This is a genomic window from Veillonella sp. CHU110, assembly GCF_003992255.1.
Classification (GTDB): domain Bacteria; phylum Bacillota; class Negativicutes; order Veillonellales; family Veillonellaceae; genus F0422.
The window spans coordinates 1-57,671 of record NZ_RQVA01000007.1; the positions used below are offsets into that span (position 1 = coordinate 1).

At 36.7% G+C, this 57,671-nt stretch carries 66 protein-coding genes, 4 tRNA genes and 1 other RNA gene (1 of these 71 running past the window's edge); 69 read left to right on the top strand and 2 right to left on the bottom strand.

Annotated elements, in window-relative coordinates; all coding sequences use genetic code 11:
• The first annotated feature begins 215 nt into the window (after window positions 1-215).
• From rpsF to EO122_RS04180, 40 genes are all read left to right on the top strand, one after another.
• On the top strand, window positions 216-500 hold the full coding sequence (rpsF, locus tag EO122_RS03990) for a 30S ribosomal protein S6 (protein ID WP_126937013.1): 285 nt from the start codon (window positions 216-218) through the stop codon (window positions 498-500).
• Window positions 501-521: 21 nt separating this feature from the next.
• Entirely contained in the window at window positions 522-923 is a 402-nt protein-coding gene (locus EO122_RS03995; protein ID WP_127009477.1) for a single-stranded DNA-binding protein, read from the top strand.
• Window positions 924-961: 38 nt separating this feature from the next.
• Window positions 962-1,192 (top strand): 30S ribosomal protein S18, encoded by a 231-nt coding sequence (gene rpsR, locus EO122_RS04000; protein ID WP_009353119.1) that lies wholly within the window; start codon window positions 962-964, stop codon window positions 1,190-1,192.
• A gap of 550 nt (window positions 1,193-1,742) precedes the next feature.
• The gene (locus EO122_RS04005) at window positions 1,743-2,246 is read left to right on the top strand and encodes a hypothetical protein (protein WP_127009478.1); all 504 of its coding nucleotides are present in this window, start codon (window positions 1,743-1,745) and stop codon (window positions 2,244-2,246) included.
• 5 nt (window positions 2,247-2,251) lie between these two features.
• Window positions 2,252-2,842, top strand: a complete 591-nt coding sequence (locus EO122_RS04010; RefSeq protein WP_127009479.1) for a hypothetical protein — start codon at window positions 2,252-2,254, stop codon at window positions 2,840-2,842.
• Window positions 2,842-3,243: a hypothetical protein gene (locus EO122_RS04015; RefSeq protein WP_127009480.1), complete on the top strand. Its 402-nt coding sequence runs from the start codon at window positions 2,842-2,844 to the stop codon at window positions 3,241-3,243. Before EO122_RS04010 ends, EO122_RS04015 begins: the two co-directional genes overlap by 1 nt.
• Window positions 3,240-3,545, top strand: coding sequence for a hypothetical protein (locus tag EO122_RS04020; protein ID WP_126937178.1), 306 nt, complete (start codon window positions 3,240-3,242; stop codon window positions 3,543-3,545). The genes EO122_RS04015 and EO122_RS04020 overlap by 4 nt, the downstream gene beginning before the upstream one ends.
• On the top strand, window positions 3,526-3,711 hold the full coding sequence (locus EO122_RS04025) for a hypothetical protein (protein ID WP_127009481.1): 186 nt from the start codon (window positions 3,526-3,528) through the stop codon (window positions 3,709-3,711). The genes EO122_RS04020 and EO122_RS04025 overlap by 20 nt, the downstream gene beginning before the upstream one ends.
• 8 nt (window positions 3,712-3,719) lie before the next feature.
• Window positions 3,720-4,061, top strand: a complete 342-nt coding sequence (locus tag EO122_RS04030) for a hypothetical protein (RefSeq protein WP_127009482.1) — start codon at window positions 3,720-3,722, stop codon at window positions 4,059-4,061.
• A 2-nt stretch (window positions 4,062-4,063) separates the two neighbouring features.
• Window positions 4,064-4,441 (top strand): hypothetical protein, encoded by a 378-nt coding sequence (locus tag EO122_RS04035; RefSeq protein ID WP_127009483.1) that lies wholly within the window; start codon window positions 4,064-4,066, stop codon window positions 4,439-4,441.
• A 12-nt stretch (window positions 4,442-4,453) separates the two neighbouring features.
• Window positions 4,454-4,876 carry a hypothetical protein gene (locus tag EO122_RS04040; RefSeq protein WP_127009484.1) on the top strand — a complete coding sequence of 141 codons (423 nt, stop codon included), beginning with the start codon at window positions 4,454-4,456 and terminating at the stop codon, window positions 4,874-4,876.
• Window positions 4,858-6,501 (top strand): DnaB-like helicase C-terminal domain-containing protein, encoded by a 1,644-nt coding sequence (locus tag EO122_RS04045; protein WP_127009485.1) that lies wholly within the window; start codon window positions 4,858-4,860, stop codon window positions 6,499-6,501. The genes EO122_RS04040 and EO122_RS04045 overlap by 19 nt, the downstream gene beginning before the upstream one ends.
• Window positions 6,501-8,348: a DNA polymerase gene (locus EO122_RS04050; RefSeq protein ID WP_127009486.1), complete on the top strand. Its 1,848-nt coding sequence runs from the start codon at window positions 6,501-6,503 to the stop codon at window positions 8,346-8,348. Before EO122_RS04045 ends, EO122_RS04050 begins: the two co-directional genes overlap by 1 nt.
• Window positions 8,335-8,739, top strand: a complete 405-nt coding sequence (locus tag EO122_RS04055) for a hypothetical protein (RefSeq protein WP_127009487.1) — start codon at window positions 8,335-8,337, stop codon at window positions 8,737-8,739. Before EO122_RS04050 ends, EO122_RS04055 begins: the two co-directional genes overlap by 14 nt.
• Window positions 8,736-9,194 (top strand): hypothetical protein, encoded by a 459-nt coding sequence (locus EO122_RS04060; RefSeq protein WP_127009488.1) that lies wholly within the window; start codon window positions 8,736-8,738, stop codon window positions 9,192-9,194. Before EO122_RS04055 ends, EO122_RS04060 begins: the two co-directional genes overlap by 4 nt.
• The gene (locus tag EO122_RS04065; protein ID WP_127009489.1) at window positions 9,181-9,588 is read left to right on the top strand and encodes a hypothetical protein; all 408 of its coding nucleotides are present in this window, start codon (window positions 9,181-9,183) and stop codon (window positions 9,586-9,588) included. Before EO122_RS04060 ends, EO122_RS04065 begins: the two co-directional genes overlap by 14 nt.
• 217 nt (window positions 9,589-9,805) lie before the next feature.
• Window positions 9,806-10,024 (top strand): hypothetical protein, encoded by a 219-nt coding sequence (locus EO122_RS04070; protein WP_127009490.1) that lies wholly within the window; start codon window positions 9,806-9,808, stop codon window positions 10,022-10,024.
• A 15-nt stretch (window positions 10,025-10,039) separates the two neighbouring features.
• The gene (locus tag EO122_RS04075) at window positions 10,040-10,237 is read left to right on the top strand and encodes a hypothetical protein (RefSeq protein ID WP_127009491.1); all 198 of its coding nucleotides are present in this window, start codon (window positions 10,040-10,042) and stop codon (window positions 10,235-10,237) included.
• Window positions 10,218-11,018 (top strand): hypothetical protein, encoded by an 801-nt coding sequence (locus tag EO122_RS04080; protein ID WP_164725955.1) that lies wholly within the window; start codon window positions 10,218-10,220, stop codon window positions 11,016-11,018. The genes EO122_RS04075 and EO122_RS04080 overlap by 20 nt, the downstream gene beginning before the upstream one ends.
• A gap of 2 nt (window positions 11,019-11,020) precedes the next feature.
• The gene (locus tag EO122_RS04085) at window positions 11,021-11,218 is read left to right on the top strand and encodes a hypothetical protein (RefSeq protein ID WP_127009493.1); all 198 of its coding nucleotides are present in this window, start codon (window positions 11,021-11,023) and stop codon (window positions 11,216-11,218) included.
• Window positions 11,215-11,457: a DUF3310 domain-containing protein gene (locus tag EO122_RS04090; RefSeq protein WP_127009494.1), complete on the top strand. Its 243-nt coding sequence runs from the start codon at window positions 11,215-11,217 to the stop codon at window positions 11,455-11,457. The genes EO122_RS04085 and EO122_RS04090 overlap by 4 nt, the downstream gene beginning before the upstream one ends.
• Complete coding sequence (locus EO122_RS04095; RefSeq protein WP_127009495.1) at window positions 11,454-11,687, top strand: hypothetical protein; 234 nt, start codon at window positions 11,454-11,456, stop codon at window positions 11,685-11,687. Before EO122_RS04090 ends, EO122_RS04095 begins: the two co-directional genes overlap by 4 nt.
• Before the next feature lie 13 nt (window positions 11,688-11,700).
• The gene (locus EO122_RS04100) at window positions 11,701-13,212 is read left to right on the top strand and encodes a portal protein (protein ID WP_127009496.1); all 1,512 of its coding nucleotides are present in this window, start codon (window positions 11,701-11,703) and stop codon (window positions 13,210-13,212) included.
• Window positions 13,196-13,930, top strand: coding sequence for a hypothetical protein (locus tag EO122_RS04105; protein ID WP_127009497.1), 735 nt, complete (start codon window positions 13,196-13,198; stop codon window positions 13,928-13,930). Before EO122_RS04100 ends, EO122_RS04105 begins: the two co-directional genes overlap by 17 nt.
• A gap of 14 nt (window positions 13,931-13,944) precedes the next feature.
• Window positions 13,945-14,916, top strand: coding sequence for a phage capsid protein (locus EO122_RS04110; RefSeq protein ID WP_127009498.1), 972 nt, complete (start codon window positions 13,945-13,947; stop codon window positions 14,914-14,916).
• Between the two features lie 108 nt (window positions 14,917-15,024).
• Window positions 15,025-15,597: a hypothetical protein gene (locus EO122_RS04115; RefSeq protein ID WP_164725956.1), complete on the top strand. Its 573-nt coding sequence runs from the start codon at window positions 15,025-15,027 to the stop codon at window positions 15,595-15,597.
• Between the two features lie 31 nt (window positions 15,598-15,628).
• A complete protein-coding gene (locus EO122_RS04120; RefSeq protein ID WP_127009500.1) occupies window positions 15,629-17,929 on the top strand; it encodes a hypothetical protein in 2,301 nt (766 codons plus the stop codon).
• 19 nt (window positions 17,930-17,948) lie between these two features.
• Complete coding sequence (locus EO122_RS04125; protein ID WP_127009501.1) at window positions 17,949-18,713, top strand: hypothetical protein; 765 nt, start codon at window positions 17,949-17,951, stop codon at window positions 18,711-18,713.
• A gap of 2 nt (window positions 18,714-18,715) precedes the next feature.
• The gene (locus EO122_RS04130) at window positions 18,716-20,755 is read left to right on the top strand and encodes a hypothetical protein (RefSeq protein ID WP_127009502.1); all 2,040 of its coding nucleotides are present in this window, start codon (window positions 18,716-18,718) and stop codon (window positions 20,753-20,755) included.
• A gap of 27 nt (window positions 20,756-20,782) precedes the next feature.
• The gene (locus EO122_RS04135; RefSeq protein WP_127009503.1) at window positions 20,783-25,399 is read left to right on the top strand and encodes a glucosaminidase domain-containing protein; all 4,617 of its coding nucleotides are present in this window, start codon (window positions 20,783-20,785) and stop codon (window positions 25,397-25,399) included.
• Window positions 25,353-27,530 carry a phage tail fiber protein gene (locus tag EO122_RS04140; RefSeq protein ID WP_127009504.1) on the top strand — a complete coding sequence of 726 codons (2,178 nt, stop codon included), beginning with the start codon at window positions 25,353-25,355 and terminating at the stop codon, window positions 27,528-27,530. Before EO122_RS04135 ends, EO122_RS04140 begins: the two co-directional genes overlap by 47 nt.
• Before the next feature lie 43 nt (window positions 27,531-27,573).
• Window positions 27,574-27,975, top strand: coding sequence for a hypothetical protein (locus EO122_RS04145; protein ID WP_164725957.1), 402 nt, complete (start codon window positions 27,574-27,576; stop codon window positions 27,973-27,975).
• Window positions 27,976-28,116, top strand: coding sequence for a hypothetical protein (locus EO122_RS08220; protein ID WP_164725958.1), 141 nt, complete (start codon window positions 27,976-27,978; stop codon window positions 28,114-28,116).
• Window positions 28,116-28,694, top strand: coding sequence for a phage holin family protein (locus tag EO122_RS04150; protein WP_126937152.1), 579 nt, complete (start codon window positions 28,116-28,118; stop codon window positions 28,692-28,694). Before EO122_RS08220 ends, EO122_RS04150 begins: the two co-directional genes overlap by 1 nt.
• Window positions 28,681-29,184 carry an N-acetylmuramoyl-L-alanine amidase gene (locus tag EO122_RS04155; protein ID WP_164725959.1) on the top strand — a complete coding sequence of 168 codons (504 nt, stop codon included), beginning with the start codon at window positions 28,681-28,683 and terminating at the stop codon, window positions 29,182-29,184. Before EO122_RS04150 ends, EO122_RS04155 begins: the two co-directional genes overlap by 14 nt.
• Window positions 29,168-29,737 carry a hypothetical protein gene (locus EO122_RS04160; protein ID WP_127009507.1) on the top strand — a complete coding sequence of 190 codons (570 nt, stop codon included), beginning with the start codon at window positions 29,168-29,170 and terminating at the stop codon, window positions 29,735-29,737. Before EO122_RS04155 ends, EO122_RS04160 begins: the two co-directional genes overlap by 17 nt.
• A 165-nt stretch (window positions 29,738-29,902) precedes the next feature.
• Window positions 29,903-30,130: a hypothetical protein gene (locus tag EO122_RS04165; protein ID WP_127009508.1), complete on the top strand. Its 228-nt coding sequence runs from the start codon at window positions 29,903-29,905 to the stop codon at window positions 30,128-30,130.
• A 124-nt stretch (window positions 30,131-30,254) separates the two neighbouring features.
• Window positions 30,255-31,985 (top strand): phage terminase large subunit, encoded by a 1,731-nt coding sequence (gene terL / locus EO122_RS04170; protein ID WP_127009509.1) that lies wholly within the window; start codon window positions 30,255-30,257, stop codon window positions 31,983-31,985.
• Between the two features lie 1,108 nt (window positions 31,986-33,093).
• Entirely contained in the window at window positions 33,094-33,525 is a 432-nt protein-coding gene (locus EO122_RS04175) for a hypothetical protein (protein ID WP_127009510.1), read from the top strand.
• Between the two features lie 467 nt (window positions 33,526-33,992).
• Window positions 33,993-34,328 carry a hypothetical protein gene (locus tag EO122_RS04180; RefSeq protein WP_127009511.1) on the top strand — a complete coding sequence of 112 codons (336 nt, stop codon included), beginning with the start codon at window positions 33,993-33,995 and terminating at the stop codon, window positions 34,326-34,328.
• 154 nt (window positions 34,329-34,482) lie between these two features.
• Here the strand turns inward: EO122_RS04180 and EO122_RS04185 are convergent, their stop codons facing one another.
• Window positions 34,483-34,683, bottom strand: a complete 201-nt coding sequence (locus EO122_RS04185; RefSeq protein WP_127009512.1) for a hypothetical protein — start codon at window positions 34,681-34,683, stop codon at window positions 34,483-34,485.
• 182 nt (window positions 34,684-34,865) lie between these two features.
• On the opposite strand from EO122_RS04185, the gene EO122_RS08225 reads away from it, so the two are divergent.
• The 29 genes from EO122_RS08225 to EO122_RS04325 all read left to right on the top strand — a co-directional run bounded on the left by EO122_RS08225 (window position 34,866) and on the right by EO122_RS04325 (window position 57,053).
• A complete protein-coding gene (locus EO122_RS08225; protein ID WP_164725960.1) occupies window positions 34,866-35,042 on the top strand; it encodes a hypothetical protein in 177 nt (58 codons plus the stop codon).
• Between the two features lie 44 nt (window positions 35,043-35,086).
• Window positions 35,087-35,266, top strand: coding sequence for a hypothetical protein (locus EO122_RS04190; RefSeq protein WP_127009513.1), 180 nt, complete (start codon window positions 35,087-35,089; stop codon window positions 35,264-35,266).
• Between the two features lie 116 nt (window positions 35,267-35,382).
• Entirely contained in the window at window positions 35,383-36,402 is a 1,020-nt protein-coding gene (locus tag EO122_RS04195; protein ID WP_127009514.1) for a hypothetical protein, read from the top strand.
• Window positions 36,403-36,461: 59 nt separating this feature from the next.
• The gene (locus EO122_RS04200; protein ID WP_164725961.1) at window positions 36,462-37,904 is read left to right on the top strand and encodes a DNA-directed RNA polymerase; all 1,443 of its coding nucleotides are present in this window, start codon (window positions 36,462-36,464) and stop codon (window positions 37,902-37,904) included.
• A gap of 68 nt (window positions 37,905-37,972) precedes the next feature.
• Window positions 37,973-39,325, top strand: a complete 1,353-nt coding sequence (locus EO122_RS04205) for a tyrosine-type recombinase/integrase (RefSeq protein WP_127009567.1) — start codon at window positions 37,973-37,975, stop codon at window positions 39,323-39,325.
• 146 nt (window positions 39,326-39,471) lie between these two features.
• Entirely contained in the window at window positions 39,472-40,887 is a 1,416-nt protein-coding gene (locus EO122_RS04210; protein ID WP_126937011.1) for an aspartate ammonia-lyase, read from the top strand.
• Between the two features lie 300 nt (window positions 40,888-41,187).
• Window positions 41,188-41,562, top strand: coding sequence for a CrcB family protein (locus EO122_RS04215; protein WP_127009516.1), 375 nt, complete (start codon window positions 41,188-41,190; stop codon window positions 41,560-41,562).
• 7 nt (window positions 41,563-41,569) lie between these two features.
• The gene (locus EO122_RS04220) at window positions 41,570-42,556 is read left to right on the top strand and encodes a molybdopterin-binding protein (RefSeq protein WP_127009517.1); all 987 of its coding nucleotides are present in this window, start codon (window positions 41,570-41,572) and stop codon (window positions 42,554-42,556) included.
• Window positions 42,557-42,659: 103 nt separating this feature from the next.
• The gene (locus tag EO122_RS04225) at window positions 42,660-43,574 is read left to right on the top strand and encodes a PLP-dependent cysteine synthase family protein (RefSeq protein WP_127009518.1); all 915 of its coding nucleotides are present in this window, start codon (window positions 42,660-42,662) and stop codon (window positions 43,572-43,574) included.
• Window positions 43,575-43,634: 60 nt separating this feature from the next.
• The gene (gene epsC / locus EO122_RS04230) at window positions 43,635-44,261 is read left to right on the top strand and encodes a serine O-acetyltransferase EpsC (protein WP_127009519.1); all 627 of its coding nucleotides are present in this window, start codon (window positions 43,635-43,637) and stop codon (window positions 44,259-44,261) included.
• 8 nt (window positions 44,262-44,269) lie between these two features.
• On the top strand, window positions 44,270-45,058 hold the full coding sequence (locus tag EO122_RS04235; RefSeq protein WP_127009520.1) for a carbon-nitrogen family hydrolase: 789 nt from the start codon (window positions 44,270-44,272) through the stop codon (window positions 45,056-45,058).
• 95 nt (window positions 45,059-45,153) lie between these two features.
• Window positions 45,154-45,229 (top strand) — tRNA-Asp (locus EO122_RS04240).
• Window positions 45,230-45,276: 47 nt separating this feature from the next.
• A tRNA-Phe gene (locus EO122_RS04245) sits at window positions 45,277-45,352 on the top strand.
• 15 nt (window positions 45,353-45,367) lie between these two features.
• Window positions 45,368-45,453: transfer RNA gene (locus EO122_RS04250), tRNA-Leu, on the top strand.
• Between the two features lie 5 nt (window positions 45,454-45,458).
• Window positions 45,459-45,533: transfer RNA gene (locus tag EO122_RS04255), tRNA-Ile, on the top strand.
• Between the two features lie 201 nt (window positions 45,534-45,734).
• A complete protein-coding gene (locus EO122_RS04260) occupies window positions 45,735-46,415 on the top strand; it encodes a class I SAM-dependent methyltransferase (protein ID WP_127009521.1) in 681 nt (226 codons plus the stop codon).
• A gap of 12 nt (window positions 46,416-46,427) precedes the next feature.
• The gene (locus tag EO122_RS04265) at window positions 46,428-47,537 is read left to right on the top strand and encodes a Nif3-like dinuclear metal center hexameric protein (RefSeq protein WP_127009522.1); all 1,110 of its coding nucleotides are present in this window, start codon (window positions 46,428-46,430) and stop codon (window positions 47,535-47,537) included.
• A gap of 66 nt (window positions 47,538-47,603) precedes the next feature.
• An RNA gene (gene rnpB, locus EO122_RS04270) (RNase P RNA component class A) lies at window positions 47,604-47,956 on the top strand.
• Between the two features lie 43 nt (window positions 47,957-47,999).
• Window positions 48,000-48,317: a co-chaperone YbbN gene (locus EO122_RS04275; protein ID WP_127009523.1), complete on the top strand. Its 318-nt coding sequence runs from the start codon at window positions 48,000-48,002 to the stop codon at window positions 48,315-48,317.
• 133 nt (window positions 48,318-48,450) lie between these two features.
• On the top strand, window positions 48,451-49,593 hold the full coding sequence (locus EO122_RS04280; RefSeq protein ID WP_126937002.1) for a hydrogenase small subunit: 1,143 nt from the start codon (window positions 48,451-48,453) through the stop codon (window positions 49,591-49,593).
• A complete protein-coding gene (locus EO122_RS04285) occupies window positions 49,593-51,494 on the top strand; it encodes a nickel-dependent hydrogenase large subunit (RefSeq protein ID WP_127009524.1) in 1,902 nt (633 codons plus the stop codon). The genes EO122_RS04280 and EO122_RS04285 overlap by 1 nt, the downstream gene beginning before the upstream one ends.
• A gap of 14 nt (window positions 51,495-51,508) precedes the next feature.
• Window positions 51,509-52,225 carry a Ni/Fe-hydrogenase, b-type cytochrome subunit gene (gene cybH / locus EO122_RS04290; RefSeq protein ID WP_127009525.1) on the top strand — a complete coding sequence of 239 codons (717 nt, stop codon included), beginning with the start codon at window positions 51,509-51,511 and terminating at the stop codon, window positions 52,223-52,225.
• Window positions 52,206-52,715 carry a HyaD/HybD family hydrogenase maturation endopeptidase gene (locus tag EO122_RS04295; protein WP_127009526.1) on the top strand — a complete coding sequence of 170 codons (510 nt, stop codon included), beginning with the start codon at window positions 52,206-52,208 and terminating at the stop codon, window positions 52,713-52,715. The genes cybH and EO122_RS04295 overlap by 20 nt, the downstream gene beginning before the upstream one ends.
• Before the next feature lie 45 nt (window positions 52,716-52,760).
• A complete protein-coding gene (locus EO122_RS04300) occupies window positions 52,761-53,138 on the top strand; it encodes a hydrogenase expression/formation C-terminal domain-containing protein (protein WP_126936998.1) in 378 nt (125 codons plus the stop codon).
• Between the two features lie 466 nt (window positions 53,139-53,604).
• Window positions 53,605-54,447, top strand: a complete 843-nt coding sequence (locus EO122_RS04305; RefSeq protein ID WP_126936997.1) for a fumarate hydratase — start codon at window positions 53,605-53,607, stop codon at window positions 54,445-54,447.
• Between the two features lie 14 nt (window positions 54,448-54,461).
• Window positions 54,462-55,022 carry a Fe-S-containing hydro-lyase gene (locus EO122_RS04310; RefSeq protein ID WP_009353067.1) on the top strand — a complete coding sequence of 187 codons (561 nt, stop codon included), beginning with the start codon at window positions 54,462-54,464 and terminating at the stop codon, window positions 55,020-55,022.
• A 146-nt stretch (window positions 55,023-55,168) separates the two neighbouring features.
• The gene (locus tag EO122_RS04315) at window positions 55,169-55,633 is read left to right on the top strand and encodes an NfeD family protein (protein WP_127009527.1); all 465 of its coding nucleotides are present in this window, start codon (window positions 55,169-55,171) and stop codon (window positions 55,631-55,633) included.
• An 8-nt stretch (window positions 55,634-55,641) separates the two neighbouring features.
• Window positions 55,642-56,649 (top strand): flotillin-like protein FloA, encoded by a 1,008-nt coding sequence (gene floA / locus EO122_RS04320; protein ID WP_127009528.1) that lies wholly within the window; start codon window positions 55,642-55,644, stop codon window positions 56,647-56,649.
• Window positions 56,650-56,669: 20 nt separating this feature from the next.
• Entirely contained in the window at window positions 56,670-57,053 is a 384-nt protein-coding gene (locus EO122_RS04325) for a hypothetical protein (protein WP_127009529.1), read from the top strand.
• A 185-nt stretch (window positions 57,054-57,238) separates the two neighbouring features.
• Here the strand turns inward: EO122_RS04325 and EO122_RS04330 are convergent, their stop codons facing one another.
• Window positions 57,239-57,671: the final stretch of an FprA family A-type flavoprotein gene (locus EO122_RS04330; protein ID WP_127009530.1), read on the bottom strand. Its footprint extends 800 nt past the window's final position; 433 of the gene's 1,233 nt are visible here — the last part of the coding sequence; its start codon lies off the right edge, out of view — the gene reads right to left on this strand; its stop codon occupies window positions 57,239-57,241.

Consider the following 57,671-nt stretch of genomic DNA (forward strand, 5'->3'; position numbering starts at 1 on the left):
ACCCAATGAATATATAGCAGAGTACTTCTTAAATAAACTTTTAGGAGGTTGTGTCACAAATGTTTGACTACCGTAGACTTTAACTGTGTCTATTTTCATGTTTTTCTTGCATTTCAACGTGTTATAGTGTACAATAATAAGGCTTATTGATGGTAAGCATCTTCCTACCCCTATGTGAGATAGGGGCGTTAGTCCGAAAGAGGAGGTGATTTTGTATGAACAAATACGAAGTCATGGTGATTGTGAAACCAGCTGATGAAGAGACAAACAAAGCTACTTTTGACAAAATTGAGGCTTTAATTGCTCGTGTTGGCGGTACAGTTGAGAAAGTTGACGTTTGGGGTAAACGCCGTTTAGCGTATGCAGTAAATAAACATACTGATGGCGTATACGTATTGATTAACTTTGAGTCCGCTCCTGGCGAAATCAAAGAAATCGACCGCGTTCTTAAAATCGACGATAACGTTCTTAGACACCTGATTGTAAAACACGAAAAATAATAGCCTAAGGAGGTTAGGATTATGAATTCTGTACAACTGTTAGGAAATTTAGCTCGTGACCCTGAGGTGCGTTACACAAAAACTGGTCGTGCTGTTGCTACTTTTACAATAGCTGCATCCAATTCTTATGTGGATCAAAATGGTGAGACAAAAGAACAAACTGCGTTTGTTAACTGTGTAGCTTGGGGAAAATTAGGAGAAGCTGCGGGAAATTTGCGTAAAGGTAGCCGTTGTTTCGTAGAAGGTCGTATTTCTACACGTTCTTATGAAGCACAAGATGGTACAAAACGATATGTTACTGAAGTAGTAGCAAACTTCGTTGGTCAAGCCTTAGATACGCAATCTTTTGATGCCTTTGGTGGCGACAGTTCATCAAATTTTGATGGATTTGGTGCTGGTGCAGGCGAAGAAATTCCGTTCTAAGCTAAGAACTCCACAACTAAATCAAAGGAGGTTTCTCAATGAGAAGAGATAGAGGCAGAAAACCAAGAAGAAAAGTATGTAACTTCTGTGTAGATCATGCTGATCAAATCGACTATAAAGATATTGCTAAACTTCGTCGTTTCACGACTGAACGCGGCAAAATTCTTCCTCGTCGTATTTCTGGTGTTTGTGCTAAACATCAACGTAAATTAACACTAGCAATCAAACGTGCTCGTGCAATCGCGTTGTTGCCATTCACAGCAGAATAATTCAATACAAAATGAAAACCCAGTAACTAGCCTAGTTACTGGGTTTCTTGTTTTCTAAAAGGGAGTTAAAAGGGTATAAATTGAAATCGTTGCTACCCGGTTGCAACCACTTTTTATGCTTTTTTGCGTGCGGTTGCAACCACTTTTTCATGGTCCCCTCTGTTGTGTATACACGATACATGATATAATACAGATATAAAACAAAACCGCATAATATCAATGGTTACAAGAGATAGTGTGTATGACTAATGATACACACATATGATAATTAAATATCAAAACGGATACACAACTTTTCACACAAGAACGAAAGCACTTGTATAGGAATTTCCTATATAGGTGCTTTTCTTTTTGTCTTTAAAACTTGATTAATTTAATTGGGAAAGTATATGAACCGTAGTGATACTTATTTTTTTTATTTTATTATTAGAAAATCTAAATGCAAAAAAATGCAACATATGCAATCAAGTCTTTCATGTAGTAATCGTATCAAAATATTATATCTTTAAACCATCACTACGGTATTTTTTTATATTAAGAAAGGAGAAGTATGCCAAGAACAAAAGAAACTGTAGCAGAAGAAAAACTAGTTACAGAAGAAAAGACAAAAAAAGAACCAGTGTTAAAGATTTGTCCCGTGAACCCTGAAAGGTTCGAATCGCCTACAAAAGGGACTGAGAAGGCGAGCTGTTATGACATTTATTTACAAGAAGATATCGTAATTCCAAGAGGTTTACAAAATCCTACATGCATTAAATTAGGGTTAAAAATGGAAATACCAAAAGGATACGATATTAGATTATACCTACGTAGTAGTGTGGCACGTGATCTACATTTAATTATGGGAAATGCTGTAGGTATTATTGACGAAGATTTTAGAGGAGAACTAACCGCCTATGTTTATAATTTAGGTGGATATCCAGTTTTTCTAAAAAAAGGACAACGTGTATTTCAATTTGAATTACAAAAGAAAAATAAATATCATGTAGAGCTTGTGTCTAATATTTCCGAAGAAACAGAACGAGGAGATGCAAGCGGTAGTACAGGGAGATAGAAACAATGGCAAAAAAAGATGTAAAAACACTTAATATTAAGGGTGTATGTAAATGGGCTAAAGTTTGGGAAAGTGGAGAATATAACGGTAAGTTAACAGGTTATTCCATTCAAGTAGCACCAGAAGAAAAAGAAACGGAAAAAGTTCTAAAAGAATTATTAGGAATATGGAACCAAGGTAAAGATGAAGTCTTGAAAGACAAAAGCTTTAAACCTAAAGAGGGGTATTTATATTTAGGTGGAACAGAGCCTGACGAAGACGAGGAAGACCAAGCAAGATATTTTAAAGCAAAACGTATCCATGAGTTTAAAGATAGACAAACAGGGGAAATGATTCCAATTACATTACCTATCTTTGATGCATATGGTGTCCCCATGCAAAAAGGTACCATGATTGGTAATGGTAGTATTGTAACGATGAATGTACTCCCCACAGTATATGCTGTAAAAAAAGATACATATGGTGTGTCTTTAAAATTATTAGCCTTGCAAGTAAATAAATTAGTTGAATATAAAAAGGATGCATCTAGTTATGGTTTTGAATCAGCAGATCCTGAGGATGATGAAAGTACTCCATTCGATGAGGTAGAATTCTAATGAAATTCAGTAGAACAAGAGGTTACTATAAACCAAAAGATAAAACGGTTCGAAGTAACTTTGAATATGATATCAAGTGTAATCTTGTAAGAGCTGGTGTGTCTTTTGAATATGAAACCAAACGTATTCCTTATACAGTCACTCATACATATAAGCCTGATTTTATTTTACCTAATGGGATTATCGTAGAAGCCAAAGGGCTATTTGAACCATCAGATAGACAAAAACACCTATATATTAAAGAACAACATCCAGAGCTAGATATACGTTTTTTATTTATGAGAGACCAATGGTTAACAGCAAAACGGAAACAGAAGTATAGCACCTGGTGTAAAAAACATGGATTCAAATATCACATTGGTAAAATGATTCCAAAAGAATGGATAGAGGAAGAACCATGATTAAAATAATTATTGCACGTGGAAATTTTAATAATAAAACGGCAGAAGCATTTAAACATATCATGCGTGGCGAAGGATACACTACATCACCATATCATTTTTATGTGGATTGTAATGCAACAATCACAAGGCTAAAAGACATTAGCACTTTAAACAAAGATGATGAATTAAAAATTATGGTAGATTGTGGAAAACTCAAAAAGATTAGTGAGAGACAAAAAAAGAAACTCCATAGATTACTTGCAACAGTCAAGGCACGATTTAAAGGAGATGTGCAAGACTATGAAAAACTATTACTTTGAAGGAACTGTAACAAAGAAAATTAAAGGAACCTTTTCTTTAGCAGAACATATTGATCCTGAAGATTATATAGATAATCTAGCATGGAAAAAGGATTCATTTTTTAATGATGCAGAATATAATGGTAAAATAACAGAAATTGAAATTGATAGTGTTGTAGAAATTTGAGGTAAAATATGAATAAATTTGTGTCTTATGAGATTAAACCTTATGTGTATATTTCTAATGAAGGTGACGTAGAAAAGTGTAATGAGCTTGTAAACTTAAACATTAACGAAAAATTAGAGGGATATATTGAACAGGTTATTTTGTATGATAATTGCTACACGGTGAAGTATATTGATGAAGTATTGAAAATAGAGTGGGAAACAACTACAGATACTGTAGTATCATACACTATTGAAGAAGGTATTCTACTTGATAGTTTAGCCGTGAAACAGCTTGAAGAACTTCTATCACAATGTGAAGAAAGTATGGAAGAATATATTATTAATCATACGCAACCCGTACAGGAGTAACTATGAAACCATTAATTGAGTTTAAATTAAAACATACAGTTAGGTCTTATGACGATACGGAAAAGGCATATACCCTATATGATTTGAAAATAGCTGAAGAAATAGATGGGTATCAACAAACAATGTTTTATAAGCAAGTTCGATACACATTATATATTAAATGGCTAGGGGTGGATTGTTGGGTAATAGATGATTATGGCAACAAGACATTCTGGTTTAGTCTCAATCATATAGTAAAAGAAGCCAAGTTAGATATGCAAGAAGTAGAAGAGATAAAAACAATATTAAATCTTTTTAAAAATGATATGTATCGTTACATCAATAAAAATAAGTCGATGAAAGAATGGCTAGAATGTGAAGATATCCATGTAACAATTTAAGGAGTGAATACAATGAAAGCACCAAATACACCAAATACACCGATTATGTTTGAACTTATACGAGAAACTGTAGGACACAATGGAAGATTTATGACAGATGATGTATATTACCGTATTAACAACCTAAAAATTGATCAACGTTTAGACGGTTTTTGTACCACTACAACTATTCCCCTTTACTTGAATGGTAAAGATGAATTTGAAGTAAGCTATAAAAATAACCAATTAACAATAACTAAACTTTATCTAGGTATACGAGATTTTACTGTTTGTATTGAAGAGGGATTTGTACTCCGCAAATCGGATGCAGAATTTGTAAGAAATATTCTATATACATGTTTAGAAAGCATGAATGAATATGTAAAGACACAAATTTTTGAGGACAGCACATATACAGCAATTGAGGTTAAGGATACATGGAAAATGATAGGTTAAACAAACAAATTGTAGAAATGCATTTACCTTGCCCATCTTGTGGTAGTCATGATGCCTTAACAACCTACGCAGATGGGCATTCCTATTGTTTTAGTTGCAAAACTACGACATTTCCGAAAGAAGACCAAGGAGGGGGAACTGTTACCTCCGCCCCCTCTTGTGTCTTTATCCAAGGACATTTACAAGCCCTAAAAGCAAGAGGGATTACACTTGCCACATGTAGCAAATATGGCTATGTGACGGGCAGTTACCAAGGCAAGCCTTGCCACATTGCAAATTACTATGATGAATATGGTAAATTGAAGGGGCAAAAGCTACGCTTTCAAGACAAAACATTCAAAGCAATTGGAAGCACTACGGGTACATTCTATGGACAACAATTATTTGCTAAAGGCAAACGATTAATCATTACCGAGGGTGAAATTGATTGCTTAACAGTCAGTCAAATCTATGGGAATATAGCATGTGTTGTGTCTATTCCTACAGGTGCTGGTAGTGCTAAAAAGACATTTGAGAAAAACCTTGAATGGCTGAATAATTTTGAAGAAGTTATAGTAGCATTTGACAGTGATAAGGCAGGATTAGATGCAATTGAAAGCATTCAAGGAATATTGCCAAGCGAGAAATTAAAAGTAGCAAGGCTACAGCATTACAAAGACCCCAACGAGTACCTTATGGCGAATGAGGGGGATAAGCTAGTAAATGCTATCGACAATGCAAAATCATATAGCCCAAGTAACATTATTAATGGTAGTGAGTTATGGGAACTTTTAAAAGAAGAACCTGAAGAAGTCCGAGGATATTCTCTACCATGGCAGATTGATGCAGACACAATGATAAAGGGCATTCGTAAGGGTGAAATAGCATTAGTAACGGCAGGTACTGGTATAGGTAAGAGTACGTTTGTACGTGAAATACTCTATCATCTAGGAGTGGATCAGCACATGAAAGTAGGCATCATGATGTTAGAGGAGAATACCAGACGAACCGCCAAGGGAATTATTGGTATCCATTTAAACAAGCCTATCCATATAAGCCGTGCAGAAGTTAGCGACTATGAATATAAACAAGCTTTTGATGAAACTTTAGGTAAAGGACTGTTTGTCTTATATAATCACTTTGGGTCTTTGGAAACTGACAAGCTATTAAATGCAATGCGATACATGGCAGTCAGTGAAAGATGTGACTTTTTAATTCTAGACCATGTAAGCATAGCAACAAGTGGTATCGAAGCAAAGAACGAAACAAAGATGATTGATGTTTTAATGACAAGACTACGTAGCCTAGTAGAAGAAACTGGTACAGGTATGGTGGCAATTTGTCACTTAAAACGCACAGAAGATAAAAAAGCACATGAAGAAGGTGGACATGTATCACTGAATCATTTAAGAGGTAGTCAATCATTGGCACAATTAAGTGATACGATCATAGCCCTTGAACGAAACCAACAAAGTGAAAAGGATAGGGATGTTATGGGTATACGTATACTAAAATGTAGACATACAGGTAACACAGGGTTAGGAGGCTTTTTGTCTTTTAATCGTGAGACAAATAGATTAGAAAAGTATCAACCACCAATGGAAACATATGGATTCGATACTGAAGATGGTGGAGGTGAGTTCTAATGCTTATCTTTGATATAGAAACAGATGGGCTATTAGATACTGTTACAAAAGTACATTGTGGATGTATTTACAATACAGCAACAGAGGAATACAAATTATACAGACCACAAGAAATAGAGAATATGTTAGAAGAATTATTAAATGCTGATAGCATATGTGGACATAATGTTATCATGTTTGATATACCAGTATTAGAAAAGCTATATAACGTGCAATTTGACCAAGAAAAAGTCATAGATACATTAGTATTAGCACGCTTAGTATACTCTAATATCAGTGATATTGATGCAGTATTGGTAAGACAAAACAAGCTATCACGCAAGTTATGGGGTAGTCACTCATTAAAAGCCTATGGCCAACGATTAGGCGTTTTAAAGGGAACCTATGCTGAAGATACAGAAGATTGTTGGGCTTGTTTTAATGAAGATATGCTAGCTTATAACAAGCAAGACGTGGTAGTCACAAAGAAATTATATGAAAATTTGTTGTCTAAAGGGTTTACCGAAGATGCAAGCCTACTTGAGCATAAGGCACAGTGGCTTATGTTTAAAATGGAGCAGAACGGCTTTCCTTTTAATCTTGAAAAAGCCTACGAACTCAAGGCAATACTTGAGGCTGAAAGACAAAAAGTAGAAGCAGAGCTAACAGAACAGGCTCCATTAATTCCCGATAAATTATTCATACCAAAAGTGAACAATAATAAATTAGGCTATGTAAAAGGAGTGCCAATACAAAAGTATAAAAAGTACAATCCAACGAGCCGAGACCACATGAAATATATATTTGAGACACACTACAAATATGTGTTTAAAAAATGCATGTATGATAAAGACGGTAAATTAAAACTTGATGAAGAAGCCTTAAAACATATTGAAAAAGACGAAACAACGACAGACGAAGTACGGCATATTGCTAGCCTATATCGTGTGTCTTTTTTATTGTCTAAACGCTTAGGGCAATTGTCAGAAGGTAAGAATGCATGGCTAAAGCTAATAGGTAGTGATGGTAAAATCCATGGTAAATGTAATCCTAATGGTACGGTGAGTGGCAGAGCATCACATAGTAGCCCTAATGTAGCACAAGTACCTAGTGCAAATAGTCCTTATGGAAAAGAGTGTAGAGAACTGTTTGAAGTACCACAAGGATGGTATCAAGCGGGGATTGATTGCAGTGGTTTAGAGTTACGATGTTTAGCACATTACCTATATCCTTATGATCATGGAGAGTATGCACATGAAATCCTTAATGGTGATATTCATACAAAGAACCAAAAGAATGCTGGACTGGAAACACGTAGTCAAGCAAAGACATTTATTTATGGATTCTTATATGGTGGTGGTGATGCCAAGATAGGTGAAATTGTCAACGGTACTAAAGAAGATGGTAGACGGCTGAAAGAAAAATTCCTAAAGAATACACCCGCATTGAAAAACTTGCAAAAGCAAATAAAGGACACCCTATCTAGGTTTAACACAGCGACACGAAAAGTAGAGATGAAACGTAACTATCTATATGGATTAGACGGAAGAAAGTTATATGTACGTTCCTTACATAGTGCATTGAATTTACTGTTACAGTCCGCAGGGGCATTGATTTGTAAACAGTGGATAGTACGCACAGAGCAACGATTGTTAGAACGTGGTTTAAAGCATGGATGGGATAGAGATTTTGTCTTGATGGCATGGATCCATGATGAGCAACAAATAGCATGCAGAACAAAAGAGATAGCTGAAATTGTTGTCTTAGAAGCACAGCAAGCCGTACGAGATGTAGGGGAGCATTATGGATTCAGAATGCAGTTAGACACTGAAGGAAAGATAGGTGAAAATTGGTATGGCACGCATTAAAAGCCTACGTACACTATATGAAATAGAACAGAAGATGTGTCGGCTTATTGAAGAACAGATTAAAGTACCCTATAAAAGCACAAAGGAACATATTGTAGTAAGGGATACCCAGAGTAATTATATTTTACTGGATATAAGGGTGAATATATTACCAGTATTAAATAGTTACTATTGGGCATTAAAGCAAGCTAAGGATTACAATGCATTTTCTTTGCTTTGTCATGGAGTGCATTACATGGCATTTCATATGGATAAGTATTTACAAAAAAGTAAAGATGCGATAGTCAAGGTTTACCCAAAATTAGAAGAATTATATACGTTGAATTATGAATTAAAAGAAATCACCTTAGACTGGTCGATTAATATATCGGAGGTATACGAAAACAGATGAGCGAAGAAACGGTACGTACTAGAGTTATCTTAGACGAGACAATAGAAGAGAAATACCCTATTAATTATGATGTATTGCAAGAGTTAGCAGAAAAGGCAAGTGCATTAAACAGTTGTACATTTGTTCCTTATTGTGGGTGGTATAAGGGAGAGAAAAGTACGTATGTTGAGTATTTAACATTTAGAAACGTCTTACAACAATTTTATATTAGTATTATTATTGACCTTTTACATCAGGATAATATAGAAGAAGTCACAGCATCCTTTTTATTCTATAGATTGTTATTCAATTTAGTTATCAATCATGAGAAACAATGGCATGTAGATATTTTTAACACATGCGAAACACCTAAGGAAGCATGGGAACTGTTTAATCGAATTGAATATCTAATCAATAACTTTGAAACAGAAATATTGTTGTCTGATACGGAGGGGACTGATAATGGTAGATGTTAATTTTCTAAAAGATATAGAAAAATGCTCAAAAGAATTAGTTGATAATTTAGACAACTTATTGTTGTGTGGGGTATGTGAGTTACCTCTTAAAATAAGGACAGAAGCAAGAGGGATTCGCCTAATATGTGATAGAGTACATCATGCTACATGGAAATACTTACAAACAATTGAAGGAACTGCTACTGATTCAAAAGAGGTGTATACAATTAGTGATTTAATCATTGATTTATTAGTAGGAGCATACTTATTTATTAGCATAAGTGGCACTTCATATCATTATTATGAAGAGGTATTAGTGGCTTGTGATGAGTATAGTCCGGATGAAGATACATGGGAACTTTTTCACAGGCTAAAGGAATCGTTAGAACAGGTGTATACATTAAATTTGTTATAGGTGATATATGGAGCCTCCATGTAAAGATTGTCCGTACAGAGAAATAGGGTGTCATGATAGATGCTCTACATATTTAAAATACAGGGCAAATAAAGACAAAGAATGTGAAGAACGGTTAATGAATTATAAAACATACTATTATCCAAGTAGTGATAGTACTTGTTTTAAAAATCGGAACACTTTTAAAAATAAAAGACAAAAAAGGAGAAGATGAAATATGACACCATGGCATGAGTATTTGATGGATGTATATATTACTTGTAAAGTCTTAATAGCTGGTACATGTATTCCAATTGGACTACTCCAAACTTGTGTAGGGCTTGATGTATATGATTCAAAACGAGTTGTATGGGGATTCCTTTTAGCATTATTTGGGGTAGGTATTCCAATGCTATTACCTACACAGGAAATACTTATAAAACTTTTAGAATGGTAAAGGAGCAAATAAGATATGACAAATGAAGAATACGAAAAAGAGAATAATAAACTACAGACAAAAGTTTTTTTCTTAGAACAAAAAGTTGATGCATTAAAAGATGATGTAGATAATTATAAATTAGAATTAAATAATGCCAATGTGAAAGTAGCCTACTTACGGGGCTATATCCATGGCATTCAAGAAGACACCTATGATGAAACTATTATTTGATGCTGACATGTTGTTATATATTGCATGTGAAAAGGCAGAACATGTAGTACATTGGTACGATGATTTATATACATTACATGGTACTTTAAATGAAGCTATTATCCACTTTGACAATCACGTACGAGATTTAATTGAGTTAGTATGTGAACATTGGAATGTAGAGGGTGAATATGAAGTGGTTATGTGTTTATCAGACAATGAGCACAACTTTAGAAACCTAATCTATCCAGATTACAAGGCAAACCGTGGTGAGAAAAGACGACCAATATTATATGCACCTATGAGAGATTGGGTAATGAAAAGCTATAATGCTGTTTGTCTACCATGGCTTGAAGCAGATGATTGTTTAGGATTACAAGCAAATTCTAAAGACACAATTGTAATCAGTGGTGATAAGGATTTACGTACAGTCCCAAGCAGATTTTATGATTTTTCACGTAATATATTTTATGAGTACGATAAAGAAGCATCAGATAACTTTCATCTAATCCAAACGTTAACAGGTGATCCTACTGACAATTATAAAGGGTGTCCTAATATAGGTATCTCAAGAGCAGAAAGACACCTAGACAAAGAAGGATACAATTGGACAAACGTTGTAAATATGTATAAAAAGCAAGGTAGCACAGAAGAGGAAGCCCTCACGAATGCACGCCTTGCTTTTATTTTACGTAAAGGTTTTTATGACAAAAAGAACCAACGTATACGGTTATGGGAACCAAACAAAGACAAAAAGAAATTACATATTTTAGATTTAAAAGAACCTGAAGGAGACTTTTAAATATGGTTAATAAAGAAGATGTATATGTAGATAGTGACCTTGTGTCTTTTATTGAAGAGAATTTTAGTCTTGATTACATCCTAAATAAGCAAGGATGGAATAGCGATAAAATCATAGGTGCTTTGTGTCTTAGAACAGAACTACTAGCACTGTTACATCGTATAAAAGAGGAACAGGACGAAAGAAGGTATAACGTATGAATGATGCAGTGGTATCTCCAAAACATTATAAATTGAAAGGCTTAGGCGACATTGAAAGCATTGATGTACTTAGGGCTGTTTTGTCTAAAGAAGAATTCAGTGGCTTTTGTCATGGAAATACATTAAAGTATCTTATCCGTGCTGGAAAGAAAGACAACAAAGTACAAGATTTAGAAAAAGCAAAAGTATATTTACAATGGCTAATTGAAAACGAAATGAAAGGGGGTGAGACAGAATGAGTTTTTTAGGACATCTTTTAGGTAGTATCTTTGGAGGATTATTTGGAGGTGGAAATAAAACAATTACAATCCCACAACCAACGGTTAGAGCACAAGACCTGGTGCTAAAAACAGAAGCAGAAACACCTGAAGCACCACAATTAGGTCAGACAAAACAGAAGAAAGGCCGTAAGTCATTATTAATTGATCGTAACACAGGCGGTACAGATTATAATGCAACAAATATGTAAGGAATAAAAAGATATGGCGATACAACAGGAACAAGCAATATTAGCTAAAGAAGTATTTAAAAAGCTTTCACAAGCAAAACAACCCTATATAGATAGGGGAATTAAAAATGCTAAAGTCACTATTCCTATCTTATTCCGTGAAGAAACAGACGATGGCAACAAGGCATTAGATGATTTATATTCAAGTATCGGTGCACGTGGTGTTAATAACTTAACATCAAAGCTTATGCTTGCTTTATTTCCCCCTAATGAAAAGTTCTTTAGACTAGGACTAACACCAGAAATGAAAGGACAATTAGTAGGACATGAAGATAAAATAGCTGAAGTGGAGCAACAGCTGATGCAGATTGAAGACACAATCATTCGCAGTATTGAAGAAAACCAAATACGAATTACCATTCAAGAAGGCATATTGCAGTTATTAGTAACTGGAAATTGCCTTCTTTTTTTGCCTCCAAAAGAAAACGGAAGTAGGTTATATAGCCTACATGATTATGTAGTAGAGCGTGATGCAATCGGTAACATCCTAAGGATATGTACAAGGGATAAAGTAACAAAACGATCACTACCGCCACAATTGTTATCCATGATTGATGAGAGTACTAAAGATGATACAGTGCTTGAAGTCTATACACTCATAGTAAGAGAGCAAGATAAATTTGTGTCTTTCCAGGAATTAAACGGTAAACGTGTGGCAGGAAGTGACCAAATATTTCCAATTAATAAAAGCCCTTATATACCTATTCGAATGAGTAAACAGGATGGGGAACATTATGGGCGTTCGTTTGTAGAACAATACTACGGTGATTTGAAAGAATTGCAGAATCACGGAAAGGCATTGTCTTTCACATCCGCAGTCATGAGTAAAATTATTTACCTTGTACACCCTAATGGCGTGACGAGAGCACGAAAGCTACAAGAAGCAAAAAGTGGTGATTTTATAGATGGACGAGTCGAGGATGTGCAAGTACTACAGACACAAAAGTATAACGACTTAGCTATCGCAAAAAACTACATGGATAACATCGAGCAACGATTGAGTTTTGTCTTTTTGATTAGTAGTGCAGTACAACGAAATGCTGAACGGGTAACGGCTGAAGAGGTTCGTATGGTAGCACGTGAGTTAGAAGATACCCTAGGTGGTGTCTATGCGATCCTTACGCAAGAGTTACAACTACCACTTATACGGCAACTGTTAGCAAAACTAATGAGCCGTGGTGAAGTAGTACAACTACCAGACGGCTTTATTGAACCTACTATTACAACAGGAATGGAAGCATTAGGGCGAGGGCATGACTTTAGTAAATATAGCACATTTATTCAAATGTTAGGTGCGTTACCAAACGGCATAGCATTCTTAAAAATTCCGCAATTAATTACATCACTTGCAACATCTATCGGTATTGATACGCAAGGGTTAGTTAAAACAATGGAAGAAATCCAACAGGAACAAGAAGAAGCACAAGCCCAACAAATTGGTATGCAAGCAATGGAAGGAGGATTAAAAGGTGGAGGTAACGAGTAATGAAGGCGTAGTTACAAATGAAGTAAGTGTTAATGAGGAAAGTATTCCACAAGACACAACACAGACTAACGAAACTACACCAACAGAGGGTACACAAACCGAGGGAACACAAACCCAACAGAACACAGAAACAAGTGGTACTAATACATCTATTACCCAAAGTGATGTAGATAGCATTAATGCCACAGAGAATGCATTACAAAAAGATTTAGAAGCACGTGGCGTAGATTTTACAGCAGTAGAAAATGAATATCTACAAAACGGTAGTTTATCCAATGAGACACAAAGTAAATTAACTCAAGCTGGATACCCTAAAGAAGTCATTGATAACTATATTCGTAACGTAGAACGTGAAGCAAATGCTTTTGTGTCTACGGTACAAAGTTATGTAGGGAATGAGCAAGAGTGGAATACCTTTGTGTCTTTTGTGCAATCACAAGGTGATACAGCAATCAATCTATTTAATGATGCAATTAACACAGGCAAATTAGGTATTATCCAAGCAACTGTAGAGCAGTTAAAGACACAAATGGTAAATACCTATGGAACAAATAACCCTACGTTTATGAGTGGGGGCAGTGCTACTGGAGCCGTACAAGAAGGCTTTGCAAGTAGCTATGAAATGCAACAAGCGATGAGTGATAAGCGATACGGAAGAGATAGAGCTTATACACAAATGGTGGAGCAAAAAGTTATTAATTCTAAATTTGATTATTAAAGGAGAAATGAACAATGGCAAACTTAACTAACATTCAACAACCAGGCAAAAATAATGGAACAGGTACACCACTTGATTCCTTGTTAAAAGTATTTAGTGGTGAGGTATTAACGGCATTCAACCGTCAAACATTGGTAATGCCTAACCACATTGTAAAAACAATTGAGAGCGGTAAATCCGCACAATTCCCAGTAAGTGGCCGTGCAGAAGCACGTTATTTACAAGCAGGGGCAAACCTTGATGATACACGTACAGAAATGAAACACAACGAGAAGTTAATCCACATTGATGGCTTGCTTGTGTCTGACGTGTTAATCACTGATATTTATAATGTGATGAGCCACGTAGATTGGAGACAAGAATATTCCAAACAATTAGGGGAAACATTGGCACAGCATGCAGACTTAGCCGTATTAGCTGAAATGGCAAAACTTGCTAAAGAGCAAGAAACATTACCAGGCTTAGGCGGTGGTACTGTTATTACAAAAACATTAGGTGCTGGAGCAACAGGTATCACGCAAGCATTAGGTGATGCAGTTATTCAGGGCTTAATGGAAGTACGTGCAAAATTCACTAAGAACTATGTACCAATGGATGAACGATATGTATATATCACACCAGAAGCCTATAATTCTTTATTAGCAAGCAAAACAGCTATTGATCGTGATTATGGGGCAGTAGCTACAATCGTTGATGGTAACCTTGATAAATTGTTAGGCTTTAAAGTTATCGAAGTACCAAATATCTCTACAGGTACATCCGCAAATGGCGTTATGCAAGGCGTGGGACATGTATTCCCTAGTGACTTAACAAACGTGGCATTTATTGCAGGACATCGTTCTTGTGTAGGTACATTAAAATTAAAAGATTTACAAATTGAACATGGTCGCCGTATGGAATACCAAGCAGACCACATTGTGGCAAAATATGCTATGGGACATGGTGGATTACGACCAGAAGCAGTAGCAGTATGCAATATTAAATAGGGCATACCTAAGACAACAAATTAAGGGAGTAGTAGAAATACTATTCCCTATTTTTGTGTCTGTCCTAAAATAAATAAAGCAAACTGTCCTAGAGAAAGGATGAAAAGTATGATTATAACCCCAAATACAACACTAGATGCTATCAATGAAATGTTAGCAAGTATTGGCGAAGCTCCAGTAGATACTTTAGAAGAAGTAGAAAACGTGGATGTAATGAATTGTAAACGTATTTTAGATAGCGTTTTACAAGAGATACAAGAAGAACAATGGAGCTTTAATTACCATCCACAATATACATTAACACCAGACACACAAACAGGATATATTTATTGGAGCCCTACATTCCTACGTTTAAAAGGAACAGACGGTAAAGTATATCAAGAAAGAAGTGGTGTCTTATTCTCACTCACAGATAACACATCTATATTTACATCACCAATCACGGTAAGTGTAGTTATTCTAGTACCATTTGAAGATTGTCCTACAGCGTTCAAACGATACGTTACAGCAAGGGCAAGCAGATTATTTAGTAGCCGTTATTTAGGGGATGGCCAAGTAACACAAGAACTATACGAAGAAGAGCAAAGAGCACGAGCAAGATTCTATAGTTATGAAATTGATATGACACATCCAAGCATGGCGAACAATTCAGAAATTCAACAACTTATGAATAGAGGTTAGTATGCGAGTATCACAGACGATCAAGAACATAGTGGCAGGTATAAGCCAACAGCCCCCAATACTTAGACATGCAGAACAATTAGAAGAACAAATTAATGGTTATAGTACAGAAGCTGATGGACTACAAAAAAGACCACCAACGGTATTAATGAAGAAATTGAAATCATTTCAATTAGTACAAGACAAACAGCCTAAAATTCATTTAATTAATCGTGATGAAAAAGAACAGTACTTTGTGTCTTTCAACGGTGAAAGGGTACAAGTGTTCGATTTAAAAGGTAATGAATATACCGTTAAGAATGCAACACATCCATACATACAAACAAATAAGCCGTTAGAAAACATACATACGATTACACAAGCTGATTATACGTTTATATGTAACACTGAAAAAGTTACAAGGATGAAAGAGGATATGGAAAGCAATGCCTATGCAGATGGGGTATTAATTTTTATCAAAGAAGGACAATATGGGAGGTTATATTCTATAAAATTAAATAATGAAGAGATCGCCTTACATTCAACACCTACAGGGAAAGACCCAGACGACACAAAGTGGTTAGATACTATTTACATAACAAACGCATTAAGTACTAGTTTAAATAGTCACGGGAGAAAACATATTAAAGGGGCTCATTGGATTTACCTACAAGACATAAAAGAAGGGAAAGTTACCGCTAGTGATGGGTTTAACAATCAAGCACTGAAAGTTATTCGAGGGGAAGTAACAAAAGTTACTGATTTACCATCCACCGCTCCTGATGGATATATTGTAAAAATTCGTGGTGATGCAAATAAAGACGATGACTATTATTTAAAATATGATGAAAAAGCCAATATATGGAAAGAAACAGTTAAGGATGGTGTAAAGACCACAATTGATGCAAGTACTATGCCACATGCACTAGTAAGAAACAGTGATAATACGTTCGAAATAAAAGAACTGGAATGGGATAAACGATTAAGTGGAGATGAAGACAGCAACCCTACCCCTTCATTCATAGACAACAAAATTACAGATATCTTTTTCTTCCGTAACCGTTTAGGGTTCATTAGTGGTGAAAATGTGTGTCTTAGTTGCAGTGGCGATTACTATAACTTTTTTGTAGATAGTGCTACAGGGATCATTGATACAGACCCGATAGACCTAGGTGTATCAAGTACTAGGGTGTCTACATTGCATAGTGCAGTACCATTCAATCAAGACCTTGTATTGTTTAGTGACTCCGCACAATTTATCTTGCATGCAGAGGGTGTCTTAACCCCTAAGAATGCTTATCTAGCCCAGGTTACAGCCTTTAGTAATGATACATCGGTAAGGCCTGAAGTAAGCGGACGTAATATTTATTTTACATCGAAACGTGCTGAATATACTTCTGTAAAAGAATATTATGCAGTAGCGAGTGATAGCTCCATTAAGGATGCAAGCGATGTAACAAGTCATGTACCTAATTACATAGCTAATACAGTATATGATTTAATCAGTAATACCAATGAAAACCTATTGCTTGCCTTGTCTACGGCAGATAAGACAAAAATTTATGTATATAAATATCTATATGCACAAGAGCACAAATTACAAGCGAGCTGGTCGCATTGGCAATTTAAAGGCGAAATCCTAGGGCTAGGCTTTATCAATTCATCCTTATACATACTAATGAAATATGATAACCTTGTGTGTCTTGAAAGACTGGATATCACATTTAATACAGAAGATTTTGACAAAGAACCTTATCGTTTAATGATGGACAGAAAAGAAAACATCACATTACAGGGTACTTATGATGAAAGCTTAAGTACCTTTACATGGAATGCAAAAGAACATTTTGAAACACAAAGAGACGTAGATTTTAAATACTTTATTGTCTTATACGATGGAAGAGTATTTGAAGGGACAGACAACAAAGTTACAATACCTTTTGTAGAAAATCTAAATGGCCAAAAAGCTTATGTAGGAATTGCTTATAATTACAAAATTAAACTATCTACTATCTACATTAAACATAGAGAGCAAGAAGGCACACAACCAATGGATAACTATAGGTTAATCCTACAGTATTTAAAGTTACAATATTCATCAACAGGTAACATGTTTGTCTTAGTGCAAAGCACAGGGAAACCACTTAGAAAATATCATTTTACAGGACGTAAAGTAGGTAATGAAGTAAATAGAATTAATGTACACCCAATCATTACAGGTGAATGGCAAATACCTATACATGGTACAAATACAGACACAAGTATAACAATAGAAAATGATTCACCGTTACCTAGTACTTTAATTGGTTATACATGGATGGGGAACATGACAAATCGATTCAGAACAATTTAAAAGAAAGGAGGGGGAGTATATGAACCCAATGTTTATACAAATGGGATTAAATATGTTAGGAGCAGTCTTCCAAAATAAAGCAAGAGAAAGACAAGCGATTGCAGAAGGTAAGGCAATGCGAGCTCAAGCATATAGTGCAATTAAAAGTATGAACTATGCATTTCAAAACTATGAACATGAAAGAAGAGATGCGTTTGATAGTGCAGTAGCAAGCCTTAGTAAAATTACAATGCAAGGTAGAGGATTACAAGGTGGTGTAGATAGTGCAGTAGCTGAAGAGTATGGAGATGGCGGAAATACAGGGAGATTACTACAAAGAAGTACACATGCTGATACACTACGAGCACTAACAGGAATAAAAGATAACTATGTACGTCAATCAGACGAAATAGACCTAAACAAAGAAGCAAAGTTGATAGAGACAAAAGATTTTACATCTAATTTACATCCACCAAAAGCTCCCTCTATCCTAAGCAATATGCTTAATGTGGGATTAGCTGGATTGCAAGGTTATATGCAATTTAAAGGGGCACAAGCAAATCAAATGATTAATGGATTTAGAGAAAGTTATAATAATTATACTGACAATCATTATGTAGGCTATGTAAGGCCGTATGATAAGTATTTAGGAGACAACAGCTTTATTTATAAACGAGGTGTGTCTGATAATACATATGATGGTATCTTTTCTCCATATCCTCAATTAAACTATGCAAATAATATGAACAATGCATTACATTTTAATAGTGCTTATGGATCAAGATTGAAGATTGTAAGGAGATAAAAATGCCAACAAATACAAGCAATGCAATTGCAATTGAAAAACAATATACACCACAGGAACCACAGGTATATCAAGAACGATTGCAAGGTATACCAGTGAACTATAATATCTTTGCACAAAAGAACTATAACAGTGAAGCCTTAGCTACTGGAATGAAAGCATTAGGTGTAGCTTATGGAGATTATAAAAACTCTAAAGATGAACAAGATTTAAAAATAGCACAAGCATTAGCACCAGAAGCATATAAAAATAACCAAAACCGTCATACATTGAAAGCTGTAGAGATGCTTGCTAATGTAGGCGGTTATGATTTATCAGACAACCCATATGCAGTAGGTATTATAGATAAATTGCGTGGTGCAGAATTAAATAATAAAATCAATGCTGACTATCATGCCTACCGTGAAAGACGAAAAGTAGCAGGTACAGCTGAAGAAGAGCTACAAAGCTATGAGGATTTTTATCAGAAAGCATTAGAAGAATACAAACAGAACAATCAAAGTGTGTCTAATGAATATGCGTTTGAAAGTGGACTGCACAACCAACGATTAGAGAATACACAAACAGTGTTTAATGCATATCATGAAGACAAAAATAAAGAACTGTATCGAGACAGATTACAAGGCTTTCAAAGTGAAATAGACAAACTAGCTAGGGATTGGCAGTACAGCAAATTAAAAAAAGAAGAACGTGCTGAAAAACTTATGGATATTATGACACGAATTAATATCTCACAGGGTCATGATGTAGATACAGAAGTAAAGCTATTACAGAATTTTATGGAAAGAATGGCAAGTACTGGTAATAAAGATGTACTGGATGAACTTGGGGAATATCAAGCCTTTAATGGAAAAGCTGTAAAAGATATTGTGTCTCCTACCGCATACTATGATCTAGCATATAAGTATGGGGCACAAATTAGAAATGAACAGTTTACCAATATGATGGATGACTTAAATAAAATAACAACCATACAAGCCGTAGATAAAAAGTTTGCAGAGTTACGAGAAAAAGACCCAGAAAAGGCAAAACAAATAGCACCGTATATTGATGGTCGAAAGAATGCGATATTAGCAGAGCAAAGAGCACGTATGGCACAAGCTAAAAAAGCGGTAAATACAGGAGCAATTGCTGACCTAGTAAGACGAGTTGCACAAGGTAAAGTAGACAGACCAACAAGTGGAAGTGAATTAAGTGCGTTTGGGGAAGGTGCAAAAGGTGTATATATCCAAACAGGATTAGAGCTAGCAAGCGAATACTTAGCAAGTGGAGACACAACAAGTTATACAAACTTAATGATGGATAACATTATTGGTAAACCACTACGAGAGAATTTATCTAGACAAATTAAAACATCCTTAGCAAATGGTAAAATGGATGAAGCACTACGTATGGGATTACATTTCTTAGACGACAATTTAAAACATCAAGCTCCAAATTTGTTAGGAGATGCCTACGCAGATATTGTGTCTTTGAACAATTTAATTGCAAATACCAATGAACAACAAGCATTAGAAACAATGGCGAGAGCTTATGTAAACAAACAAAATAGTACGATATATGACGGTGTAAAGAGCACAGTACGAGGAATGGCATTAGATGCAAATATTTATAATACAGGTGATGATGACACAAATTATTACAATTTTAGTGATCATACAACAACACAGGCATATGCAGAATATGTAAACCTAGCAGAAACATTTATGTTAGCTGGAGATAGTGCAGAAACAGCATTAGAGAAAGGTAGACGTATTATGGCGGATAACTATGTATTAAGTGCTGGTTGTCTATACCCTAAATGGGCGTACAATAAAATGCAGTACTATGCACAATCACAAGGTATAGATGCATTGAATCATGCAATAGGGGGTGCAATTTCAGAAATAAGAAATACATTTAATGCGTGGAGTACAACTGAAGTAACGTTTGAACAAAATGGCAGTGAATACCAATTCAGAGTAAGAGATATAAATAATCCATCAAACGAGAAAGTTTACACACAAGGCCAAGTAGAATATCTATTAAAAGGCTACTCATAAGACACAAAAGAAAGGAGGTAGTCTATCATGGCAGGAGTTAGCAGTTTAAAGTATATTGCAGACTATGTACAAGAAAAGTACGGGATTAATGCAAGACTTTTGTTTGGACAAATGCTTGTAGAAACAGGGGATGGAAATAGTCCCCTTGCAAGAGTGGCACATAACTACGGTGGTATTACACAGGTAGACCCAACACCGTACCCACAGCCACCCCAAGATGGGAATTTGTATTATAAAGTATTTGCTAGTGACGAGGAATACGCAGATTATAAGGGTAGATACCTTATAGAAAATTACCCAGGTATTGCACAAGCACAGACACCAGAAGAATTTGCAAATATATTAGGTAATCCTGGTGGAACATACCATTATTTCTTTCCAGCTAAAGATAGTGGTAAAACATTAGAACAAGCAATTATAGAATATGGAGCAGGGATACGAGCACGTTCACAAGAATATGATGGTACTGATGCATTCGCAGATAAAACCTATGTACCAGGTGCTGGACGATATTCAGACAAAAATTATTTATCACAGATGACAGCAGAAGATAATTTCCAAAGACCATGGGGAAATTCATTAACTAATCCTGATAGTATGTATTATCTAAAATCTATAGGACAGATAGAGCCTAAAGAAAAGCACGAAGAAGGCTTCTTTGAGAGGGCTCAAAAGTGGATTAGTAATAATACAGTAACATTCAAAGATGCCTTTAGACAGGAACTAGACGATAGTTGGTTAGGGCGTTTAGTACAAACAGGGATACATAATGAAAATAGCTTATTTTATAATGATATTACAAGTAAGCTATCACAAAACAATCCACAAACACAAATTACAAATGATGACATTGCACAAGCCAAAACACTATTAGGGGTGCAAGATGGCGTAGATGATGAACGATATAGAGCCTTAATGTATGCACAAGCAAATGCAAGCAATAAGGCTCATTTTGATTTAATAGTAAATAGCAAAAAAGATTTTTTTGACAGACAACAAAGAATAGAAGAAGGTGGATGGAATACAGGACGTGTCTTAGGTACATTAGTAGGTACGGCAGTTGATCCGATTAACTTTATACCAGTGGCAGGTGAAGAAGCACTTACAGCTAAACTAGGGGCTAAATTTGGTAGTAAAATTTTGTCTAAAATTGGTGAAAAGGCTATCACAAAGTATGCAGAAATAGGTGTAGCCAATGGTCTATTAAATATGGTAGACGTAGGAGCACGTGAACAGCTAGGTGGAGCTAAAGCAGATTATGGTAGTGCATTCTTAGTAGGTAGTGTGTCTTCTTTTGGTCTAGGATTATTGTTACATCCATTTACTAAAGGAATAGGAGGTAAAGCTACTAAATTAGAAGAAGCGAAGCTATTAAAAGATAGTATAGATGCAGTAGCTACTATGGATGATAAAGCGGTAAAGACAAAACCTATACTAAACATTGACCTACAAAAATTTGCTAAAAAGTATGGGTTTGAAGCTACAGCAGAAGGTCTAGGTAGTTTTTTAAAAGGAAACAGAAAAAGTAAAGGCTATAACATTATTAAAAAAGAATTATCCGAAGCAATGGATACAAAACTATCTAATAGTGATTTAGATGCAATAGCAACACATCTAGCTACAGGAGAGCCAGTAGAAACAATTAGTATACCGTTATCAGATGGTAGAAGCTTAACAGGCGGAAAAGTAAGAAGTAAAGAAGAACTTGTGTCTTTAGCACAGCATGATAGCCCAGTATTGGATAATACACCGTATGTAGATATTGAACCTAAACCTAAAGATAGAATTACATTTAGACCTGAAGAAGCACAAAAAGAAGCACAATTAGTAGAAGAGCTACCAAAAGAAGATGTACCATATGCAGAAGAGATAGCAGATATTCAAAATGGTGCACCTAAATATGAAGAACGTACTGAACCACCTACAGGGCAAACTTTTAGGGATGAAATGAAAGAAGCATTAGAAGAGCGTGTGCGTGATCCAGAATCAGTGCGAAAAGAAACACAGCTAGGCTTTTTAGGTAAGACAAAACTAGGTAGAAAAATAGGACAATGGTTAGATCGTGGTAAATTCATTGGGGATATTAGTGGTCTTTTTATGAACTCCACATCCTCAACGTTACGTACATTAGGTAAGTTTTTACATCGAGATACAAGACAACGTTACAATGCGAATCATTTAGATGCAGAGACAGTAAAAACAATTATTAAAAATGAATATATGCCTATCATAGATGAAGTATTAGATACCTATAAAGAATATATTCAAGAAAAAGGATGGTACAAATTACCAACGAATGAACAAGCGAGATTGTGGTCTATGGATGTAGTCGATGCCTATCATGCAGTGTATAGGGATAAGACAAAAACACTAGATGAATTGAGCGAACCACTTAGAAAAGCAGTAGAAGGTGTCAAGAAATTCCGTAGAAAAGACAAACAAATTATGGCTAATAGTGGTTTAATTAATGACTTTAGTGGCAGTGGAATAGATGAATTAACACGTATTCCTGATGCAGGTAAAGTTGAATATATTAACAGCCTATTTGCTAGTGATGAAGAATACAAAAAATTCATGACAGAGTATTTCAGAGAGGCAATACGAATAGATGATAACTTTATCAGACACTATATGTATGATAATGATATCATTGAAGATTTGTTAGTAAAATATGGTAATGAAATGAAAAAAGTAGATGGTGAATGGGTAGACTTAGCCACAGGTGAAATTTTGTCTGATGATGCAATTCGTGAACGATTGATAGATAAGTTTACATCTATACCATCAGATTTTATAGATTATCTAGCAAAAGATATGGCAAGTTGGCACACCTCTTTAGACAATGAAAAGATATTTACGTTACATCCATCAAAAGACGGTAAACAAAACTACTGGAAAGCACGTGTACCACTTGACTACACAGTAAAAAAAGAATTACCAAATGGAGCTTTATTTGATTATGATTCTATTCGAGTGAAAGACATTCCAATGACAATGCAATATAAAGCCAATCGAACAAGTGGAGCAGTAGGATTATATCAAGCTACAGGTATTACAGATATTGCCAAAGATGTAAAAGAACTCCACGAAAGAGTAGTAGAAGAGCTAGACACAAGTGTTCGAAAAGGTTATATCACAAAGACACAAGCAGAACGAGAGCTTGATGCTTTAGAACATAGCCTTGAAGGCATTACTGGAGCGTATCTATTTGAAGGCAGACAAAGAGGTACAGACGGTGTAGGTGCTGAACTATCACAATTACTCCGTAAACTATCCTATGGTGCTAATATGATGAATGCTATGGGTAACCAATTATCAGAAGGGTTTGGTGCAATTGCTATTAATGGTAGTAAAGCACTACTCCATTACATTCCATTTCTTAAAAGAAAAGTAGAGGATTTATCAGATATCCATTTAACTAGTGAACAAAAGCAACGCTTTATAGATGAAGTACTAGGTTATGAAAATGCCCACGATCGTTTTTACTCCCCTGGTACACAGCCTTCCTATGCTAGACATGAATTAGAAAATCAAAGTACGACTTTAAAATTGTTGGGAATGGCCAATAATGTGGCAGACACAATAGCTATGGTAACTAGTAAGCTAAACATGATGAATCCATTAACGACTAACTCTATTCAGATGATACAGGCCGATTTATTCACAGATTTAATCCGCTTTTCACAAGGTAAGTTTAAAAGCACATTACGTGCAAATATATTTAGTGATGAACACTTTGCAAGAGCAGGCATTACAGATGTAGAAGCTTTTTTGTCTATCGTACGTAAGTACACAAAAGATGGCCGATTAGATATGAAAAAATGGGCTAAAGAAGACTTTCATAGCTACGTACAGATGAAATCATATCTACAAAATGAAAGTCAAAACATTATTATACAGCCTAATATTGGCAATAGTGACCTTGCAAGTAAACATCCATTCTTTGCTTTAATGATGCAGTTTAGGAACTTTAGTAGAATTGCAGTAAATCAACATATGTTAAGGATGTTATCTAAACCTGAAAGAGAGCATTTAATTATGACACTTTCAACAGCTATTCCAGCAGGTATATATTGGGCTATGCGTGAACGTTTAAAAGCCGAAGAAAAGTTTAAAGACAAACCAAAAGAAAAACAAAAGTGGATAGAAGAGCATTTAACACCAGAGAATATCATAACAGCGGGATTATTGCGTAGTAGTACAGGCAGTGGTTTAGGATATGCACAAGATGCACATTCTATTTTAACTGGATCAGATAGTTACAAAACAACCGTTAGTAGCTATGCAGATGATGATAATCCATTAGAGCGATTAGTTAAGAATGCACCACCAATTGCAACGGCTTATAGTGGTATTCGAGGAGTAGGACATGGCATAGATAGTATATGGACACATAATAAAAAAGAATCCGATAAAGCAGGTAGAGAACTAGAAAAGCTATATCCTATACGAAAGTTTATGCCTATTCGTGTAGCGACCGCATTATGGAGTGATACCGCTGATAGAGACAAAAAGCAACTAACTAACTTTCAACAACAACTACAAGAAAAGAACGAGCGAAGAGCACGCAGACAGGAAAAGAAAGGACTAGGTAAAAATGATAAGACAGTACAAAAGCAAGGTATCCTTGACTACTTCAAATAATCAGAAGAACTATTCATTTAGTTTTGATTATTTAAACAGTACATTTATCCATGTAACATTAAATGGTAAAGAGCTAGAACAACCAAAAGATTTTACAGTCAATCAAAATGAAGTAATTTTAAAGGCACCTCCACAAAATGGGGTGTCTTTAATTATTTACAGGGTAACACCGTCAAACCGTATTGTATCGTGGACAGATAATAGTATTTTAAAAGCTGATAATTTGAACCTATCCTACATCCAATTAATGCATCTTGCAGAAGAGCAAATGGACAATGTACGGGATGAAACGATTACACGTGCACTTGACGAAGCATGGGATGTAAAAGGAAGCCGTATCAAACACGTAGGGAACCCTACAGAAGATGCTGATGCAGTACCTTATGGGTACGTTAGACACCAAAAAGAAGAGGTAGAACAGCTTACCGCAGAGGTACGGCAACATAAAGCAAGCATTGAGCAGACACAAAGAGATGTTTTGTCTAGACAGTCCGCAGTGGATGCTACGGCACAACGTACTAATGAATTAGCACAACGTGTTACAGAACAAATGAACACAAATAACATGGAGTTTACAACTAAGGTTACAAAAGCAAAAGCTGACATTACGGGGTTAAGCCAAGAAACAAATACAGCAATTGCTGACAAGTTAAGCAAGGCAACAACAGCTATCACTCAATTAGGGGAACGGACAACCACTGATGTAACAAGCCGTATCAATAGTGCTAAAAGTGACCTAACACAACAACTGACCAATGCAACAAATACTATTAATAGTAAAGTAGCTACAGTGAATCGTGAAATTGATACAAGGATTAATAACACTACTAGTGCTATTAATGATCGTATCACCAGTGCTAAACAAGAACTAACAGCACAAGCCAATACACTAAAACAAGAACTTACATCAAATGCTAATAGTGCTACATCCACTTTAAATACAACCATTCGTACAGCCAATGAAGTAAAGGCACAAATAGAGAGTGCATCAGAAAAGCTAAAAAGTGGTGTACTTGATGAAAAGACAAAAAGTGATATTGCAAATTCTTTGTTGTCTAAACAAGAAGCCTTGATTACTAATCGAATTGCAGAAAATAACCTTGCACAAGCAAGTGTACATGAAGCAGTGATTACAAGAAAGATTAATGAAAACAACACGTCACAAGCACGAGCGAATGAAAGTTTAATTACATCTAAAATCAGTGCTAATAATAGTACATTGAAGAGTGAGATTAGTTCTGACATTACATCTAAAATTAATGCAAATAACACGACATTAAAAAGTGATATTAACAGTTCGATTGATAGTAAAATCAGTGCACATAATACAGCACCTACAGCACATAACCTCAACAAATACATGAGTATGAAACCTATTCCTACAGGTATCAATAATTGGAATGAGTTCACCGAACCTGGTATGTATGAAGCGACAGCCAGTATGTGGGGATGGAGTAACGCACCGAGTGCTACACGTGTTTATTATTATGGTGTAGTGCAGGTGATTAAAAGTGATACCAATAAGATTACGCAAGTATTCTATTCCTATGGTGCTAGTAATAAACCTTGTAATATTTGCTATCGAACATTCTATAATGCGTGGGGTTCGTGGCATTATCATGGAGATTATGACGCCACCGTTACGGATATTGCAAAACATACCGAAGGCTTGACTATTACAAAAGGTGATACAGCTACATTATTAAAATTGTTTACTAACAATAAGGCAGACACAAATACAAGCCTTGTACCTACATTGGCAGTAGTAAAAGAACTGTTAGGTAATGCAAATGTAGATATTACAGAGCTATTAAAAAGCAAAGGTGTAAGATATGATTTTAGTAATGAATCAGCATGGTATTTGTGTTTAGGGCAAGCATTTGGTGGTCTAATTATCCAAGGAGGAATTTATCAAAACAGAACAGATACGGATACTGTAACGTCATTTCCTATTACGTTTCCCAATCGTTGTTTAATCGCTTTAAGGGTTGGCTATATGTATGACGAGGAATATAGTACAAGTGAACTAGTGATTAAAGAATGGTATATAGCGAGTGTAACTAACTCATCTTTCCGAACTGACCGTCTTTCTTATAAACAAGGTTATAAGTATATTGCCTTAGGGATATAGTACGAAATGTATATAGCATTATTTTTATATGAAAGGAGCACTCATGAATAACGAATATATTTTTGTCCTAAATGAAAAAGGTCTTCGAGTGACTACCTATTTAGTAGGTTTACATGGAGATACAGAAGAATCAGTATTAAGCTTTGCTAAAATGCAATATCCGAACCATACATACTTATCAGGTACACAAGAAATGCAAAACGAGTTCGTATCAAATAATAAATGCTACATCAATGGTAATTTTATTGACTATGTGCCCGAACCTGTGGCACCTACTAAAGCGGAACGTATTACAGAGATTAAAGCTTACTATGACAAACGTTTTGAAACATTAGAACAAACATTAGCAAGACGTACATTAAGCGGTGCTAGTGTAGCAGATTTACAGGAGCAGTATAAGAAACTCACACAGGAAATGATTGCAAAGATTAAGGAGGTAAAGTAAATGGATAACTACGAAGTACATTCTGATATTCCAGTAATGCATTTTTGTGAATGGTGTTATATGACACTCAATGAAGACGGTACATGCCCTACAGAAGGATGTATTCATAATGATTTAATGGATTTAAAAGAGGAAGAATAATGAGTTATCTACACATAGCAATACCAGATAAAGCGTTATTAAATGCTATAAACATGATGTTATTAATAGCGATACTAGTCATTCTTGATGTAATTACAAAATGGTTTATCGTAGTCGATAACTATAACAGAGACACAAACAGAGAATGCAGTTTTTATAATACATTTCGAGGTATCTTTTTTAGAGCATGGCAAAAGGGATACCTTGAAAGCCGTGAATTTAGAGAAGGGCTAGGGCAAAAGACAAGAGCCTATGCCTTAGCAATTCTTATGGCAATTGTTGTCTATCTATTTCCAGACTTTGCCTACAATGGTTTAAAAGCAGATGAGACAATATCATTTCTTATCTATCTTACTGTAGTAGTAGCAGAATGTTTTTCAATCGCAGAAAACCTAAAGGAAATGGGTGTAAAAGAAGCATCATTTTTAAAAGATGGTATTTTAGCCGTTTTGTCTAGGTTTGGAGTAAATAAACGAGTAGAGCAAGAAGTTGTGAAAAGAACTACCGAAGACACAATAGAAAGAACAGTAAATACCACATCTTATGAAGGAGGAGAAGGACATCATGAGAGAGATTGACTTTTACGATTTATCCGACTATACAACAGAAGCACGTGGAAATATCAATATGATTTATTTACATTGGAGTGCAGGGCGTTATGGACAATTCTTTGGTGACTATCACTTAAATATTGACCATGACGGACGTATTTACTCTAATATGGATTCTTTCAATGAAAGAAAAGCACATACATGGAGACGTAATACAGGTGCTATTGGAATTGCCTTAGCATGTGCTTATAAAGCAAGTATTTTTAATGATGGAACCATTGATTATGGAGAGTATCCACCTACAAATGAACAGTACGATATGATGGGTAGAGTAGTAGCTAAACTATGTATCGAGATTGGTATTTCTTTAGATAATGTACTCACACATGCTGAAGTAGCTGATATGGACGGCTATGGTATTGATGATGACGACCCTGATATGCGATGGGATTTATATGGTGATGGTGACTACATTAGATCAATAGCAAGGGGGTATATGGATGCTTGGGGTTATTAGTACAAGAGTTAAAATCATACTATACATCATTATAGGTACATTAGTTTTTGTCTTAGCACTAGCAACATTTATTCACTTTGCATTAGGTGGACATTCACACGAAGACACACCAGAACAAGAGCACACACAACCTTCAGTTAAAGTAGAGATGAAGGAACAGAATAAAAGAACCATTCATTATGTACCAAAAGCAAAGGGTGAAGATACGGATATACAAATTGAAGATAAGCAAAAACCTATTGTTGTAACAGTGAATGGTAAACGGCACGAGGTGCAGACAACAAAAGCTAAAGAAAACCATAAATTTGATAACGGTAAACTTGTGGTCTCCGAGGAACGGCAAGTAAATTTAGATATTAAAGTACCAGAACAACCACGCTTTAAAAAGGGCGTTTATGTTGAAACAGATACAAATAAAGATAAAGCGGTAAAAATGGGTGCAAGATTATCCTATCAAACAAAAGAGCTTGATATTGATTTAAAAGCAGATATCTTATCATTGCAGAAAAATACAGACAAAAGAATCACATTGACGGCTACAAAATGGTTATAACAGATATAAGGGGTTAGGATACGTTCTAACCTCTTTTTGCCTATGTTCGCTTAAAACGAGCTTTTCATAACTCCGTGGTGTTATTCACCTAAACCATACTAGAGGTGGCTTAACGGCGATAATAGATAGTTTAAATTTGATGTTAGAGAGGTGATATATACAGATATGGATGTAAAGAACCGCCGAATGCAAATAGACACAATAGCAGAACTTGAAACAACGGCACTACTTGAGGGCTTACATGATGAAGAACTTAGGAGAGACCCAAAGTTTTTAGCTACTGTACGAAAGTATTTGAAAGACAATGAGTTATATACAACAAAGAACCTTACGGAAATTGTCGTACAAGAGGTAAAAGAAATACCAATTTTTGACGATGAACCACTAGACTAAAAATAACCCGAAATAAGCCGTTAAATATACCTATGATAGATTACACCTAAAACATACTAGAGGGGGCTTAACGGCGACAATAGATAGCTTAAATTTAATATTATGTAAAAAAGGTATATCACATATGGCAACTAATTGGACACAGACACAAATTGATAGGGCACGGGAAGATTTTAGAGTATTCCTATACATGGTATGGGATAGTATTAGTCTACCCGAACCTACCGAGATACAATATGATATTGCAAGAGCATTGATGAATCCACCAAGTGATCGTTACATTATACAAGGCTTCCGTGGTGTAGCTAAATCATTTATTACATGTGCTTTTAGTGCTTGGACTTTGTGGAGAGAACCGCAGAAAAAGGTCTTGATTGTATCCGCAAGTAAAGATAGAGCAGATGCCAACGCAATATTTGTAAAGAAAATTATACAGACACTACCTTTTTTGTCTGATTTGTTACCACAAAAGGGACAACGAGACACACAGAACATATTTGATGTAGGCTTAGCTACACCAGATATTTCACCCTCTATAAAGTCCGTAGGTATCACTGGACAAATTACAGGTAGTCGTGCTGACTTACTCATATCAGATGACGTGGAAGTATCGAATAACAGTGCTACACAGACACAAAGGGATAAACTGTTTGAAGCTGTTAGGGAATATGATGCAATATTAAAACCGAATGGACAGATAGTTTACCTAGGCACACCACAAAATGAAATGAGCCTTTATAACGAATTACAAAACAGGGGATACCGCACTAATATATGGACTGTATTATACCCAGAAACACCCGAGGAAAGGGAACACTATGGGGACAGATTAGCACCTATTATTGCTAATAGATATGATACAGAGCCACAACGATGGAGTGGTAGACCAACAGACCCAAAACGGTTTAATGAAGAGGAAATAACCAAACGTAGGTTATCATATGGTAAAGCAGGCTTTGCCTTACAGTTTATGCTTAATACCAACTTGAGCGACTATGAACGGTATCCATTAAAAGTATCCGACTTGATCGTATCCTCTTTAGACAAAAAGTCCTCTTCTTTAAAATGGAACTGGACAAATGAACGCATGTATAGAATTGATGACGTACCAAACCTTGCACTAAAGGGGGACTATTTCTACGAACCACTAAGTAGGAGTGAGCAAGTAGCAGAATATACAGGCAGTGTGTTAGCTATTGATGCCAGCGGTAGAGGACAAGACGAAACAGCTTATGCTGTTATTAAATATCTAAATGGATATCTTTTTGCCTTAGACGTAGGAGCCTTTAAAGGCAATGGTTATGCAGATAATGTGCTTTCACAACTAGCTAATAAGGCTAAATCCTTTGATGTAAATGTAGTACTTATCGAATCTAACTTTGGTAATGGCATGTTTACTCAACTATTTACTCCGTACCTTACAAAGACACACCCTTGTGCTATTGAAGAGGTGCGAAACTTTAAACAAAAAGAACTACGTATCATTGATACACTTGAGCCTATCATGGCACAACATAAACTAATCATTCATAAACCTATCATACAGAACGATTATCAAGCGAACGAAAAGACACTAAATTATAGCCTTTTTTATCAGATGACTAGGATTTCTAGGGATAAAGGTAGTCTTGCACATGATGACCGTTTAGACGTTCTAACTATGGGTGTAGAGTACTTTAGTGATATTATGAATAGGGATGCACAAACAGGTATTGATGAGGAAATGGAAAATCGATTACTTGATTGGTTAGATCCAGATAGAGGTGTTTTATTTAATATTAAGACACACAAGTATGATGATCCTAGCAGTATTAATAACAATTATAACTTTTTAAAGAATCATAGAATTAACTAATTATTCGACTATGTACACATGGTAATTAACTTGATTAATTTAATTGGGAAAATATATGAACAATACAACTATTTTATTTTGAAAAATAAAATTGAGTCACTATATGAACAATATAATCTGTATTGCTAATCGGACTGAAGATTGGATGTCATATTCAGACTATTTTATTGTTCATCACTCACTCTTTTCTTCTCTTTTGACTACTTTTCTCTTCTTTTAAAAAACTTATTATTATAAGAGTTCTTATATAATATCTATATAATACTATATATGATATATTAAGAATCTATATAGAAGTCTTAAAAGAGGGTCTTATCTTCACTGATAAAAGTATGGTTAAAGAGATTATTAAAGGTGTGATAAAAGTGAGTATAGAAAATTTGTAAAAAATTTATGAGGGGATATATACACAGGTAGAGATTTAAATACCCCCCGTATGGTGTCTCTTACCTCTCTATATTATCCTCTCTCACTCTATCCTATTCCTATATACATTACCATTACCTACCCTCTCTTACCTTTGTTTTTGAGGGGGGTTATGTGTCATAGTCGATAGACTCTATTTTATAGTATTCATAGCAGTAGCAAAAGGTAATACCTATAGAGATGTAGTAGACATTCATAACATTATCAAAGATAACTTGTACAAGTACCAAAGAATCCAACTGCTACTAAAACACGTAGTGGTAAAGACTTATATTAAGAATATGTGAGAAGTCCTGAAGAATACCTGATAAAAGTACATAAGAGTATCATAAGCCTTTTACATGACCAAAGAGGAAAGTAAACCATAAAATATGATAGTGCCATGATGAACTTTTCAAAGACTAAAAAAAGAGGAGTAAACTTGTTGTGTCTATTTTATTAGCCTTTGAAAAGTCTATATAAACAAGAGCTGTAGAGAAATGTAAGCAAATTAAATAGAATAAAAAGAAATGATCATATCAATTTAAAACAAAGATAAAAATAGATGAAAGCAACAACCAAAGAGAATACAAAGAAATAAACCAAAGGCAAAAAGAATTATTGACAAGACAAAAATAAAACAAAAGCTTATTTCCTTCAAATTGTTTAAATGCTACAATAAAGACAAAAAGGAGGGGATTACATGAAAGCAAGAAAAGCAAGCCTATTTCTTTTGTGTCTTTTTGTGGCAACGATTGCCATGCCTAATACATCACAAGCAAGGATGTTAGAAGATTGGGAAATAGGTATAAGCAAATTTACACCACAAGAGCAAAAGGAGCGTTTTAGAGCGGAATACCTACACTATAAGAAAGAAGCCGACTCTTTATATATGGGGGAATGGTACAACGTTCGTACGGGTACACCTTTAAGCATTACACCAGAATATTGGGGCATACAGCAATACACCTATAGAGCAACAAGGCTAGATAGGGATAATTCTAATAAGCGTACTATACTGATGGAATTAGAGGGGCGTAAGCTAACGTTGTATTTTGATCTAAGCAAGCCGAACGAATTTACAACGTATAACCCCGCCTATAAAATTACAGCACATTATAAACGTAAGCAATAAAACAAAGTACCACCAGGAGCATAAGGGGTGAACCGTATTATATAATTCCTGGCGGTGCTTTTTTGTGTCTTTCAATGCTTCTGCATTGTTTATATAGTTTTTATTGTTTGTTTAATTGTTGTAATAGACAAAAATTATAATTAAAACCATATAAATGTATTGCATATTTGCATTACATATGGTATAATATAGTCAAGAGGTGAGGGGAACGACAAACAAACCCGAACCAAAAATTTTTTATCCTTTATGTAATGCAAATAAACATTACAATATAAGTTAGAGGTAACCAAAATGCAAATCACATTAACAACAGAACAAAAACAAGAATTACAAAAAGACTTCAACGCTCAATTTGAATATGCTAAAAAGTACTTAGAAAAATATAAAAATGGGTCAACTTAATCAAATAAAACACTTGCAAAGAATTTTAAAATAACTTATATTTAAACCAAACGGAGGTAACGACCATGAGCACATTAGTAAAATTTGAAGAAGTACAAGCACAAGAAAACGTAAAAAACTACAAAGAGTTCCAAACACGATTAGGAGCTAGTGACATTGCAAGCTTAACAGTTCGCTTTCCAATGCATGCAATGGCGGTGCACTTTGGAGAAGATGCAAATTATACCGCATATGTAATTACAGATGCACAAGAAGTACCAGCACATTACAGACAAGTAGCAGAGGGTAAAAGCTGGTGTAAAGTATACGATGATGAGGAACTGATGGCGGAGTTCTGGGCAAATAAAATTGAAATCTATCGTGCTGGAGAAATGGGGTGCCTTATCCGCTTAATTAAATAACTAAAAAGCCTACTAGCTAAAATATAAGTTAGTAGGCTTTATTTTGTTTCCTGGTATAAATGACACCAGGAGCTTAAAGATAATATAATTTAGATATAAAAAATAGCCCTAGCACAGTAAAATTATAAAAACTGTTACTAGGGTTATTTTGTCTTTATTCTTTTTTGTCTTTTGAATTCTCTTGATGGTATAGAATAGTGTCAATCATAAAATTTTTTAAAGCACTAGCAAGAGGACCACTATTAGGAAGATTAACAAAATCCTCCTTTAATTGCTTAGGTAGCCTAAAAGTGATCGAATAATCGGATGGTAAAGAATTATAAAAATTTCTTTTTACATTTTTTTCAAAGTCCATATAAAACACCTCCTTATTAAGTATATTATATCAAAAAAATAAAAGTAATGCAAAAAAGCATTGCAATTTACTTTTCAAAGTGCTATAATTAAATCAAAAGTAATGCAAAACAACATTACAATATATTTTTTAATTATAATGTAATGCAAAATAGCATTGCAAAGTAAAGGGGGTATTAAGAAATGCAAGATCTCTACATTACAGCTTTTCAAAACACAGGAGCAAAAGGGCGTAAGGAAATATTAGAAGGAATAAGAGAGATATTCCAGAAGGGAGACAAAAAAGAAGTTGCATATATAAAAAAAGTATATGACGAAATAAAAGAAATTTTATTTCAAGAAGGTAAAAGACCTATGTAGGAATTTTTACAATGTGTGTAGAATTATATAAAGGGGAAATCATCATGAATAAAACTTGTTTATATTTAGGCTTTTTGTGTCTAGGAATTATCCTAGGCAGTGGAAAAGAAAACGAAGTAATGAACCTAATTACATTACTTGCTTTTGCTGGAGCAATTACACCACTTGTGCAAGAACTGATGCAGACCGAAGAAGAACAAGAAAAATACAATTATAGAAGATAGTTAACCACAAAAAAATGAATAGAAGCAGTACCACTTTTAAAGGGGCGGTAAGTAAGACCGAGTAAGGCCGTTTACTTATCAGCCCCTTTTTTGTCTTTTTAAAATGGAGGTATGACATGAATACTTTGAAAGAACAATTAGCGTTGGAAGAGTATTACAAGAATTATGCACGTGAGGCGTTTCGAATCAGGATTAAGAAAGACATGCAAGGCAATAGGGGTGATAAGACACCAATTGCAAAAGGTATTATGAGTTACTACAAAGACACCATGATTAAAAATGTGGAAGACTTTGTAAAAACGGAGATAGAACCAAAAAGAGGGGTACGGCGTTCATATCATGAATTTGTGCAAAGGTGCGTTACTGATCAGGGGCTTGAAAATACTGTTATGGTGTTTTGTGCTTTTTGTTTTGAATCATGCTTGCAAGCCTTGCTAGCAGATAATACGTTTAGTGTGTCTAGCGTTGCAATAATGATGGGTAAGCGGATTTATTACGAATTGGCATTAGAACAATACGCAAAAGTTATACCTAAAACAAGAACAAAAGAAATAGAACGGCAGTTAGATAGAAGGGTTCAAACAAGATACAAAGAAGCGTTTTTGAAAACGGCATTTAAAAACGAGGGCTTTCAGTGGGAAGACTACAACACAAGAGTATTAGCAGACCTGGCAACGCAACTCATTTATATATTTGTGTCTTCAACAGGACTTGCAGAGTTTACATCAAAAGCAAGGCGGAGTGAGTGTATTATTCCTTCTGATTTATTTACTAAAATATGGAGTACTAATATGGATAGAATGGCTCATAGATGCACGATAGAAGTACCAACAATCATACCACCAAAACCATGGACAAGCATATATGACGGTGCCTATTATGGAGCGTTGCGTTCTAATGTATGGTTTATACGGTTAGCAGAATATACCTTGAATACGGAATATGTGCGAACCTATTTAGAAAAGGTAGAGAAAAAAGATAATTTACAATACATCATGCAAGCAGTAAATAAAATTCAAGAGACACCCTATAAAATAAACAAAAGAATCCTTTCAGTTATCAAAATCATTCTCGAAATGGGGGGGGGAGAGCCGGGATTGAAAGTACCGAATCAATACCACAGCTACAACCCCTAGCAGAAGGAGCAGATAAAGAAGCACTAAGAGTACATAAAAGAAAAATGTACGAGGTGCACATGCAAGAGATTGCGAGACGATCAAGAGCATTAAGAGTATATAAAATTTATAACATTGCTAAAGATTTTAGCGAATACGACCATATTTATTTCCCATGTAACATTGATTTCAGAGGGCGTATATACCCCATGAGTTATCTTAACCATCAAGGCGATGACATCATGAAATCGGTGTTACATTATGCAGAACCTAAAGAATGCACACGAGACCTAGAAGACCTGGAGCTATTAAAAATTCAAGGATGCAATCTTTATGGCAACGATAAAATAAGCCTAAAAGAGCGTTGCGAATGGATAGACAAAAACGAAAAGGAAATACTAGCAAGTAGTGCAGAACCTTTTTTGTCTTCCTTCTGGGAAGGGGCAGACGAACCCCTACAATTTCTAGCGTTCTGTGATGCATACCGTGATGCATTACTATATAGAAAAAATCACGGCACACTAGTAGGGTTTAAATGCCCTATACCAATTGCCTATGATGGCACTTGTTCAGGATTGCAACATTACTCCGCAATGCTAAGAGATGAGATAGGCGGAAATGCTGTAAACTTAGTTGATCATGAGAGACCAGCAGACATTTACCAAAATGTAGCAGATAAAGTAAAAATGTTAGTAGAGATTGATTCCATGTGTGGTACAGAAAATTACACTAAATACTATGAAGAAAACGGCCGTACAGTAGAAAAAAGAGGTACAAAAAGCCTAGCTGATGCATGGTTAGCATATGGAATTAATAGAAAAGTATGCAAGCGTTCTGTAATGACCCTAGCATACGGAAGTAAACAATACGGATTCGGAGAACAAATTTACAACGATATAACAAAAGACAACCCACATTTTAAAGGTTATGAAGACCCCGCAAGCAAATATCTTGCTAGTAAAATATGGCAGTCAGTTCAAGATGTTGTTGTAAAAGGTGCACAAGCGATGGAGTACTTGCAAAAGATAGCAAGGAAAGTTGTTAATAGCGGTAAGCCAGTTCAATGGGAAACACCATTAGGTCTTGATGTACAGCAAGTCTATTTAGAACGTGATACAAAATCGTTTAAAACAAGACTGGGTACATCAATAAGATTACCAATCTATTACATGGATATAGACAAACAAGAGGAGCTACGCAAGACAGAACAAGTTAACGGAATAGCCCCTAACTTTATCCATAGCTTAGATAGTACCCATTTAATGATGGTAGTTAACGAAAGTAGCCTACAGAACTATACAACAATTCATGATAGTTTTGGTACGAGCTTAGGTGAAGCCCATGTATTAAAAGGCATCATACGGGAACAGTTTTACAAATTGTACACCGAATATGAACCACTATCAGAATTTAGGAAACAAGCTGAAGCACTAATAGGCGAATCGTTAGAAGATATAGAAGAACCACAAAAAGGAAAATTAGACATAGCAGAAGTGCTAAGCAGTACATATATATTTCATTAAGAAATGCAAAAAGACCTATTCCAATTGGAACGGGTCTTTTTTTGTGTCTAATTTTAATAGGGGAAAATATGGCCGTATTCACAATTAAAGAAATAAGCGAATATTTGAAAGTGTCGCAACAGACAATAAGACAAAAAATTAAAAAGTTGGAAAAAGATAAAATGCTATTTGTGTCTTATGATGCAGATGGACGTATACGATTAAATGCAGAACAAGTAGGGGTAATAATAGCCACGTTCTATAAAAGTGTGTATAATGTGTATTGTGAAAGGTTTGGTATCCAGAAAGGAGAATTTGTGATACCAACACGTAAAGGCACAATACAACGCCTAAAAAGGAATAATGGAAAAGAAGTATTTTATATCAGAAATTTACCACTTGCATATGATCATAACGGGAAGGAGATATTATATAAAAGCCCTAAGTTTAACACCAGGGAAGAAGCAGAAGAAGAGCAAGCAAAAGTATTGGCCAATAGAAATAGGACAGCAAGGAAACTAGAGGAAGAAAACTCAAGAAACGATAATGTACTATTAGAGAAATTAAAACAAAGAAGTTTTAAAGAATACTTTTTAGAATGGATAGACAAAAAAGAAATAAGACAATCTACGAAAAGTATGTACTATATCAATTTAAATAATTTCTTTAAAAAGATTGATGATGTAAAATTAGGAGAATTGCAGGCTAATATAATAAACCAATGGCTTAGTATTTGTGATAAGAATAAACATGTGTTAAAATGCCTACTGATAGGATTGTGTAAACACTTATACAATATGGATATTATAAGTGAGCAGATGCTGAAGAAAATAGAGCCTATTAAAGTAAAACCAGTATATGAAAAGAAAGCATTAACTGTAGAGCAAGTGAAAGACATATTTACTTATTGTCAGGGGAGTAAGTATGAACTTCTGATACATTTGTTGTTTAAAACAGGGCTAAGAATTGGGGAAGCAATAGCTCTTACTAAGGATGATATAATATTTCATAAGGATAAAATGCTTGAAATAAGCATAAGTAAAACTATATCTTATGATAGAATTAATCACGAAGTGATGCTTGAAAAACCAAAGACAGAAAGTGGTATAAGAGTTATATATGTTAAAGATGATTTTTTATATAAAAGCCTAACTAAAAAAATGATGGAAGGTAATCAAATCATATTTAATGGAAATGTAAAAAAGTACCTACACTTTGAAACATTTCGGGGATATTTAAATAGAATGGGAAGAGCTTTAGCTATAAAAATCACACCACATATAACTAGACACACCTACATTTCAATAGCAATAAGTAAAGGTGTGGATTTATATGCCTTGGTTCAGCAAGTAGGACATAAGGATCCTTCAATGATTTTGAAAGTATATGGTAAATTGATTAATGACCCAAAAGAAATATTCAAAAAACTATCTATCATATGACAATACACAAAATCATACACAGAATCTAGAAAGTAGCGATAGAATACTTGTATTAAGCTACTTTGTGATATAATACAGATATAACCTATAGATATACGTTATATCAATACTAATATACATGCTGTTGGCATGGAGTGAGGTAGACTATGAGAAAAGAACATGATTTTTTAGGTGAATTAGAGGTTGCTGATGAGTTGTACTATGGAGTACAAACATTACGCGGTGTTGAAAACTTCTTTATTACAGGTAAAAAGATTGATTTAGACTTTGTAAAAGCTATGGCAATGGTAAAAAAAGCATGTGCTTTGGCGAATATGAGTACTGGTCGTTTGGATGAAAAAATAGGTCAAGCTATCAGTCGTGCTGCTGATGAAGTGGTGCGTGGTAACTTCAATGATCAATTCCCAGTAGATCCGATCCAAGGCGGAGCAGGAACTTCTTTCAATATGAATATGAATGAAGTATTGGCCAATCGTGCGCTAGAAATTTTAGGGTATGAAAAAGGACAATATGATATTGTATCCCCTAATAACCATGTTAATATGGCACAATCTACAAATGATACATTCCCAACGGCTATCAAAGTATGCGCGATTATGAAGAGTAAGCCTTTATTAGCCGCTCTACGTCGTTTGGCAGATGAGTTAGATAAAAAAGCTGAAGAATACAAAGAAATCTTAAAAATGGGGCGTACTCATTTACAAGATGCAGTGCCAATTACCCTAGGACAAGAAATGAGTGCTTACGCCTCTGGTGTACGTCGTGGCATTCGTCGTATTAAGTCTGCTATGTTAGAAGCACATACTGTCAATATGGGTGCTACTGCAGTAGGCACGGGTCTAAATGCAGAGCCAACTTATATTAAATCCGTGGTAGATGAATTGTCTCGTGTTGTAGGTGAACCATTCATCACGGCAGATAACCTAATTGATGCTACAAATAATACAGATGTGTTTGCGGACATTTCTTCTGGTTTGAAAGTCACAGCACTCGTATTAATTAAGATGGCCAATGATTTCCGCTTGATGGCATCGGGCCCTCGCTGTGGTATTGGAGAGTTGAAATTGCCTCCACGCCAACCAGGTTCTTCTATCATGCCAGGTAAAGTGAACCCTGTCATTGCAGAAGTATTGAATCAAACTTGTTATCAAGTCATCGGTAATGATTTAACAATTTCTCTTGGCGTAGAAAATGGACAGTTTGAATTGAATGTTATGGAGCCAGTGATTGCCTATAACTTGTTCAACTCTATGTGCTACTTGAAAAATGCGGTGAATACATTTGTAGATAAGTTGTTGATTGATCTAGAAGTCGATAAAGAACAATGTGAGTACTGGTTAGATCGTTCTGTTGGCATTGTAACAGCTTTATTACCTCATATTGGTTATGAAAATGCATCGGCCTTGGCAAAAGAAGCATTAGAAACTGACCGCAGTGTAAAAGAAATCATTTTAGAGAAAAAACTATTAACGAAAGAAGAGATGGATCATATCTTATCTCCAAAAGAAATGACTCGTCCTGGTATCGCAGGGCAAGATTTAATTAAACATCCTGGTAATTAAAGTATATAGGGAAGAACTGTCTAGAAATGGGCAGTTCTTTTTTGTACTCCTTTGATGTAAACCATTACTAGTGCTCGATGCTATATAGTATTTGATATATCCATGTTGTATAGGAAATGCATAGACAGTGTATACCTAAGAAACAACGCAGATAGAGCATATAAGAATACTCGTTATAATTTATATGTGATATAGTTTATAACTATTATGACTTATATATAAATTGAAAGTAATATGTTGCTAATTTTATATATAAACAGTAGGGTGTAGTGTATAATAAAAGGGTAAAGGAGTTTAGTAATGAATACTTATATAGCAGTGGCCATCGGTGGAGCCATAGGTGCTCTTACTAGATATGGCATTGGTCAATATATGCTCTATAAAGGGGCTCTCTACCCATGGGGGACGATCATCGTCAATGTAGCAGGTTCATTGCTCATAGGACTTGGTATGGCCTATATAGAAGGGCATCCTCATCTATCCTCGGTGGTAAAGTTACTGTGTGTGACTGGATTTTTAGGGGGACTCACCACATTTTCCACATTTATCTTTGAAGGCTACTTACTAGCCGAAAAAGGTATATGGCATATATTGGGATATATGGGGGGACAAATTTTGGTAGGGTTCAGTCTATGTGGCTTGGCTTTTACCATAGGAAAACGAATTTGGAGTTAATATAATCATGAAAGAAATACATGTAAAAGATGCAGTGGGACAAGCACTGTGCCACGATATTGTGCGCATTGTTATTGGCGAAGTAAAAGATACGCCTTTCAAACGAGGCCATGTGATTCGTGAAGAAGATATTGAGTTATTATTGCAGCTAGGAAAAGAACATATTTATGTGATGGAAGAAGGGGATTATGAACTCATCCATGAGGAAACGGTAGCGGAAGAATTATACCGTTTTTGCGAGCATCCATCACTTTCACCGACACCTGTACAACAGGGGAAAATTGAAGCGATTGCCAATCATGATGGCGTATTGACGGTTGATGTAGAGGCTCTACACGCAATCAATGGGATAGGAGACTTGACGATTGTTACACGGTTTCATGGTACTCCAGTGAAAGAGGGCGATCCAGTGGCAGGCATGCGATGCATTCCGTTGTTGCTAGAAGCGTGGCAATTGGAAGAGGCTAAACGGTTACAAACTGATAAAGAACCGATTATCCAAGTACATCCTTTTGTGCGAAAACGTATGGCTATTGTGACTACTGGTAGCGAAGTCTATGAAGGCCGCATTCAAGATGCATTTACGGCGGTGATTCAAGATCGTGTAGCACCATTTGGAGTAGAATTAGTGGCCCATGAGATTGTGCCTGACGATACAGATAGAATCATAGCTGCTATTCGGTCTGTGAAAGACCAAGGAGCGGACATCATTTTCTGTACCGGCGGTATGAGCGTAGACCCAGATGATTTGACGCCAGGTGCTATTGCTCGTGTAGCTAGTGAAGTGGTGACCTATGGATTACCAGTATTGCCTGGCTCGATGGTTTGCATTGCTTATTTAGAGGATCATACGCCAATTATGGGGGTTCCAGGTGGAGTGTTATATAGCTCTCCTAGCGCATTTGATGTGATAGTGCCGAGATTGTTGGCAGATATCCGCATTACAAAACAAGACTGTATTCATATGGGACATGGTGGCTTTCAATCAAAATAGTGGTAATTTTGAGAAAATGTAGTTGACAAAAACAAATCCCACCCTTAAAATAGGAATTAATTTGAAGTATAATTCATTTAAGTCTAAGTAGAGGAGAATTAGTATGGCTATTATAAAGAATGCAATTGATTTAATTGGAAATACGCCAATCTATCGTATTCCTGACACGAATGTGTATGTTAAATTAGAAAAGTATAATGCTGGTGGCAGTGTGAAGGATCGCGCTGTGTTAGGTATGTTACAAGATGCAAAAGAAAAAGGATTGATTAAGGAAGATACGATTATCGTAGAAGCTACTAGTGGTAACACTGGTATTGCCTTAGCAATGCTAGGTGCGATGTTATCGATTAAAACAATCATCATTATGCCAGAAAGCATGAGTCAAGAACGCCGTGAATTAATTAAAGCTTATGGAGCGCAATTGATTTTAACACCGAAAGAAGTGGGCATGAAAGGTGCACTAGGAAAAGCACAAGAAATTCTTGATAACTATCCAAATGCTGTGACACTAGGACAATTCGTTAATCCAGCTAACCCAACAGCTCACTATGAAACAACGGCAAAAGAAATTTTACGTGATGTACCGAATATAGGCGTGTTTGTGGCGGGAATTGGTACTGGTGGCACATTTACAGGTGTTACTAAATCCTTGAAAGAGCAACATCCGTACATTAAAGCGGTAGCTGTAGAACCAGAAGGATCTCCAGTGATTTCTCGCGGTATTGGTGGGGTGCATAAAATCCAAGGATTGGGAGCTGGTTTTATTCCAGAAAACTTTGATGCCGATCTTATGGATGAAGTACAAACAGTGACTGATGAAGCAGCACTTGAAGAAGTTGGAAACTTCATGCGTGAAACAGGTATCGGCATCGGAATTTCTTCAGCGGCAGCTATTTTAGTAGCCCGCCAATATGGTAAAAAATTCCCAGATGTAGATGTAGTGGTAGTAGCTCCAGATGGAGTTGAAAAATATCTGTCTATGATTCAATTTGAGAGCGTGGATTGGATTCATTCATAATTGATAGACAAGGAGCATAGCATGGTTTCGGCCATGCTATCTCTATATAGGGAGGTAACAATGGGAGCGGTTTGGAAGTCAATCCAGTATAATATTCAGCGAGTGTTGCAGTCAGATCCAGCAGCTACATCATGGTTTATGGTGGTGTGGACATATCCGCATATTACAGCTTTATTTTGGCATTTCTTTGCACATCGTCTGTATAAAAAAGGATGGTTTACTTTGGCGAGACGAATTGCCTTGCATGCACGGCGTGTGACGGGTATAGAAATTCATCCAGGAGCGCAGATAGGAAAGGGTTTGTTTATTGATCATGGTATGGGTGTTGTTATTGGGGAAACAGCCATAGTGGGAGATAATGTAACTCTATTCCATGGTGTTACATTAGGAGGGATGGACTCGCGGAAAGTAAAGCGACATCCTACGATTGAAGACGATGTGTTAATTGGTGCTGGTACTAAGGTACTGGGAGACATTACGGTGGGAAAAGGGTCCAAGATGGGCTGTAATCTTGTCATCAAACGAGATGTACCGCCCAATGTTATTATTTTTGAAACGGAACCAGAGCATATTATTTATCGCCAGCCTAAGCAAGACCGCTTTGCTACCGATACATATATACCACGTCGTCATGCCTTGCCACTAGCGCCTAATGAATTTTCGGACCACATGGCGTGGCACATTTAGGAGGGACTATGAAAGAAGTACGATTAGGGATAGTACAAAGTGCTATACAAATTGGACAGGTGAAAGAGAACCTTCAAATGATGGATGCGATGATACACCAAGTAGCAGAGGATGCGCCAGATATCATTATATTGCCAGAAACATGGAATACAGGCTTTATGACGGGCCATGACTTGATAGCCTTAGCAGACCCTAATGGAAATCAAATGCAAGAACTCCTCAGTGGGTGGGCTAAGGAGTTACATGTCAATATTGTTGGAGGATCTGTAGCCATCGAAGAACATGGTAAGATTTACAATCGTACCTATGTATATAATCGAGAAGGTGACTTAGTATCTACCTATGATAAAATACATGGATTTAGTCCTGCAAAAGAAGACCTCTATTTCACGGGCGGAACACAAGTGCATCATTTCACATTGGATGGTATTCTCTGCTCTAGTGCGACTTGTTATGATATTCGATTCCCAGAATTAATTCGTAAAGCTGCATTAGAGGGTGTAGAACTATTCTTTTTACCGGCTCAGTGGCCATTACTGCGATTGTCCCATTGGAAAATATTGAATCAAGCTAGAGCCATTGAAAATCAGATGTTCTTCTGTGGTGTTAACGGATGTGGACACATTGGGAAGTTGCCGATGGCTGGACACTCCTTAGTGGTGGATCCATGGGGGGAAATCCGGTTAGAATTAGACGAGACTGCCGCTGTACAAACCGTAACTATCGATTTAGAAGTGGTAGCAGATATTCGCACAAAGATTAACGTGTTTCGTGATCGAAAACCAGCTTTGTACTAAGTGCAAGATATATGCATTTTAGGAATATATAAAATTGTTCATAGGTATTGCCAAGATGCAATACCTATGGTATATTATATGAGTACTAAGTACACGGCCCCGTGGTGTAGCGGTTAACATGTCGCCCTGTCACGGCGAAGATCGTCGGTTCAAATCCGATCGGGGTCGCCATTTTTTTTACCTATTTTTAGATAATTGGATTTATTTATATATTTTTTGCCTCGGTAGCTCAGTCGGTAGAGCAACGGACTGAAAATCCGTGTGTCGGCAGTTCGATTCTGCCCTGAGGCACCATATACATATCCTCATGCGGATGTGGTGGAATGGCAGACACGCCATCTTGAGGGGGTGGTGAGCGTACGCTCGTATGGGTTCAAGTCCCATCATCCGCACCAAACGAGGGCCTATAGCTCAGGGGTAGAGCAACCGGCTCATAACCGGTCGGTCCCTGGTTCAAATCCAGGTGGGCCCACCATATAAAACCATCTCACAATGTGAGGTGGTTTTTTGTTATCTATACAGGTTCATTGTATAATGGATTGAGAGCTTTTTATACTGCGCATTTGTGGTATGGAAGTCATGTATGTAGTGTAGTAGATGGATATATTAGATAGATATATTAGTTGTTCTATGCGATATATGCCAGTTATGATAGATTAGAAACGTGAGAACAAATATGGCACTTTCAAAGCGATTAGAGCAAGTAGCAACGATGACTCCCCCGTGTCAAACTGTGGCTGATGTAGGGACAGACCATGGTTTTTTGGCGGTGGCCTTAATTGAAAAAGAAATAGCTGGGCGAGTAATTGCCATCGATGTTAATCATGGTCCCCTAGAGTCTGCGAAGAGGTTTGTGAAAGAACGGAGATTAGAGGATCATATTGAATGTCGATTAGGAGATGGATTGGCTGTTACAACCGCGGGAGAAATTGACTGCGCCGTTATTTGCGGTATGGGTGGAGAATTGATGCAACATATTATCTCGGTAGGTCCGGAGTTGTTGCAGACCTATGTGGTACAACCACAGAGCCATCGAGAGGAATTAAAGAAGTTTCTCGTCGCACAAGGATATGGTATTACGGATGAGCAGTGCTTGCAGGAAGGCAAGCAATATTATGATATATGGGTCGTAGAGCGAGGAGTTACATCCGTATATAATAGCTTACCTTCAGATTCTATATTGTGGGAATATGGCGCTATATTACAAGAGCGTCGCAGCCCAATTTGGGTGCATCATATACAGCGTAGAATAGAAACATTAGAATCCATTGCATCTCATATGCGCGATGCCTCGAAGGGTAGTCAAGATTTAGTTGCTATGGAAAAGGAAATAGAGGCATTGCGCTCTATTGTATGATAGGAGGTATATATGATAACGATGAAAGACATTGCTGGCGCCATTGAGCGTCATGCACCGGTATCATTACAAGAATCTTGGGATAACTGTGGTTTGCAAGTTGGATCTATGTCAGGTACAGTGTGCCGAGTATTGACTGCATTAGATGTGACAGCTGAAGTAGTGGCAGAAGCTATTGAAAAACGGGTACAGTGTATTGTGTCTCATCACCCTATGATTTTTAAAGGGTTAAAATCTATCAATCTAGGAACCATGCAAGGAAAGATGATAGGAAATTTGTTGCAACATGGTATCCATGTATATAGTGCACACACTAATTTAGATATAGCTCGTGGTGGTTTGAATGATGAGGTAGCAAATCGGTTAGGTTTGCAAAGTATCAAAGGGTTAGTAGAAACTGGCAGAGAGTCAGCCTACAAGGTGGCCGTGTACGTGCCAACATCACATAGTGAAGCAGTGCGTCAAGCTATGGGTGATGCCGGTGCAGGTCATATTGGAGAGTACAGTCATTGTAGCTTTTCCGTCACAGGTGAAGGCCGCTTTTTACCATTAGAGGGAACGAATCCATATATTGGTCGTGTGGGAACTGTAGAAATGGTACAAGAAGAACGAGTGGAGACGGTGGTCCCAAAGAAACTACTAGGAAAGGTGCTGTCCGCCATGGAACGAGTTCATCCCTACGAAGAGATTGCCTATGATGTGGTGGCATTGGAACATATATATGAAGCGCAACATATTGGTCGCATTGGTCGTGTAAGGGAACCTCTTTCTTTAGAGGCCACAAAAATGCTATTGCAAACAGTATTTCCTCATAGTCAATTGCGATGGGGCGGTGCAAAGGTGGAACACATCGAACGGATTGCGCTGTGTACGGGTAGTGGAGCTGAATTTATTAAGGCAGCAGCGAAGCAGAAGGCGGACCTATATATTACTGGCGATGTGAAATACCATGATATGCAACTGGCAAAAGAGTTAGGCATTCTTGTCGTAGATGCAGGCCATTATGGTACGGAATATATGAGCCAAACAGTACTGAAACGAATGATAGAAAAGAGTTTTACAGCAGATGAAGTAGAAGTCATAGAAAGTAATGTACAAAGAGATTTTTTCTTTGAAGTCTAAGCACTTTCGGTTATAATAAAAAGAAGAGCTATTGACCACACGAGTGGTCTATGCTAGACTTAAACAGTAAGTATGAAAGGCGATTGCAAGTCTTATGACTTGAGGAAAGTCCGAGCTCCATAGGGCAGGATGCCGGCTAACGGCCGGCGTGGGTGACCATAGGGAATAGTGCCACAGAAAAGTAAACCGCCACCTTCGGGTGGTAAGGGTGGAACGGTCGCGGTAAGAGCGCACCAGGTACATGGTAACATGTATGCTCGGTAAACCCCATCCGGAGCAAGGCCGAATAGGAAAGGGTTAAGGGTTGCCCGCCTACCTTTCGGGTTGTGCCGCTTGAGCGTATAGGCAACTATACGCCTAGAAAGATAATCGCCACTGCGTAAGCAGGACAGAACTCGGCTTATTGATTGCTTGCTCAAAACCGCTCTTCGGAGCGGTTTTGTTATTGTAGGAGGTATCGTTATGAAATTAGAATCCATTAAAACCTATGAAGAATTTAAATCTATCGTGAAAGGTGATGACGAAATCGTATTAGCTTGTTTCACCGCAGAATGGTGTGAGCCATGCAAAGCAATGAAAGAAGAATTAGATGCGTTATACGATGAACTACAAGGTGTGGCTCGTATGATTGCTATCGATATTGATGAAGCTAAAGAAATTGTCTTAAAAGAAGATGTACAAGGGGTACCGACGATTATTTGCTATAAAAAAGGAAAACAAAAAGATCGTATCGGTGGCTATAAAAAAGCAGCCTCTGTACGTAAGTTATTGAAACTATAAATAGAGGATATAAAAATATTTTTACAAATTAGTGATTAATATTCTATAGGAGGAATACCTTTCATGGTATACTATGTGTATTACGTTAATTTGTATAGACGCTATAAAGTTATTGCAAGAAAGGGGCTTTTTTGTGAAAGATAGATTAAATAGTCTTTGGAACTTATTCCAAGAACGTAAATTAAGCCGACGTACATTTATGAAATCCTGTGTAGCTTTAACAGCTATTTTAGGATTACCACCAGCACTGACGAATAAAGTCGTGGCAGCAGCGGAGAAAAAGGAATTACCTACGGTGATTTGGCTGCATGGTCATGAATGTACAGGATGTGACGAATCCTTTATTCGTTCTACATCACCTTTCGCATCTGATGTGATTCTAAATATGATTGCTTTAGAGTATGATGATACTTTGGCTGCCGCAGCAGGGGAACCATTTGAACATCATTTACATCATTTGTTAGAAGAGAAAAAAGGTAAATATGTATTGGCTGTTGAAGGTGGCGTTCCATTGGATGAAAATGGGTCCTACTGCCAAGTGGGCGGTCGACCATTCGTAGATGTATTGAAAGAATGCGCCGAAGGGGCTGCTTTCATCATTGAATATGGATCTTGTGCGGCATGGGGCGGTATTCAAGCAGCGAAACCGAATCCAACCAATACAGTATCTGTATCCTCTATTGTAAAAGGCAAAAAAATCATTAAAGTACCAGGATGCCCTCCAATTCCAGAGGTCATGACTGGTGTCATTATGCACTATGCTTTATTTGGTGAAATTCCACCGCTAGATGTAGAAGGAAGACCAAAGCAATTCTACGGTAATCGTATTCACGATACTTGTTATCGTCGTCCCTTCTTTGATTCTGGATTGTTTGTGGAACACTTCGATGATGATGCATCCAAAGCAGGTTGGTGCCTATATAAAGTAGGTTGTCGTGGACCAGAAACATATAACTCTTGTGGCAACTTGCGTTGGTGGAATGGGTTGTCCTATCCAATTCAATCTGGACATGGTTGTATTGGTTGCTCTGAAAAGGGATTCTGGGACAATGATAACTTTTACCAACGATTGCCTCATATTCATACCCCAAATACTATTACCGATGTGGATACATTAGGTACAGTAGCAGGATTTGGCGCATTTGGTGCTGTAGTGGCTCATGGTGGTATTACCTTGGCAAAACATAAATATGATTCTATCCAAGAAGAGAAAAAATATTTAGCTGAACAAGAAGCAAAACAAAAAGAAGTGGAACAGAAAGGTAGTGACCAATAATGAAACGAGTTGTAGTCGATCCAGTGACCCGTATTGAAGGTCACTTACGTGTAGAAGTTAGTGTTGATGAATCCACAGGTAAAGTGCAAGATGCCTTATCTAGTGGTACGGCTTGGCGTGGTATTGAATTAGTAGCTAAAAATCGCGATCCTCGTGACGTATGGGCCTTTGTACAACGGATTTGTGGTGTGTGTACTTCTACGCACGCCTTAGCATCCCTTCGAGCGGTAGAGGATGCATTGGGTATTCAAATTCCTAAGAATGCAAACTATATTCGAAATATTATGCATAGTTGTTTAGATACACACGATCATATTGTGCATTTTTATCACTTGCATGCTCTTGACTGGGTAAGCCCAGTAGAGGCGTTGAAAGCAGATCCTAAGAAAACTGCAGAATTGCAACAACAAGTATTGGATACATACAATGTGAGTGGATTACAACCAAAAGATTTGGAATCTTCCACATCCGCATACCCTAAGGAGTTCCCTAAAGGAAATGCTACGTATTATGCAGCGATCCAAACAAAAGTGAAAAAAATTGTAGAAAGTGGGCAATTAGGGATTTTCTCCGCTCAATGGTGGGATCATCCAGATTATCAATTATTGCCTCCAGAAGTGCATTTGATGGCCATCTCTCACTATTTGACAATCCTAGATCGTCAACGTGATATTGTAACACCTCATGTTATTTTCGGCGGTAAAAACCCACATCCTCACTACATTGTAGGTGGTATGCCATGCTCCATTTCCATGGATGACATGAATGCACCTGTGAATGCAGCTCGTTTAGCAAGTGTAGATGAATCTATTTCGCTGGCAAAAGATTTGGTGAACAATTTCTACTTACCAGATTTACTAGCTATAGGTCATTTATATGTGAAAGCTGGTATGGTAGATGGCGGCGGATTGGCGAAAAAGCGTGTCTTAGCATACGGTGGCTATCCAGATGATGCATATACAGGTATAAAAGATGGAGACTTCTTTAAAAAGTCTCTTGTTCGTGCTAATGGAGTAGTAGAAAACTTTGAACTTGGTTGGGAAAAAGCAACATTTACAGCTTTAGAAGGTGAAGACTTGATGAATCCAGACTTCTTGTCTGAAGAAATCAATCACTCTTGGTTTGAATATCCAAATGGTGAAACATCCTTGCATCCAACAGAAGGGGTGACAAAACCAGCTTTCACAGGTCCTAAAACGGGAACAAATAAAAAATGGGAATTCTTGGATGAAGAGAAAAAATATTCTTGGATTAAATCTCCTACATTTAAAGGAAAAGCTTGCGAAGTGGGCCCATTGGCAAAATATATCGTTGTCTATGTAAAAGTAAAACAAGGTATCATCAAGAATCCTACATGGGCAGAGAAAATGATGGTAGATCAAATTGAGGCAGTATCTAAAGTGCTAGGTGTACCAGCTCATGTATGGATGTGTTCTACTGTAGGCCGTACAGCAGCTCGTGGTTTAGATGCACAAGTAGCAGCGAACTTGAGTCAACACTTCTACAACCGTTTGATTGAAAATATCAAAACTGGCGATACTGTTGTGGCGGATACTCGTAAATTCGATCCTAATTCTTGGCCAAAAGAGGCAAAAGGTGTAGGTTTATTAGATGCACCACGTGGTGGTTTAGGACATTGGTGTGTCATCAAAGATGGTCGTGTAGACAATTATCAATGTATCGTGCCAACGACTTGGAATGCGTGTCCTAAAACAATTGCTGGTGAACATGGTGCATACGAATCTAATATGATAGACACTAAAGTCAAAGTGGCGGATAAACCATTGGAAATTTTAAAAGGTATTCATTCCTTTGATCCTTGCTTGGCATGTGCGACCCACTTGTACAATAAAAAGGGTGAAAAAATAGTATCTGTTAATACAGATGCCCTATGTAAATAGGGAGGAGGCTGTCGATGTTACCATTAAATAAAAAGCCTTATCGTGTATTTAGTTTATGGCTCCGTATTTTCCATTGGACTATGGTGCTCTGTGTAACGGCACTATTTTGGACTGGCTTATACATTGGAAACCCAGGATTCCAAGCTACACCAGGCAGTGTGGAACCAACTATCGCAGTAGGTGGTTGGTTCTCTATGGAGATGATTCGTAAAATTCACTTTATCGCAGCATTTATCTTAATTGCTGCACTTATATTCCGTATTTATGGTGGAATTCGATATCGTGGCGATAGATTGTTTCCACGATTTCACAAGAAGTCCTATTGGGTTGGTATTTGGGATACGGTGAAACATTATATGATGTTACCGCAACAGCGGGAACATCGTTTCTTGCGGAATTCCTTGGCACGTACAAGTTATGTGGGTGTCTATGTGATGATGTTCTTGGAAATATCTACAGGCCTCGCGATGTATGCACAGGTGTATCCAGATACTTGGGTGGCGCAAATTTTTAATCCAGTGAACTTGCTGTTTACAGAATACCAAGTACATATGATTCATCATTATATTGCTTGGGGATTCTTGTTATTTACAATTATTCACGTATATTTGACATTCCGTGAGGATGTTATGGAAGAATCTGGAGAAGTATCTAGTATGGTATCAGGTATGAAATTTTACCCAGAAGATCCAGAAGATATAGAGGACTTATATGGACCAAATAAAAAGTAATCCCATCGTACTCTTAGGGGTAGGCAATATTTTGCTCACAGATGAGGGATTTGGTGTCCATGTGGTGAACCAATTACGGGAGGATTATGTATTTAATCCTCCTATTACCATTTTGGATGGGGGAACCATGGGCATGGAACTGCTTACCTATATGCGAGGTATGACAAAATTACTATTAGTAGATGCTATCAATGGCGATGATGTACCAGGCACAGTATATGAGTTTCCTCATGAGGAAATGAACACCTATTTTACAGAGGCTATTTCTGTGCATGAGGTAGGAATGCAAGATATTTTGCGAATCCGAGCCTTACAAGAAGATCCATTAGAAGATGCTGTTGTCATTGGTGTGGAGCCTGAAAGTTTAGAGTTAGGCCTTACATTGAGTGATGCTACACAGGCCGCTGTAGAAGATGTGAAAGCCCGTGTACTATCTGTTTTATCGAATTGGAACGTAACCGCTAGCCCTGTGAATACAGTAACAGAATAGGATATTAAGGAGTATGACTCTGTATGGATTTGATAAGGAGTTTCTATGCAAAATGAATTTGGACGTGTAAAAGCGGTATTTCAAGAATTAAAAAATGCTTTGCAACAGTTGCGTAAAACTGGTGAGACCTATACAATTTATGTGGAAAATACAGGACTGACTATGGAAGAACAAGTGGAAGTGTTAGAAACATTAGGTCGCGGTGATGTAACAGTACACTTAAAAGATACAGATCAACCTGTGGAATGGTATGAGTCTACTATTCGTGGTGTATGGATTGGCACCTTCCGTAATGGTCGAGATGAAGCAATTTTATATACTATTGAAGTATGTCGCTATCCAGAGTTAGCAGGAGCCTATGATGAAGATATCATAGGAGGTGAAGCAGATTTACAAGAATGGATTGAAGCGGCTGACTTATAATTGGTATCATTGTCTATAAAAAATGTTACATGTTACTATGAAATTGTCCCCTTTATGTATATCAATAAATCATAGATAGACGTAATTATTGACTAAAACATGTAAAATATGATTAAATACACTCTCTCATCATTCGTTAATGAGAGAGTTTTTCATTTTTATAAGTACACATATTGTAGAGGAAAATAGTAGGTTTTTGGAGAAATTATAGAATAGATAATTTTGAATATAAGTTGTATTTAAAGGGTTTGTAAAGGGTGGATATATGTCCATAAATAGAATATCATAATATCTTTAATAAAAGACTACATAAATGTTATATTTATTACATAACCTTAAATGATAATAAATACTATCATAATAAACAGTTATAGAACATATTCTTAGGGAATTGAAAAAGGTAGGGCATGGTGATACAATAATACACAAGAGAAAGGTCTCTGTTTTAAGTTGAGGAGGGATTACTTTGCGTAACATTCACGTTGAGAAAGTAACAGAAAAGGTAGCAGAATTATGTATGAATGCAGCATATCATCTTCCAAAAGATATGTACAATGCATTGAAAAAAGGCTATGAGTGTGAGAAATCTCCAGTAGGTAAAGGTGTATTAGATCAAATCATTAAAAATGCGGAAATCGCTGATGCTGAAGATCGTCCAATTTGCCAAGATACTGGTCTTACTATCGTATTCTTAGAAGTTGGTCAAGATGTACACTTCGAAGGTGGAAATCTTGAAGAAGCTATTCAAGCTGGTGTAGCAAAAGGTTATGTTGACGGATACCTTCGTAAATCCGTAGTAGCTGAACCTTTGTTCAATCGTGTTAATACTAAAAATAACACTCCAGCGGTTATTTACACAAAAATCGTTCCAGGCGACAAAGTTGACATCAACGTTGAGTTAAAAGGCTTTGGTTCCGAAAACAAATCTGGCGTTAAAATGCTAGTACCTGCTGATGGCGTTGAAGGCGTTAAAAAAGCAGTTCTTGAAATCGTTAAAAAAGCTGGCCCTAACCCATGCCCTCCAATGGTACTAGGTATTGGTATCGGTGGTACTATGGACTATGCAGCATTCCTTTCCAAAAAAGCTCTTCTTCGCTCTGTAGAAGAACGCAATGCACATCCTGAATATGCAAAATTGGAAGAAGAAATCAATGCAATGGTTAACAAAACTGGTATCGGACCTCAATTAGGTGGTTCTACAACAGCAGTTTCCGTTAATATCGAGTGGGCAGCAACACATATCGCTGGTCTTCCTGTAGCAGTAACTATCTGCTGCCACGCTAGCCGTCATGCTCACGGTGAAGTTTAAGAGGGGGAATAACCATGGCAGAACAAATTCGTATTCAAACACCTTTAACAGAAGAACAATCCCGCAAATTAAAAGCTGGTGATATGGTTCTTATCTCCGGTAAAATCTATAGTGCTCGTGATGCTGCTCATAAAGTAATGACTGAAGCATTAGCACGTGGCGAAGAATTGCCAATCGATTGGCATGATAAAATTGTTTACTACTTAGGACCAAGCCCAGCTAAACCAGGAGACCCAATCGGTTCCGCTGGTCCTACAACATCTGGCCGTATGGACGCTTACACACCAACAATGCTTGATCAAGGTATCAAAGGTATGATCGGTAAAGGTTCCCGTAAACCAGAAGTTATCGAATCCATGAAGAAAAACGGCGTAACTTACTTTGCAGCCGTTGGTGGTGCAGCAGCGTTAATTGCTAAATCCATCAAAAAATATGATGTTATTGCTTATGCTGACTTAGGTCCAGAAGCTTTGGCTGAATTGACTGTAGAAGATTTCCCAGCAATCGTTGTTATCGATAGCGAAGGAAACGATTTCTACGAAATTGGTCAAGCTCCATACCGCGAAGACGTTTAATAACAATAGTAAAGAGACTCTCTTATGAGAGTCTCTTTTTTACTATATACTTTTAATACAAAGCAAAATCTAGAGCTTTTTCATCTTACTTATACACAGTATGTGTTATAATACAGGTATATAGACATTGTAAGAAAGGAGATTCTATGATAGGACTTATCATCGGTGGTATTATTTTGCTCCTCATTGAAATGATGATACCAGGGTTTGGTATTTTTGGCCTAACAGGGCTATTGCTGCTCCTCTGGGGGGTGTATGATGGAATGGGTGGAGGACCTATGGCGATGATCACGGTAACGGGGATTTCAATAGTAGGTATCATTGTACTGTGGTGGATTATATCTATTTTTCCAAAAACAAAAGTTGGAGACAGATTGACATTGCGCTTGCAATCTACTAAGGAAAAAGGGTATGCCAGTCATCCTGATCCAGCTGCATGGTTAGGAAAAAAAGGTGTGGCAAAAACGGTGTTGCGCCCAGCTGGAACCATTGTGGTAAACGATACTTTTTTAGATGTTGTTACAGATGGTGAATTTTATGAACCAGGTACGGAGGTTATCATTGTATCCGTTATGGGTGGTCGTATTGTAGTGCGAGCTACAGAAAAGTAGGAGGAATTATGGAAATTAGCATTGGCAATATTGGATTTGTTATACTTCCGATTGTATTAGTAATTGGGGTATCTTTATTTTTACATTTTGTTCCATTAGGACTTTGGATTTCTGCTTTGGCAGCGGGAGTAAAAGTTAGTATCATGACCTTAATTGGTATGCGTCTACGCCGCGTATCACCAGCTCAGATTGTTCTTCCTTTGGTAAAAGCTAATAAAGCGGGTTTGGATGTAACCGTAGATCAATTAGAAGCACATTATTTAGCAGGTGGCGATGTAGATCGTGTAGTAGATGCCTTAATTGCTGCTGAACGGGCGACTATGGAGTTAACCTTTGAACGCTCTGCTGCCATCGACTTAGCTGGCCGTGATGTATTAGAAGCTGTACAAATGTCGGTAAATCCGAAAGTGATTGAAACGCCGATTATTTCTGCAGTAGCTAAAAATGGTATTGAATTAAAAGTTCGTGCTCGCGTTACTGTACGTGCTAATATTGATCGTTTAGTAGGCGGTGCTGGAGAAGCAACAATTATTGCACGTGTTGGGGAAGGGATTGTTACTACCGTAGGTTCTTCTGAAGAGCATACGGATGTATTAGAAAATCCAGATCATATTTCTCGTACGGTGTTGAATAAAGGTTTAGATGCTGGTACAGCTTTTGAAATCTTATCGATTGATATTGCGGATGTGGATGTAGGACGTAATATTGGAGCCCAATTGATGACAGATCAAGCAGAGGCGGATAAAAAAATTGCCCAAGCTCAGGCAGAAAAACGCCGTGCTATGGCGGTAGCACAAGAACAAGAAATGCGTGCGCACACACAGGAAATGCAAGCGAAAGTAGTAGAAGCTCAAGCAGAAGTGCCAAAAGCGCTATCTCAAGCGTTGCGTGAGGGTAATTTAGGCGTCATGGACTACTATTCTATGAATAATATTATGGCGGATACAAAAATGCGTGAAAGTATTTCTGGAGGAGAGTATCAATCAGATATCGATGCGAAAGGCACACATGAGTAAAGGTAAGGAGGTATTCTAGTATGGAGTTTGGTATACTCATATTGATTATCTTAGGGTCCTTTATTTTTAAAAGTAACAAATCTGATTCCGCTGAAACGACAAAGCCAATCCCTAGCAAGGATATGACTTGGGAAGAGATGGAAGCGTATTATGGAATTACACTTTCACAAGATCAGAAAGAACCTATAGAAGTGGAAGCGGATAGTCATACTGATGAAAATTTAGAAGCGGCGCCTGTAACATACGATCCGGTAGGTTTAGATAGGTATGAGCAGTCAGTAGAAGTAAGTAAGAATGATACACTAGTGGACAGGGAATCCTTGCGATTAGCGGCTAGGCGTGGCATGGTGTGGTCTATCATATTGGAAGCGCCGAAAGGGCGGATGCGACGATATGGTCGATAAATAGAACAAGGCATCGTAGACGATACATATAAAGTGAGATACTCGATAGGTGTATTATATGGTAATAGAATCATAAAGAAGAGCTGTCATTCAGGATATAGCAATCCTGATGACAGCTCATTTTCGTATACGTATTTGTAGGTAAAAGCGACCCTACTAAGTAGAGTCGCTTTGGTTATTTGTGATTAGAAAGTTTTGATTTCTGTTTCTTCTAAGGAAGCTACGATGGCATCTGCCAATTCTTCAAATAATGGCAATTGTTCATCATGCAATGCACCTTTGATATCTAATGGAGTGCCTACGATTTCCATGTTGTTGAATTTTTCAGTGAAATACTCAACCATGCGTTTCATAGCGCCGGATGCCCAAGAGTGGTTACCAACGATAGATACTTTATGATTGTGGAAGTTTAATGCTTGTAATTCGTGTAACAAGTTTTCCATAGTCAAATATAAGCCTAGGTTGTATGTTGGTGCCATACATACTAAATGGCTATATTTCCATGCATCAGAGATGATGTAGGAAGGATTTGTCTTAGATACATCGTGGATACGAATGTCTGTGACACCGCGTAAGGACAATAGTTTCGCTAATTGTTGTGCCATTTCAGCAGTGTTG

Coding starts and splice junctions, on each gene's coding strand:
- EO122_RS04060 (WP_127009488.1), top strand. CDS start 8,736: ATGAGCGAAGAAACGGTACGTACTAGAGTTATCTTAGACGAGACAATA.
- EO122_RS04300 (WP_126936998.1), top strand. CDS start 52,761: ATGCAAAATGAATTTGGACGTGTAAAAGCGGTATTTCAAGAATTAAAA.
- EO122_RS04200 (WP_164725961.1), top strand. CDS start 36,462: ATGCAAGAGATTGCGAGACGATCAAGAGCATTAAGAGTATATAAAATT.
- EO122_RS04220 (WP_127009517.1), top strand. CDS start 41,570: ATGAAAGAAATACATGTAAAAGATGCAGTGGGACAAGCACTGTGCCAC.
- EO122_RS08220 (WP_164725958.1), top strand. CDS start 27,976: ATGGATAACTACGAAGTACATTCTGATATTCCAGTAATGCATTTTTGT.
- EO122_RS04110 (WP_127009498.1), top strand. CDS start 13,945: ATGGCAAACTTAACTAACATTCAACAACCAGGCAAAAATAATGGAACA.
- EO122_RS04210 (WP_126937011.1), top strand. CDS start 39,472: ATGAGAAAAGAACATGATTTTTTAGGTGAATTAGAGGTTGCTGATGAG.
- EO122_RS04085 (WP_127009493.1), top strand. CDS start 11,021: ATGGTTAATAAAGAAGATGTATATGTAGATAGTGACCTTGTGTCTTTT.
- EO122_RS04150 (WP_126937152.1), top strand. CDS start 28,116: ATGAGTTATCTACACATAGCAATACCAGATAAAGCGTTATTAAATGCT.
- EO122_RS04065 (WP_127009489.1), top strand. CDS start 9,181: ATGGTAGATGTTAATTTTCTAAAAGATATAGAAAAATGCTCAAAAGAA.
- EO122_RS04165 (WP_127009508.1), top strand. CDS start 29,903: ATGGATGTAAAGAACCGCCGAATGCAAATAGACACAATAGCAGAACTT.
- EO122_RS04285 (WP_127009524.1), top strand. CDS start 49,593: ATGAAACGAGTTGTAGTCGATCCAGTGACCCGTATTGAAGGTCACTTA.
- EO122_RS04195 (WP_127009514.1), top strand. CDS start 35,383: ATGAATACTTTGAAAGAACAATTAGCGTTGGAAGAGTATTACAAGAAT.
- EO122_RS04145 (WP_164725957.1), top strand. CDS start 27,574: ATGAATAACGAATATATTTTTGTCCTAAATGAAAAAGGTCTTCGAGTG.
- EO122_RS04190 (WP_127009513.1), top strand. CDS start 35,087: ATGAATAAAACTTGTTTATATTTAGGCTTTTTGTGTCTAGGAATTATC.
- EO122_RS04125 (WP_127009501.1), top strand. CDS start 17,949: ATGAACCCAATGTTTATACAAATGGGATTAAATATGTTAGGAGCAGTC.
- EO122_RS04005 (WP_127009478.1), top strand. CDS start 1,743: ATGCCAAGAACAAAAGAAACTGTAGCAGAAGAAAAACTAGTTACAGAA.
- EO122_RS04205 (WP_127009567.1), top strand. CDS start 37,973: ATGGCCGTATTCACAATTAAAGAAATAAGCGAATATTTGAAAGTGTCG.
- EO122_RS04075 (WP_127009491.1), top strand. CDS start 10,040: ATGACAAATGAAGAATACGAAAAAGAGAATAATAAACTACAGACAAAA.
- EO122_RS03995 (WP_127009477.1), top strand. CDS start 522: ATGAATTCTGTACAACTGTTAGGAAATTTAGCTCGTGACCCTGAGGTG.
- epsC (WP_127009519.1), top strand. CDS start 43,635: ATGGGAGCGGTTTGGAAGTCAATCCAGTATAATATTCAGCGAGTGTTG.
- EO122_RS04090 (WP_127009494.1), top strand. CDS start 11,215: ATGAATGATGCAGTGGTATCTCCAAAACATTATAAATTGAAAGGCTTA.
- EO122_RS04275 (WP_127009523.1), top strand. CDS start 48,000: ATGAAATTAGAATCCATTAAAACCTATGAAGAATTTAAATCTATCGTG.
- EO122_RS04225 (WP_127009518.1), top strand. CDS start 42,660: ATGGCTATTATAAAGAATGCAATTGATTTAATTGGAAATACGCCAATC.
- EO122_RS04325 (WP_127009529.1), top strand. CDS start 56,670: ATGGAGTTTGGTATACTCATATTGATTATCTTAGGGTCCTTTATTTTT.
- EO122_RS04175 (WP_127009510.1), top strand. CDS start 33,094: ATGAAAGCAAGAAAAGCAAGCCTATTTCTTTTGTGTCTTTTTGTGGCA.
- EO122_RS04130 (WP_127009502.1), top strand. CDS start 18,716: ATGCCAACAAATACAAGCAATGCAATTGCAATTGAAAAACAATATACA.
- EO122_RS04080 (WP_164725955.1), top strand. CDS start 10,218: ATGATGAAACTATTATTTGATGCTGACATGTTGTTATATATTGCATGT.
- EO122_RS04185 (WP_127009512.1), bottom strand. CDS start 34,683: ATGGACTTTGAAAAAAATGTAAAAAGAAATTTTTATAATTCTTTACCA.
- EO122_RS04020 (WP_126937178.1), top strand. CDS start 3,240: ATGATTAAAATAATTATTGCACGTGGAAATTTTAATAATAAAACGGCA.
- EO122_RS04095 (WP_127009495.1), top strand. CDS start 11,454: ATGAGTTTTTTAGGACATCTTTTAGGTAGTATCTTTGGAGGATTATTT.
- rpsF (WP_126937013.1), top strand. CDS start 216: ATGAACAAATACGAAGTCATGGTGATTGTGAAACCAGCTGATGAAGAG.
- EO122_RS04100 (WP_127009496.1), top strand. CDS start 11,701: ATGGCGATACAACAGGAACAAGCAATATTAGCTAAAGAAGTATTTAAA.
- rpsR (WP_009353119.1), top strand. CDS start 962: ATGAGAAGAGATAGAGGCAGAAAACCAAGAAGAAAAGTATGTAACTTC.
- terL (WP_127009509.1), top strand. CDS start 30,255: ATGGCAACTAATTGGACACAGACACAAATTGATAGGGCACGGGAAGAT.
- EO122_RS04115 (WP_164725956.1), top strand. CDS start 15,025: ATGATTATAACCCCAAATACAACACTAGATGCTATCAATGAAATGTTA.
- EO122_RS04070 (WP_127009490.1), top strand. CDS start 9,806: ATGACACCATGGCATGAGTATTTGATGGATGTATATATTACTTGTAAA.
- EO122_RS04310 (WP_009353067.1), top strand. CDS start 54,462: ATGGCAGAACAAATTCGTATTCAAACACCTTTAACAGAAGAACAATCC.
- EO122_RS04315 (WP_127009527.1), top strand. CDS start 55,169: ATGATAGGACTTATCATCGGTGGTATTATTTTGCTCCTCATTGAAATG.
- EO122_RS04040 (WP_127009484.1), top strand. CDS start 4,454: ATGAAAGCACCAAATACACCAAATACACCGATTATGTTTGAACTTATA.
- EO122_RS04235 (WP_127009520.1), top strand. CDS start 44,270: ATGAAAGAAGTACGATTAGGGATAGTACAAAGTGCTATACAAATTGGA.
- EO122_RS04010 (WP_127009479.1), top strand. CDS start 2,252: ATGGCAAAAAAAGATGTAAAAACACTTAATATTAAGGGTGTATGTAAA.
- EO122_RS04160 (WP_127009507.1), top strand. CDS start 29,168: ATGCTTGGGGTTATTAGTACAAGAGTTAAAATCATACTATACATCATT.
- EO122_RS04050 (WP_127009486.1), top strand. CDS start 6,501: ATGCTTATCTTTGATATAGAAACAGATGGGCTATTAGATACTGTTACA.
- EO122_RS04265 (WP_127009522.1), top strand. CDS start 46,428: ATGATAACGATGAAAGACATTGCTGGCGCCATTGAGCGTCATGCACCG.
- EO122_RS04135 (WP_127009503.1), top strand. CDS start 20,783: ATGGCAGGAGTTAGCAGTTTAAAGTATATTGCAGACTATGTACAAGAA.
- EO122_RS04030 (WP_127009482.1), top strand. CDS start 3,720: ATGAATAAATTTGTGTCTTATGAGATTAAACCTTATGTGTATATTTCT.
- EO122_RS04035 (WP_127009483.1), top strand. CDS start 4,064: ATGAAACCATTAATTGAGTTTAAATTAAAACATACAGTTAGGTCTTAT.
- EO122_RS04025 (WP_127009481.1), top strand. CDS start 3,526: ATGAAAAACTATTACTTTGAAGGAACTGTAACAAAGAAAATTAAAGGA.
- cybH (WP_127009525.1), top strand. CDS start 51,509: ATGTTACCATTAAATAAAAAGCCTTATCGTGTATTTAGTTTATGGCTC.
- EO122_RS04180 (WP_127009511.1), top strand. CDS start 33,993: ATGAGCACATTAGTAAAATTTGAAGAAGTACAAGCACAAGAAAACGTA.
- EO122_RS04140 (WP_127009504.1), top strand. CDS start 25,353: ATGATAAGACAGTACAAAAGCAAGGTATCCTTGACTACTTCAAATAAT.
- EO122_RS04295 (WP_127009526.1), top strand. CDS start 52,206: ATGGACCAAATAAAAAGTAATCCCATCGTACTCTTAGGGGTAGGCAAT.
- floA (WP_127009528.1), top strand. CDS start 55,642: ATGGAAATTAGCATTGGCAATATTGGATTTGTTATACTTCCGATTGTA.
- EO122_RS04015 (WP_127009480.1), top strand. CDS start 2,842: ATGAAATTCAGTAGAACAAGAGGTTACTATAAACCAAAAGATAAAACG.
- EO122_RS04215 (WP_127009516.1), top strand. CDS start 41,188: ATGAATACTTATATAGCAGTGGCCATCGGTGGAGCCATAGGTGCTCTT.
- EO122_RS08225 (WP_164725960.1), top strand. CDS start 34,866: ATGCAAGATCTCTACATTACAGCTTTTCAAAACACAGGAGCAAAAGGG.
- EO122_RS04260 (WP_127009521.1), top strand. CDS start 45,735: ATGGCACTTTCAAAGCGATTAGAGCAAGTAGCAACGATGACTCCCCCG.
- EO122_RS04045 (WP_127009485.1), top strand. CDS start 4,858: ATGGAAAATGATAGGTTAAACAAACAAATTGTAGAAATGCATTTACCT.
- EO122_RS04055 (WP_127009487.1), top strand. CDS start 8,335: ATGGCACGCATTAAAAGCCTACGTACACTATATGAAATAGAACAGAAG.
- EO122_RS04155 (WP_164725959.1), top strand. CDS start 28,681: ATGAGAGAGATTGACTTTTACGATTTATCCGACTATACAACAGAAGCA.